The organism is Azospirillum oryzae (assembly GCF_008364795.1).
Taxonomy (GTDB): Bacteria; Pseudomonadota; Alphaproteobacteria; order Azospirillales; family Azospirillaceae; genus Azospirillum; species Azospirillum oryzae.
In genome coordinates this window covers 1-56,536 of record NZ_VTTM01000004.1, presented here as the reverse complement: position 1 = coordinate 56,536, position 56,536 = coordinate 1, and the positions used below count along the sequence as shown (strand labels likewise).

The 56,536-nt window shown below is 67.1% G+C and carries 49 protein-coding genes (1 of these 49 cut by a window edge); 18 read left to right on the top strand and 31 right to left on the bottom strand.

The genetic code is table 11. The features are described from left to right. Positions 1 to 428 carry the end of a serine hydrolase domain-containing protein gene (locus FZ938_RS13835; protein ID WP_246457215.1) on the top strand. 691 nt of this gene lie to the left of the window's left edge, so 428 of the gene's 1,119 nt are visible here — the last part of the coding sequence; its start codon lies off the left edge, out of view; it ends in the stop codon at positions 426 to 428. Positions 429 to 661: 233 nt separating this feature from the next. Next, entirely contained in the window at positions 662 to 2,188 is a 1,527-nt protein-coding gene (locus FZ938_RS13830; RefSeq protein ID WP_246457214.1) for an FAD-binding oxidoreductase, read from the top strand. Positions 2,189 to 2,210: 22 nt separating this feature from the next. Here the strand turns inward: FZ938_RS13830 and pflA are convergent, their stop codons facing one another. Further along, positions 2,211 to 2,972, bottom strand: coding sequence for a pyruvate formate-lyase-activating protein (gene pflA, locus FZ938_RS13825; RefSeq protein ID WP_149199076.1), 762 nt, complete (start codon positions 2,970 to 2,972; stop codon positions 2,211 to 2,213). Positions 2,973 to 3,179: 207 nt separating this feature from the next. Then, positions 3,180 to 5,465: a formate C-acetyltransferase gene (gene pflB / locus FZ938_RS13820; protein WP_149199075.1), complete on the bottom strand. Its 2,286-nt coding sequence runs from the start codon at positions 5,463 to 5,465 to the stop codon at positions 3,180 to 3,182. Between the two features lie 397 nt (positions 5,466 to 5,862). Here pflB and FZ938_RS13815 point away from each other — a divergent pair, with 397 nt between their 5' ends. Continuing rightward, the gene (locus FZ938_RS13815) at positions 5,863 to 6,756 is read left to right on the top strand and encodes a MurR/RpiR family transcriptional regulator (protein ID WP_149199074.1); all 894 of its coding nucleotides are present in this window, start codon (positions 5,863 to 5,865) and stop codon (positions 6,754 to 6,756) included. Positions 6,757 to 7,029: 273 nt separating this feature from the next. Here the strand turns inward: FZ938_RS13815 and FZ938_RS13810 are convergent, their stop codons facing one another. Next, positions 7,030 to 7,407 carry a hypothetical protein gene (locus tag FZ938_RS13810; protein ID WP_149199073.1) on the bottom strand — a complete coding sequence of 126 codons (378 nt, stop codon included), beginning with the start codon at positions 7,405 to 7,407 and terminating at the stop codon, positions 7,030 to 7,032. 221 nt (positions 7,408 to 7,628) lie between these two features. On the opposite strand from FZ938_RS13810, the gene rraA reads away from it, so the two are divergent. Then, on the top strand, positions 7,629 to 8,144 hold the full coding sequence (rraA, locus tag FZ938_RS13805) for a ribonuclease E activity regulator RraA (RefSeq protein ID WP_149199072.1): 516 nt from the start codon (positions 7,629 to 7,631) through the stop codon (positions 8,142 to 8,144). A gap of 202 nt (positions 8,145 to 8,346) precedes the next feature. Continuing rightward, a complete protein-coding gene (gene acnB, locus FZ938_RS13800; protein ID WP_149199071.1) occupies positions 8,347 to 10,938 on the top strand; it encodes a bifunctional aconitate hydratase 2/2-methylisocitrate dehydratase in 2,592 nt (863 codons plus the stop codon). 71 nt (positions 10,939 to 11,009) lie between these two features. On the opposite strand, the gene FZ938_RS13795 is transcribed toward acnB, so the two are convergent. Continuing rightward, positions 11,010 to 11,864 (bottom strand): LysR family transcriptional regulator, encoded by an 855-nt coding sequence (locus tag FZ938_RS13795; RefSeq protein ID WP_211101058.1) that lies wholly within the window; start codon positions 11,862 to 11,864, stop codon positions 11,010 to 11,012. Between the two features lie 97 nt (positions 11,865 to 11,961). On the opposite strand from FZ938_RS13795, the gene FZ938_RS13790 reads away from it, so the two are divergent. Further along, positions 11,962 to 12,342 (top strand): tautomerase family protein, encoded by a 381-nt coding sequence (locus tag FZ938_RS13790; protein ID WP_149199069.1) that lies wholly within the window; start codon positions 11,962 to 11,964, stop codon positions 12,340 to 12,342. A 102-nt stretch (positions 12,343 to 12,444) separates the two neighbouring features. Here FZ938_RS13790 and FZ938_RS13785 read toward each other — a convergent pair whose 3' ends face one another. The 8 genes from FZ938_RS13785 to FZ938_RS13750 form a co-directional block, all read right to left on the bottom strand. Beyond that, on the bottom strand, positions 12,445 to 13,350 hold the full coding sequence (locus FZ938_RS13785; protein WP_149199068.1) for an MBL fold metallo-hydrolase: 906 nt from the start codon (positions 13,348 to 13,350) through the stop codon (positions 12,445 to 12,447). 80 nt (positions 13,351 to 13,430) lie between these two features. Beyond that, positions 13,431 to 14,207, bottom strand: a complete 777-nt coding sequence (locus FZ938_RS13780; protein ID WP_149199067.1) for an SDR family NAD(P)-dependent oxidoreductase — start codon at positions 14,205 to 14,207, stop codon at positions 13,431 to 13,433. A gap of 28 nt (positions 14,208 to 14,235) precedes the next feature. After that, a complete protein-coding gene (locus FZ938_RS13775; protein WP_149199066.1) occupies positions 14,236 to 15,765 on the bottom strand; it encodes a tripartite tricarboxylate transporter permease in 1,530 nt (509 codons plus the stop codon). Positions 15,766 to 15,816: 51 nt separating this feature from the next. Then, positions 15,817 to 16,353: a tripartite tricarboxylate transporter TctB family protein gene (locus tag FZ938_RS13770; RefSeq protein ID WP_149199065.1), complete on the bottom strand. Its 537-nt coding sequence runs from the start codon at positions 16,351 to 16,353 to the stop codon at positions 15,817 to 15,819. A gap of 66 nt (positions 16,354 to 16,419) precedes the next feature. Beyond that, positions 16,420 to 17,409, bottom strand: a complete 990-nt coding sequence (locus FZ938_RS13765; protein ID WP_149199064.1) for a tripartite tricarboxylate transporter substrate binding protein — start codon at positions 17,407 to 17,409, stop codon at positions 16,420 to 16,422. Between the two features lie 65 nt (positions 17,410 to 17,474). Beyond that, positions 17,475 to 18,128, bottom strand: coding sequence for a 2-dehydro-3-deoxy-6-phosphogalactonate aldolase (locus tag FZ938_RS13760; protein ID WP_149199063.1), 654 nt, complete (start codon positions 18,126 to 18,128; stop codon positions 17,475 to 17,477). Continuing rightward, positions 18,125 to 19,174, bottom strand: a complete 1,050-nt coding sequence (locus FZ938_RS13755; RefSeq protein ID WP_149199062.1) for a 2-dehydro-3-deoxygalactonokinase — start codon at positions 19,172 to 19,174, stop codon at positions 18,125 to 18,127. The genes FZ938_RS13760 and FZ938_RS13755 overlap by 4 nt, the downstream gene beginning before the upstream one ends. Further along, entirely contained in the window at positions 19,159 to 19,989 is an 831-nt protein-coding gene (locus FZ938_RS13750) for an IclR family transcriptional regulator (protein ID WP_246799024.1), read from the bottom strand. The genes FZ938_RS13755 and FZ938_RS13750 overlap by 16 nt, the downstream gene beginning before the upstream one ends. 225 nt (positions 19,990 to 20,214) lie before the next feature. Here FZ938_RS13750 and FZ938_RS13745 point away from each other — a divergent pair, with 225 nt between their 5' ends. Further along, positions 20,215 to 21,324: a branched-chain amino acid ABC transporter substrate-binding protein gene (locus FZ938_RS13745; protein ID WP_149199061.1), complete on the top strand. Its 1,110-nt coding sequence runs from the start codon at positions 20,215 to 20,217 to the stop codon at positions 21,322 to 21,324. Between the two features lie 24 nt (positions 21,325 to 21,348). On the opposite strand, the gene FZ938_RS13740 is transcribed toward FZ938_RS13745, so the two are convergent. Continuing rightward, positions 21,349 to 24,330 carry a bifunctional diguanylate cyclase/phosphodiesterase gene (locus FZ938_RS13740; protein WP_246457212.1) on the bottom strand — a complete coding sequence of 994 codons (2,982 nt, stop codon included), beginning with the start codon at positions 24,328 to 24,330 and terminating at the stop codon, positions 21,349 to 21,351. Positions 24,331 to 24,833: 503 nt separating this feature from the next. Between FZ938_RS13740 and hmuQ the strand changes: the two genes are divergently transcribed. Both hmuQ and FZ938_RS13730 read left to right on the top strand, forming a co-directional pair. Beyond that, entirely contained in the window at positions 24,834 to 25,160 is a 327-nt protein-coding gene (hmuQ, locus tag FZ938_RS13735; protein WP_149199059.1) for a heme-degrading protein HmuQ, read from the top strand. Between the two features lie 35 nt (positions 25,161 to 25,195). Then, positions 25,196 to 26,086 (top strand): pirin family protein, encoded by an 891-nt coding sequence (locus FZ938_RS13730; RefSeq protein ID WP_149199058.1) that lies wholly within the window; start codon positions 25,196 to 25,198, stop codon positions 26,084 to 26,086. A 166-nt stretch (positions 26,087 to 26,252) separates the two neighbouring features. Here the strand turns inward: FZ938_RS13730 and FZ938_RS13725 are convergent, their stop codons facing one another. From FZ938_RS13725 to FZ938_RS13675, 11 genes are all read right to left on the bottom strand, one after another. Next, the gene (locus tag FZ938_RS13725) at positions 26,253 to 26,597 is read right to left on the bottom strand and encodes a HesB/IscA family protein (protein ID WP_109865217.1); all 345 of its coding nucleotides are present in this window, start codon (positions 26,595 to 26,597) and stop codon (positions 26,253 to 26,255) included. Positions 26,598 to 26,619: 22 nt separating this feature from the next. Further along, on the bottom strand, positions 26,620 to 27,069 hold the full coding sequence (locus tag FZ938_RS13720) for an iron-sulfur cluster assembly protein (RefSeq protein WP_149199057.1): 450 nt from the start codon (positions 27,067 to 27,069) through the stop codon (positions 26,620 to 26,622). 16 nt (positions 27,070 to 27,085) lie between these two features. Next, positions 27,086 to 27,553, bottom strand: coding sequence for a Fe-S cluster assembly sulfur transfer protein SufU (sufU, locus tag FZ938_RS13715; protein ID WP_149199056.1), 468 nt, complete (start codon positions 27,551 to 27,553; stop codon positions 27,086 to 27,088). Next, positions 27,550 to 28,812, bottom strand: coding sequence for a cysteine desulfurase (locus FZ938_RS13710; RefSeq protein WP_149199055.1), 1,263 nt, complete (start codon positions 28,810 to 28,812; stop codon positions 27,550 to 27,552). Before FZ938_RS13710 ends, sufU begins: the two co-directional genes overlap by 4 nt. A 2-nt stretch (positions 28,813 to 28,814) precedes the next feature. Further along, positions 28,815 to 30,185, bottom strand: coding sequence for a Fe-S cluster assembly protein SufD (gene sufD / locus FZ938_RS13705; RefSeq protein ID WP_246457211.1), 1,371 nt, complete (start codon positions 30,183 to 30,185; stop codon positions 28,815 to 28,817). After that, entirely contained in the window at positions 30,185 to 30,937 is a 753-nt protein-coding gene (gene sufC, locus FZ938_RS13700; protein WP_149199054.1) for a Fe-S cluster assembly ATPase SufC, read from the bottom strand. The genes sufD and sufC overlap by 1 nt, the downstream gene beginning before the upstream one ends. Positions 30,938 to 31,024: 87 nt before the next feature. Further along, positions 31,025 to 32,509, bottom strand: a complete 1,485-nt coding sequence (sufB, locus tag FZ938_RS13695) for a Fe-S cluster assembly protein SufB (RefSeq protein ID WP_149199053.1) — start codon at positions 32,507 to 32,509, stop codon at positions 31,025 to 31,027. Positions 32,510 to 32,554: 45 nt separating this feature from the next. Beyond that, positions 32,555 to 33,025 (bottom strand): SUF system Fe-S cluster assembly regulator, encoded by a 471-nt coding sequence (locus tag FZ938_RS13690; protein WP_085085645.1) that lies wholly within the window; start codon positions 33,023 to 33,025, stop codon positions 32,555 to 32,557. 308 nt (positions 33,026 to 33,333) lie between these two features. Further along, positions 33,334 to 34,341 (bottom strand): hypothetical protein, encoded by a 1,008-nt coding sequence (locus FZ938_RS13685; protein WP_149199052.1) that lies wholly within the window; start codon positions 34,339 to 34,341, stop codon positions 33,334 to 33,336. Between the two features lie 11 nt (positions 34,342 to 34,352). Further along, positions 34,353 to 34,778 carry a phage holin family protein gene (locus tag FZ938_RS13680; RefSeq protein WP_149199051.1) on the bottom strand — a complete coding sequence of 142 codons (426 nt, stop codon included), beginning with the start codon at positions 34,776 to 34,778 and terminating at the stop codon, positions 34,353 to 34,355. After that, positions 34,775 to 35,836 carry a hypothetical protein gene (locus FZ938_RS13675; protein WP_149199050.1) on the bottom strand — a complete coding sequence of 354 codons (1,062 nt, stop codon included), beginning with the start codon at positions 35,834 to 35,836 and terminating at the stop codon, positions 34,775 to 34,777. The genes FZ938_RS13680 and FZ938_RS13675 overlap by 4 nt, the downstream gene beginning before the upstream one ends. A gap of 206 nt (positions 35,837 to 36,042) precedes the next feature. On the opposite strand from FZ938_RS13675, the gene FZ938_RS30540 reads away from it, so the two are divergent. Together FZ938_RS30540 and FZ938_RS13665 are read left to right on the top strand one after the other, a co-directional pair. Then, positions 36,043 to 37,254, top strand: coding sequence for a hypothetical protein (locus tag FZ938_RS30540; RefSeq protein WP_174757023.1), 1,212 nt, complete (start codon positions 36,043 to 36,045; stop codon positions 37,252 to 37,254). 149 nt (positions 37,255 to 37,403) lie between these two features. Then, the gene (locus FZ938_RS13665; protein WP_149199049.1) at positions 37,404 to 39,563 is read left to right on the top strand and encodes a malate synthase G; all 2,160 of its coding nucleotides are present in this window, start codon (positions 37,404 to 37,406) and stop codon (positions 39,561 to 39,563) included. Between the two features lie 49 nt (positions 39,564 to 39,612). Here the strand turns inward: FZ938_RS13665 and FZ938_RS13660 are convergent, their stop codons facing one another. Beyond that, positions 39,613 to 40,953 carry a class I SAM-dependent methyltransferase gene (locus FZ938_RS13660; protein WP_149199048.1) on the bottom strand — a complete coding sequence of 447 codons (1,341 nt, stop codon included), beginning with the start codon at positions 40,951 to 40,953 and terminating at the stop codon, positions 39,613 to 39,615. Positions 40,954 to 40,965: 12 nt separating this feature from the next. Continuing rightward, positions 40,966 to 41,442 carry a class I SAM-dependent methyltransferase gene (locus FZ938_RS13655; RefSeq protein WP_149199047.1) on the bottom strand — a complete coding sequence of 159 codons (477 nt, stop codon included), beginning with the start codon at positions 41,440 to 41,442 and terminating at the stop codon, positions 40,966 to 40,968. 444 nt (positions 41,443 to 41,886) lie between these two features. On the opposite strand from FZ938_RS13655, the gene FZ938_RS13650 reads away from it, so the two are divergent. Beyond that, on the top strand, positions 41,887 to 42,708 hold the full coding sequence (locus FZ938_RS13650; RefSeq protein WP_149199046.1) for a ParB/RepB/Spo0J family partition protein: 822 nt from the start codon (positions 41,887 to 41,889) through the stop codon (positions 42,706 to 42,708). A gap of 12 nt (positions 42,709 to 42,720) precedes the next feature. On the opposite strand, the gene FZ938_RS13645 is transcribed toward FZ938_RS13650, so the two are convergent. Continuing rightward, complete coding sequence (locus tag FZ938_RS13645; protein WP_149199045.1) at positions 42,721 to 43,353, bottom strand: MBL fold metallo-hydrolase; 633 nt, start codon at positions 43,351 to 43,353, stop codon at positions 42,721 to 42,723. 255 nt (positions 43,354 to 43,608) lie between these two features. Here FZ938_RS13645 and FZ938_RS13640 point away from each other — a divergent pair, with 255 nt between their 5' ends. Then, positions 43,609 to 44,061: an RrF2 family transcriptional regulator gene (locus tag FZ938_RS13640; protein ID WP_149199044.1), complete on the top strand. Its 453-nt coding sequence runs from the start codon at positions 43,609 to 43,611 to the stop codon at positions 44,059 to 44,061. Between the two features lie 93 nt (positions 44,062 to 44,154). Further along, complete coding sequence (locus FZ938_RS13635) at positions 44,155 to 44,859, top strand: SDR family oxidoreductase (protein ID WP_149199043.1); 705 nt, start codon at positions 44,155 to 44,157, stop codon at positions 44,857 to 44,859. Positions 44,860 to 44,928: 69 nt separating this feature from the next. Here the strand turns inward: FZ938_RS13635 and FZ938_RS13630 are convergent, their stop codons facing one another. From FZ938_RS13630 to phoU, 3 genes are all read right to left on the bottom strand, one after another. Beyond that, positions 44,929 to 46,221, bottom strand: coding sequence for an adenylosuccinate synthase (locus tag FZ938_RS13630; protein ID WP_149199042.1), 1,293 nt, complete (start codon positions 46,219 to 46,221; stop codon positions 44,929 to 44,931). A 116-nt stretch (positions 46,222 to 46,337) separates the two neighbouring features. Next, positions 46,338 to 47,492, bottom strand: a complete 1,155-nt coding sequence (locus FZ938_RS13625) for an ATP phosphoribosyltransferase regulatory subunit (protein ID WP_149199041.1) — start codon at positions 47,490 to 47,492, stop codon at positions 46,338 to 46,340. Positions 47,493 to 47,703: 211 nt separating this feature from the next. Then, positions 47,704 to 48,474 carry a phosphate signaling complex protein PhoU gene (gene phoU, locus FZ938_RS13620; RefSeq protein ID WP_149199040.1) on the bottom strand — a complete coding sequence of 257 codons (771 nt, stop codon included), beginning with the start codon at positions 48,472 to 48,474 and terminating at the stop codon, positions 47,704 to 47,706. Positions 48,475 to 48,774: 300 nt separating this feature from the next. Between phoU and FZ938_RS13615 the strand changes: the two genes are divergently transcribed. The 3 genes from FZ938_RS13615 to FZ938_RS13605 are packed head-to-tail and all read left to right on the top strand — an operon-like array spanning position 48,775 to position 53,391. Next, the gene (locus FZ938_RS13615) at positions 48,775 to 49,482 is read left to right on the top strand and encodes a hypothetical protein (protein WP_149199039.1); all 708 of its coding nucleotides are present in this window, start codon (positions 48,775 to 48,777) and stop codon (positions 49,480 to 49,482) included. 25 nt (positions 49,483 to 49,507) lie between these two features. After that, on the top strand, positions 49,508 to 51,646 hold the full coding sequence (locus FZ938_RS13610) for an adenylate/guanylate cyclase domain-containing protein (RefSeq protein WP_149199038.1): 2,139 nt from the start codon (positions 49,508 to 49,510) through the stop codon (positions 51,644 to 51,646). A 44-nt stretch (positions 51,647 to 51,690) separates the two neighbouring features. Continuing rightward, complete coding sequence (locus FZ938_RS13605; RefSeq protein WP_246457209.1) at positions 51,691 to 53,391, top strand: ShlB/FhaC/HecB family hemolysin secretion/activation protein; 1,701 nt, start codon at positions 51,691 to 51,693, stop codon at positions 53,389 to 53,391. Positions 53,392 to 53,483: 92 nt separating this feature from the next. Here FZ938_RS13605 and FZ938_RS13600 read toward each other — a convergent pair whose 3' ends face one another. Beyond that, positions 53,484 to 54,119 (bottom strand): cold-shock protein, encoded by a 636-nt coding sequence (locus FZ938_RS13600; protein WP_246457208.1) that lies wholly within the window; start codon positions 54,117 to 54,119, stop codon positions 53,484 to 53,486. Positions 54,120 to 54,531: 412 nt separating this feature from the next. On the opposite strand from FZ938_RS13600, the gene FZ938_RS13595 reads away from it, so the two are divergent. Then, entirely contained in the window at positions 54,532 to 56,412 is a 1,881-nt protein-coding gene (locus tag FZ938_RS13595; RefSeq protein WP_149199036.1) for a right-handed parallel beta-helix repeat-containing protein, read from the top strand. Positions 56,413 to 56,536 lie beyond the last annotated feature (124 nt).

Genomic DNA, 56,536 nt, shown 5'->3' with positions numbered 1-56,536 from the left:
GGATGGGTTCGACCAGCGTCGGAGCCGATCCGCGCGACCGCAGCCTTGCCCATGGCTATACCGAGGAGGGCGACGTCAGCCGTCGGTCCTGGGCGGCGACCACCGGCGACGGACCGCTGGTCACCACCGCCGGTGATCTGGAGCGTTTCGTCTTCGCCCTGTTCCGTGACAGCCGGCTGCTGGGGGCGGCGACCGTCCGGCGCATGCTGACCCCGTCGGAGAACGAGGAAGGGCAGGGGCTTGGCGTCGCGCTGTGGAAGGACCGCTGGGGACGCGGCGCCGGCCACGACGGGCGTTACGATGGGTTCGAAGCCGATGTCCGCTATTACCCCGGCCGCCGCACCGCGCTGATCTTCCTGACCAACGGCAACCAGCAGAGCGACGACGCCCTGCTGGATGCGGTGGCCGAAGAGGTGTTCGGCCCCTGAGCCGGCCGCATGACCCATGGCGAATGACGGAGCGGACCGGAAACCTAGAGTCTGTCCGATGCTTATTGAAGCATCGGACAGACTCTAGCCTTTTGATTTGACGTGCGATTCACGCTTCAGACGATTCCGTCTGAACCGATCGCACTCTAGGGCGGGCGCGGTTGACGGAAATTGTTATCAATAGGATAGTAAGTTTATGAAAACACAACTTTCATAGCAGGATGGACAGGCTCATGGCGCTCGGACTGCAAGCTTCCCGCCGCAATTTCCTTGTCGGGGCCGGCCGCTTCGCGGGTGCCGCCGCGGCGGTCCGGCTGATGCCGGGCGCCGCCTTCGCGGCAGAGACGAGCGGCACCTATTGCCCGCCGCCGTCGGCCTGGACGGATCTGGCGAAGGCGGTGAAGGGCGGGGCGGTGTTGCGGCCGGAGGATCCCTTCTTCGCCGATATCTGCCGCCCCAACAACCTGCGCTATGGCGCCACCCTGCCGGCCGGCATCGCCCGTTGCGGCACTCCCGAGGATGTCCAGGCCTGCATCAAGTGGGTGAAGGAACTGGCGATGCCCTTCGCCGTGCGCTCCGGCGGCCACAATTACGCCGGCTTCTCCACCACGCCCGGCCTGCTGATCGACATGACGCTGATGGCGGGAGCGGAGCCGGTGGCGGGCTCCGACGGGCTGGTCAGGGTGCTGGGCGGCACGCTGAACTCCTACGTTTACAAGCAGATGGAGCGGCTGGGCCGCACCATCACCCACGGGCGCTGCGATTCGGTCGGCGCCGCCGGCTTCCTGCTGGGCGGCGGCATCGGCTTCAACATGCGCAAGTTCGGCATGGCGTCCGACCTGCTGCGGGCGACCGAACTGGTGACGGCGGACGGCAGCCATGTGAAGGCCGATGCCGCCACCGAGTCAGCCCTCTATTGGGCCTGCCGTGGTGGTGCCGGCGGCAATTTCGGCATCAACACCTCCTTCACCCTGGAGACCCGCCCGGCGGAGCCGGTGACGGTGTTCAATCTGGTGTGGACCAAGGATCTGCCGAAGGTCCTGAAGCTCCTGCTGACCGAACTGGCGGCCGCCCCCGACGAGTTCGGCAGCAAGATCAACGTCACCATCCCCAGCTGGCAGGAACGCTGCGCCGACGTGCCGCTCAAGCTGTCGATCCTCGGCCAGTTGCACAAATCCAATAAGACGCTGAAGGAGATCTTCAAGTCCACCTGGGAGCTGATCGACAAGGACCAGTCGCAGGTGAAGGAGAATGTGCCCTACTGGACGGCGCAGGACTTCCTGGTGGAGACGACCTTCCCGTACTACTACCAGGAAAAATCCAGCTACATGAAGGCGGCGGACATCGGCGACGAGGCGATTGCCGCGATGTTCGACTGGGCGGCGAAGATGCCCGCCACCTCGATGCCGGTGGCCTTCAAGTTCTTCCAGGTCGGCGGCGCCATCAACCGCGTCGGCCCGACCGAGACCGCCTATGTCCACCGCGGCTATGACTGGCTGTTCTCGGTGGAGGCCAACTGGTGGCGGCCGACGGACTCGGTGCTGCTGATCGAGCAGGCGCTGGAATGGCAGCAGCGCTTCTACGACGACGTCAACCGCCGCACCAAGGCGCAGGGCGCCTTCCAGAACTTCCCCGATCCGTCGCTGGCCGACTGGCAGCGCGCCTATTACGGCGAGAACCTCGCCAGGCTGGCCCAGGTGAAGAAGGCGGTCGATCCGGCCATGCTCTTCACCTTCGCGCAGGCGATCCGCCCGGCGTAATCACGGCAGGTAGGCTGCGGGCTCAGTCCGCCCGCAGCCCCCGTGCCTGGAACTGCCCCCGCACCCGCTCCACCAGCTCGTGCGAGGGCGGTTCGGTGTCGGTCAGCATGTATTTGCGCCCCAATGCCTTCCATTTATGCTCGCCCATCTTGTGGAAGGGCAGCACGTCGACCCGGTCGACCACGCCCAGCCCGGCGACGAACTCCGCCAGCCCGTCGATCTCGGCCGCGTCGTCGGTCAGGTTGGGGACCAGCACATAGCGCAGCCAGATGCGCTTGTTCAACCCGGCCAGCCGTTCGGCGAACTCCAGCGTCGGGCGCAGCGGAACGCCGGTCAGGTGGCGATAGGTCTTTTCGGAAAAGGCCTTGATGTCGAGAAGGACGAGATCGACGTCCTCCAGCAGATGATCGTCGGCATGGTTGCCGAGGAAGCCGGAGGTGTCGAGCGCGGTGTGCATGCCCAGCGCCTTCGCCCCGCGCAGGATGGCTGCGGCGAATTCCGGCTGCACCAGCGGCTCGCCGCCGCTCAGCGTCAGCCCGCCATGGGCGCGCTTCAGGAATTCGGCATAGAGAGCAATGTCTTCGAGGACTTCGGTCGAGGTCGTCCGCGTCCCGTCATGCATGTGCTGGGTGTCGGGATTGTGGCAGTACAGGCAGCGCAGCGGACAGCCGGACATGAACAGCACATAGCGGATCCCCGGCCCATCCACCGTGCCGCCGGTCTCGACCGAATGAACCCAGCCGGAAACGGAGCCGGGGCGGGCTTGGGGGAGGGGGGGTGTCATCACTTCAGGGATCCAATTTCAAAACTCTGCGCCCGATTTTGGTGCGCTGAGGGGCACAATCTCCCTCTCCCCCCGGGGGAGGGTCGTGGTGAGGGGATGCACAGGGGTGGATTTTCGAGAATCCTCGCCGTGAGACCCCCTCACCCTAACCCTCTCCCCGGGGGGAGAGGGGATCTTGCTTTAGGGCGGCGGGGAAGCCGACACCCCTCAATGCTTGTCGTGGAACGTCCGGCTGATGACGTCGAGCTGCTGCTCGCGCGTCAGCTTGATGAAGTTCACCGCGTAACCGGACACCCGGATGGTCAGCTGCGGATACAGCTCCGGATGGTCCATGGCGTGCAGCAGCGTCTCACGATCGAAGACGTTCACGTTGATGTGGTGGCCGCCCTGGTGGGCATAGCCGTCCAGCATGCCGACCAGATTGCTCACCCGCTCGTCCTCGGTGCGACCCAACGCGCCCGGGACGATGGTGAAGGTGTAGCTGATGCCGTCCTGCGCGTGCGAATAGGGCAGCTTCGCCACGCTGGCCATCGACGCGATGGCGCCTTTCCTGTCCCGCCCGTGCATCGGGTTGGCACCCGGCGCGAAGGGCTGGCCGGCCTTGCGGCCGTCCGGCGTGTTGCCGGTCTTCTTGCCGTAGACCACGTTGGAGGTGATCGTCAGCACCGACTGCGTCGGCATGGCGTTCCGATAGGGCTTCTGCTTGCGCAGCGCCGTCATGAAGCGCTCGACCGCCCAGATCGCGATGTCGTCCACCCGGGCGTCGTTGTTGCCGAAGGCCGGGTAATCACCCTCGATCTCGAAATCGGTGGCGAGGCCGTTGGCGTCGCGGATCACCTTGACCTTCGCGTGCTTGATCGCCGACAGGCTGTCGGCCACCACGCTCAGGCCGGCGATGCCGCAGGCCATGGTGCGCAGGATGTCGCGGTCGTGCAGGGCCATCTCCATCCGCTCGTACATGTACTTGTCGTGCATGTAGTGGATGGCGTTCAGCGCGTTCATGTAGACCTTGGCCAGCCACTCCATCATCGGCTCGAAGCGGGCCATGACCTCGTCATAGTCCAGCACGTCGCCGGTGATCGGGGCGAAGGCCGGGCCGATCTGCTCGCCAGAAACCTCGTCCTTGCCGCCGTTGATTGCGTACATCAGCGTCTTGGCCAGGTTGGCGCGGGCGCCGAAGAACTGCATCTGCTTGCCGATGCGCATCGCCGACACGCAGCAGGCGATGCCGTAATCATCGCCCCAATAACCGCGCATCAGATCGTCGTTCTCGTACTGGACCGAGCAGGTCTTGATCGAGGTATCGGCGCAGAAGCGCTTGAAGCCGTCCGGCAGCTGTTCCGACCACAGCACCGTCAGGTTCGGTTCCGGCGCCGGCCCCAGGTTGTGCAGGGTCTGCAGCATGCGGAAATTGGTCTTGGTGACCAGCGTCCGGCCGTCCAGCCCCATGCCGCCAAGGCATTCCGTGACCCAGGTCGGGTCGCCCGAGAACAGCTGGTCGTATTCCGGCGTGCGCAGGAAGCGGACCATGCGCAGCTTCATCACGAAATGGTCGATCATCTCCTGGGCTTCCGCCTCCGTGATGACGCCGTCGCGCAGGTCGCGCTCGATGTAGATGTCGAGGAAGCTGGACACGCGGCCCAGCGACATCGCCGCGCCGTTGGCTTCCTTCACCGCGGCCAGATAGGCCAGATAGGTCCACTGCACCGCTTCCCGCGCCGTCGCGGCCGGACGCTTGACGTCGAAGCCGTAGGAGGCGGCCATCTCGACCAGCTCCTTCAGCGCGCGGATCTGTTCGGAGATCTCCTCGCGCAGGCGCAGGACGTCCTCGTCGATCCGGCTGACCTCCAGCGAGGCGAGCTGGGCCTTCTTGTCCTTGATGAGGAAATCGGCGCCGTAGAGCGCCAGCCGGCGATAGTCGCCGATGATGCGGCCGCGGCCGTAGGCGTCGGGCAGCCCGGTGATGACGCCGGACTTGCGGCAGCGCAGCATCTCGGGCGTGTAGACATCGAACACGCCGTCATTGTGCGTCTTGCGCAGCGCCGGGAACACCTCCTCCAGCTTGGGCGACGGGGTGTAGCCGTAGGCCTCCAGCCCGGTCTTGACCATGCGCCAGCCGCCGAACGGCATGATCGCGCGCTTCAGCGGCTTGTCGGTCTGCAAACCGACGATCACTTCCAGTTCGCGGTCGATGTAGCCGGCGGCGTGCGAGGTGATGGAGGCAAAGACTTCGGTGTCGGCGTCCAGAACGCCGCCCTTGGCGGCGCGTTCCTGCTTCAGCAGGTCGGTGACCTTGGCGAACAGCGCGGTGGTGCGGGCGGTGGGGCCGGCGACGAAGCCTGCGTCGCCTTCATAAGGGCACAGGTTGCGCTGGATGAAATCGCGGACGTCGACCGAGCGGCGCCAGACGCCCGGGGCGAAGCCGCGCCAGGGGTCGGCGGCGGACTGCTGCTCCGTAGTCTGGGCAAGTCCGTCCATCAGCAGGGTGTCCATGATGACTCCTCAGAGATTCAGACGTCGGCGCGGATCATAGGCCGTGTCGGCAGTCTCGTTGTGCCCGCGAACCGCGCGGGACGATTGGAAGCATAGGCGCGATGGGCGCCGGATTCGTTGATACACGTCATATTCTCAGGTCGGGCGGTGGACGGCAGATGCCATGGATGGATGCCGTGATTTGCGCCCGCTCTGTAGTTTTACTACATACTCCCGGACGGGCTTCCGGACAAGGCGAACCGGCTCGACATTTTGTCGCAGGGCAGGGTTCAGCGGCTTGGAAACGCTTGGAAAGGACACCGCCGCCGGGCGATGGAATCGGTCGTTCGCAGCGCTGTATATGTAGCTTTGCTACATGTGCTAGGCTGACCCACAATCAGAAGGGAGAGCCCCCAGAATGCTGGCGAGAATCGCCGCCGTCCGCGACCAGATCCGGCCATCGGAACGCAAGCTGGCCGACTATGCGATGGCCCATCCGGGCGACGTCATCAACCTGTCCATGGCCGAACTGGCCGACCGGGTCGGGGTGAGCGAGCCGACGGTGGCGCGCTTCTGCGCGGCTCTCGGCTGCCGCGGCTTCCGGGAGTTCAAGATCAAGCTGGCGCAGGACATCGCCGGCGGCATGCCCTTCCTGCACCAGGACCTGTCGGTGGGCGGAGAACCGGGCGCCGACGGCGGGGGGCAGGGGACGGTGCCGGGCGCGGTGCTTGCCGGCAAGCTGTTCGACCGCACCATCGCCACGCTGATGCAGGTGCGCAACAATCTGCCGGCCGAGGCGGTGGACCGCGCCGCCGACGTTCTGGCTGCGGCGCGGAGGATCGAGTTCTACGGCTCCGGCAATTCCGGCACGGTGGCGGAGGATATCCAGCGCAAGTTCTTCCGGCTGGGGATGCCGACGGTCGCCTACACCGATTCCCACGTCTATTTCGCCTCCGCCCTGACGCTGGCGAAGGGCGATGCGGTGGTCGCGGTGTCCAGCACCGGCCGCACCCGCGACATCCTCGACGCGGTGCGGAACGCCCGCAAGGCCGGCGCCGACGTGGTGGCGCTGACCCGCTCCGGTTCGCCGCTGGCGGAGATGGCGACGGTCAGCCTCGTCGCCGACATCGCCGACGATTTCGACATCCATTCGCCGATGACCGTCCGCATCGCCCATCTGGTCCTGGGCGACATCCTGTCGATCGCCGTGGCCCTGCGCATGGGCGACACGTTGCAGGAGCGGCTGAAACGCCACGACCGCGCCGTGGACGCCCACGTGTCGGAGAACCGCATGCCGGCCGGCGATAGTTAAGACAGGTCAGAGGTTCGCATAGCGAGGCCGCAATCGGCGCCTCTTTCAACAAATGCACCAAAAACGAACGAGGTCCCGTAAAATCCGGCGTTATCCACCCCCCTTGCGGAGGCAGGTGAGCTGGAACAGCAGCCGGCGTCCTGTTTCACCATGTTCCAGCCACCCGGCACACGTCTTTGCGGAAGGGCGGATCGCTGCGACATGGAACGACAGCCGGGATCCTGTTTCACGATGTTCCATCCGCCCGGCCATCCTCTGTCGCGAGCGGCGGGTTCAGCGGCTGCCCGGCAGCGTCGCCCCGCCGCGGGCATAGGCCTGGATCGGCCGGCAATCCTCGTCCAGCGTGACCACCAGGGCGCCGGGCTGGTCCTTCAGATAGACCCAGGCGTCCCAGCGGACGATGGCGTCGCGGAACTCGTCGCGGTAGAGGCCATAGCTCAGTCCGCGGATGTCCCCGGCCGGAACATGCATCCCCGTCAGCACCGCCGCGGTCTGCGGGTTGCACTCGGCAGCGGAGTAGCGCTCCAGCGTGCTCAGCACAGCCGGGTCTGGCTGGGCCACCGGCGGGGGCGAGATGACGGAGGCGCAGGCCGAGACCAGAAGGGTCAGCGCACCGGCCGCGCCGGCGGCGGCAATCTTCGGCGTGTTCATGAAGGACACCACGTGTTCTTTTCAACGTCTTGGAAATATGGGCGCCGGCCGCCGGGGCGTCGACTGCACGTTCGGCAAGCCTCCTGCGTCACGTTCGCCGACCTGCCGCCGTCGCGGCGCGCGGCCCTTGCCTCCCGCCCGCCTTTGGCGCAAGAGGTGACGGGAGAAAGTCCCTGCACCGTTCACGCTGCGGAGCCCCGATCCCCATGAGCACCGATCAGATGAGCACAGATCAGACCGCCACCGCCTTCACGCCGACCTGCGACCTGTTCGACCGTTTGAAGGACGATGCCCGCTATGTCCTACCGGGCTTCCGCGACTTCGGCGCCGTCATCCGCTTCGCGGGCGAGGTCGTCACCGTGAAGTGCCTGGAGGACAATTCCCGCGTGAAGGAACTGCTGGCCACTCCCGGCTCCGGCCGCGTCCTGGTGGTGGACGGCGCCGGCAGCCTGCGCTGCGCCCTGATGGGCGACATGATCGCCGCGTCCGCCGTCAAGAACGGCTGGGCCGGGGTGGTGATCTGGGGCTGCGTCCGCGACGTGGCGGAACTGGCGACCCTGCCGCTCGGCATCAAGGCGCTGGCGTCGATCCCGCGCGCTTCCACCCGCCGCGACCAGGGGCTGGTCGATGTGCCGGTCGAACTGCCCGGTGCGGCGGTCCGCCCCGGCGACATCCTGTTCGCCGACGAGGACGGCATCGTCCTGCTGACGCCGGAGCAGGCCGCAGCGCTGAAGTAAAGCGGGGCTGGCAAAGTGGTCATACCAAGCGCCGGTAATACCAGTGCAAAAAGAATGGCTGCTTCATCCTGCCCGCTTCACGAAAGCGGGGCGCCCCCTTGCACTTTCATTTAAGCGGGCATATAAACCCGACCTGAGTTCAAGCGGGCCGTCTCACGGTTCCCATCCAAGGGCCGGCCTTTCATTTATGAGGAACCCTGCCGTGCTCGAAGCCTATCGCCAGCACGCGGCCGAACGCGCCGCCCTCGGAATCCCGGCTCTGCCCCTGACCGCGAAGCAGACGTCGGAGCTGATCGACCTGCTGAAGGCCCCGCCGGCGGGCGAGGAGGCCTTCCTCCTCGACCTCATCACCCACCGCGTTCCGGCCGGCGTCGACGATGCCGCCCGCGTCAAGGCCGGCTTCCTGGCCGCCGTCGCCAAGGGCGCCGACAGCTCGCCGCTGATCTCCAAGGTGAAGGCCACCGAACTGCTGGGCACCATGCTCGGCGGCTTCAATGTCCAGCCGCTGATCGACCTGCTGTCGGACGCCGAATGCGGCGCCGCCGCCGCGGAAGGCCTGAAGAAGACCCTGCTGGTCTTCGACTTCTTCCACGACGTCAAGGAACTGGCCGACAAGGGCAACGCCAACGCCAAGGCGGTGCTGCAGTCCTGGGCCGATGCCGAGTGGTTCACCTCGCGTCCGGAAGTCCCGGCGTCGATGACGCTGACCGTCTTCAAGGTGTCGGGCGAGACCAACACCGACGATCTGTCGCCGGCCCCGGATGCCTGGAGCCGTCCGGACATCCCGCTGCACGCGCTCGCCATGCTGAAGAACCCGCGTCCGGGCATCGAGGCCGACGAGCCGGGCCAGCGCGGCCCGACCAAGCAGCTGGAAGCGCTGAAGCAGAAGGGCAACCTGATCGCCTATGTCGGCGACGTGGTCGGCACCGGCTCCTCGCGCAAGTCCGCCACCAACTCGGTGCTGTGGTTCACGGGCGAGGACATTCCGTTCGTCCCGAACAAGCGCTTCGGCGGCGTCTGCCTCGGCACCAAGATCGCCCCGATCTTCTACAACACCATGGAAGACGCCGGTGCTCTCCCCATCGAGTTGGACGTCAACAAGATGGAGATGGGCGACGTCATCGAGCTGCGCCCCTATGAGGGCAAGGCCCTGAAGAACGGCGAGGTCATCGCCGAGTTCACCGTGAAGTCCGAGGTGATCTTCGACGAGGTGCGTGCCGGCGGCCGTATCCCGCTGATCATCGGCCGCGGCCTGACCGCCCGCGCCCGCGAGGCGCTGGGCCTCGCCCCGTCGACCCTGTTCCGCCAGTCCGCCGCCCCGGCCGACACCGGCAAGGGCTTCACGCTGGCCCAGAAGATGGTCGGCCGCGCCTGTGGCTTGGCCGAAGGCAAGGGCGTCCGTCCGGGCACCTATTGCGAGCCGAAGATGACCACGGTGGGGTCGCAGGATACCACCGGCCCGATGACCCGCGACGAGCTGAAGGATCTGGCCTGCCTGGGCTTCTCGGCCGACCTCGTGATGCAGTCCTTCTGCCACACCGCTGCCTATCCGAAGCTGGTGGACGTGAAGATGCACCACGAGCTGCCGGACTTCATCTCCACCCGCGGCGGCGTGGCGCTGCGTCCGGGCGACGGCGTCATCCACTCCTGGCTGAACCGCCTGCTGCTGCCGGACACCGTCGGCACCGGCGGCGACAGCCACACCCGCTTCCCGATCGGCATCAGCTTCCCGGCCGGCTCCGGTCTGGTCGCCTTCGCCGCCGCCACCGGCGTCATGCCGCTGGACATGCCGGAATCGGTCCTGGTCCGCTTCAAGGGCGAAATGCAGCCGGGCGTCACCCTGCGTGACCTCGTCAACGCCATCCCGCTCTACGCGATCAAGGCCGGCCTGCTGACGGTCGAGAAGAAGGGCAAGAAGAACATCTTCTCCGGGCGCATCCTGGAGATCGAAGGTCTGCCGGACCTGAAGGTGGAGCAGGCGTTTGAGCTGTCCGACGCCTCGGCCGAGCGGTCGGCGGCGGGCTGCACCGTGCAGCTCAGCAAAGAGCCGATCATCGAGTACATGACCTCCAACATCACGCTGATGAAGTGGATGATCGCCAACGGGTACGCCGATGCGCGCACCCTGGAGCGCCGCATCAAGGCGATGGAGGCGTGGATCGCCGATCCGCAGCTGCTGAAGCCCGATGCCGACGCCGAGTACGCCGCGGTGATCGAGATCGATCTGGCCGACATCAAGGAGCCGATCCTGGCCTGCCCGAACGATCCGGACGACGTGAAGACGCTGTCCGAGGTCGCCGGCGACAAGATCGACGAGGTGTTCATCGGTTCGTGCATGACCAACATCGGTCACTTCCGCGCCGCCGGTAAGATCCTGAACGGCAAGTCGGACATCCCGACCCGCCTGTGGATCGCCCCGCCGACGAAGATGGACGCGATGATGCTGACCGAGGAAGGCTACTACGCCACCCTCGGCAAGGCCGGCGCCCGTATGGAGATGCCGGGCTGTAGCTTGTGCATGGGCAACCAGGCGCAGGTGCGCAAGGGTTCGACCGCCATCTCGACCTCGACCCGCAACTTCCCGAACCGTCTGGGCATCGACACCCGCGTCTACCTGTCGTCGGCCGAACTGGCCGCCGTCGCGGCGCTGCTGGGCAAGATCCCGACCACCGAGGAGTATCTGGCCCAGGTCGGCGTGGTGAACCAGGCCGCCGCCGACATCTACCGCTACATGAACTTCGACCAGATCCCGGCCTTCCAGGAAGTCGCGGACAAGGTCGCCGTCCCGGCCTGATAGCCGGACACAGCGGTCGGTAATGAAAACCCCCGCCGGAGCGATCCGGCGGGGGTTTTCATTTTGCAGCGTCAGTTCCGGACCGCACTTTTGAAGGCGGCCGAAAGTCCGTCCAGCGCCTCGCGCGGCCGCCCATTCTTCACCCTCGTGTGCAGAACCACCGGCAAGCGCGGCAAGACCGGAAGCCCGAGCTTCGGGCCGACATCGACCGCGCCGAACGGCACCATGCGCGGAGACAGCGCCGCGACGCCGAGCCCGGCTGTAACGGCCGCCGCCACCGCGGTCACGCCGCCACCGACGAAAATCTCGGTCCAAGGCACGCCGGCCGCGTCGAGTAGCTGCCCGGCCAATGCCCGAACCCCGCAAGGCTCGGCCATAGTGGCGATCGGCAGGGGTTCGTCTGCCCGATGCTGCCAGTTCGGCGCCGCGAACCAGCCGAACTGTTCTTCCGCGAGGAGTTGGCCGTCGTCCCGCCCTGCATGCAGGCGGACGATCACCGTGTCGAGTTCCCGCCGGTCGAAACTCTGAAGCAGGTCGCCCGACGAACCGATTCGGATTTCGATCACCAACTGCGGATCCTGCGCGTTCATTCGGGCGATCAAGGATGGAAGCTCCGGCCCAGCCACGTGGTCGCTGATGCCGATGGCGATGCGCTGGCGCCCCCGCGTCAGCGACGCCAAAGCGCGATCATGTGCCTCCAGCAGGTCGCGGGCATGATCGAGAAAGGAGGCACCGCGTGCCGACAGTTGGACATGGCGTGGCGTCCGCTCTAACAGGCGGCACCCAAGCCGTTCTTCGAGACGCTTCAGCTTCAGGCTGACCGCGGCCTGTGTCGTGCGCATCGCCTCGGCCGCGCGCGTAAAACTCTCCAGTTCGGCGATATGCACGAAGGCCCGGACCGCATCGAGGTCGAGAGGGTGGTCCATCATTTTCGTTCGTTATCTTAGATATAAGAATGCATAGCATATGAAAATGACCGGTCGGCCCATATTGTCAAGAAGGACTTCATGGAAAGGAATAGCGATGCCGCTCGTTCATATCTCGCTGCGCGTTGGAAAGTCAGAGTCGTACCGGCAGGCAATCTTCGACGGAATATACCGGGCGATGCACGAAACATTCAACGTGCCGGAAGACGATCAATTCATGACCATAACCGAACATGATGCAGCAAACTTCCGTTACAGTGTATCTTATCTCGGCGTTCCTCGCGGGGATGACCTCATATACATACAGATTACGGCGAACAACACCCGCACTGTGGAGCAGAAAAAGGCGCTGTACGGGCGGATCGTGGAGTTGCTCGGCGACAATCCCGGCATTCGGCCGCAGGACGTGTTCGTGAACATCGTCGAAGTCGCCAAGGAGAACTGGTCGCTTGGCAACGGCGTTGCCCAATATGCCTGACGCAATGGCCGGTGCCCCTTCGATGGGCGCCTGCCACGGCACGTCACACGAACACCGGGGTGGCGAGCACCCGGTGTTCGTGGCATGAAAAGCAGGGACGTCTCATTCCTCCGGAGCGCGGTAAGCACTGCGGTCCTCGGCACGTGCCGGCTTTTCCAGATAGATGCCCTGCCGCGGGATGGCGATGCTGCCGAACTCGCCAGCGAGCCGGTGCAGGGCGGCGCGCATCTCGGCCCCCTTCATCGGTTCGCCATGGCCGGTGATGACCAGTTCAGGTTCCAGGGCCGCCAGCCGAGCCACCGAATCCTTGGCCTTGTCCCATTCCACCGTGAAGTACATCGGCGGTCCATGCATTTCCGCCCGCTGCACCGCCACCGCATAGGCCGACTCCTGCCCGGTGGTGACGAAAGCGTCGCCGACGATCATCGAGCGGTCCTGCTCCCGCCAGAAGGAGACATGGCCGACGCTGTGACCCGGCGTGTGAACCCAGCGCCAGCCCGGCATCCCCGGGACCGAGCCATCCTCCGGCAAGGCACGCAGGCGCGATCCGACATCCACCGGCTTGCGTGGGTAGAAGCGTGCCAACGCGGCCATCGCTCCGCCGCCAACCGACGGGTCGCCGGGCGGGTAGGCGGCCCGACCGTTCAGATAGGGGTGTTCCAACGGGTGGGCGTAGACCGGGGCATCCCACTCTTCCGCCAGATGCTCCAGAGCCCCGACATGGTCGAAATGGCCGTGGGTCATGACGATGGCGGCAGGGCGGGAGTCGCGGCCGAACCGCTCCGCCGCCGCGCTGCGGATGAAGCCCTTGGTGCCGATCAGTCCGGTGTCGATCAGCATCCATTCGCGATCGCCGGCTCGCGGCGGCCCCCAGAACACCACATTGACGATGCCGAGCCGCCGATAGGCGATGTCGGGCGCGATCTCGTGCGTATGGTCGTTGCGCAGCGCGTCGAGCGCCGGATCGATCGCGCTGCTGTCCTCCGACAAGGGGATTTGCGTGGCCATGGTCGTCCATCTCCTGCCCGTGTCTTCCGACAACAGCGTGGAGCGGCGCTTGTCCTGCAGTCCCCTGCCGGTCCCGCCCTTCACGGCATGAACTGGCCGCCGTTCACGTCCAGAACCTGTCCGGTGATGTAGCCGGAGCAGGCATGGGAGGCGAAGAACAGGAAGGTCGGTGCGCATTCCTCCGGCTTGCCGAAGCGGCCCATCGGGATGCCGGTCGACACGCGGGCCTTGGCCGCCTCGTCCTTGTCGGCGTGGAAAGCGGTGTCGAAGGTGCCCGGCGACACGGTGTTGAAGCGGATGCCCTCCTTGGTGTGGAAGGCGACCCAGTTCTTCTGGATGTTGTGCAGCCACGCCTTGGCCGCCCCATACAGCCCGGCGCCCGGCCCGCCGCCGGTATAGCCGGCGACCGACCCGACCAGGATCACCGATGCGGTCTGGCCGCTGTCCTTGGCCGACCGGCGCAGATGGGGCAGGGCGTGCTTGGTGGTCATCAGGGCGGAGCGGGCGTTCAGGTCGGTCACCGCGTCGAAGAACTCGTCGTCGATCTCCTCCAGCGGCTTGCGGGCGACCAGCCCGCCGGCATTGTTGATCAGAACGTCGATGCCGCCGAACCGCTCGACGAAGGCGTCCACCACCGCCTTGCAGGCGGCGCTGTCTCTGAGGTCGCCGGCGAAGAAGGCAGCCTCGCCGCCGGCCTGCTCCATCGCGGCAAGGGTGGAGGTGAGATCGGCCGGCGCCTTGCGGCCGTTGATGCCGACCTTGGCGCCGCAGCGGGCGAAAGCCTGAGCCGCGGCCAGCCCGATCCCCTGGGTCGAGCCGGTGACGAGGACACGGCGGCCTTTCAGATCGTCGAACATAGGCAGGTTCCTCACTGTCAGGCTTGATTCACTTGATTTGATGGAGGGGACTGGTGGCGCCGGGCCGGCGGCTCTCCATCCGGTGGGCGCGCCAGCGCTTCACCAGCGGCAGCAGCAGGGTCAGGACGGCCACCGACAGCAGCACCACGGTGATCGGCCGGGTGTAGAGGAAGTCGTAGCTTCCGCTGGAGAGTGACAGCGCCCGGCGGAAATTGGCTTCCGCCATCGGTCCCATGATCAAGGCCAGCACCACCGGGGAGGCCGGGAAGTCCCACTTCTGCATGAAGTATCCGGCGACACCCGCCGCCAGCATGACGCCGATGTCGAACAGGCTGTTGTTGATGGCATAGGTGCCGACGATGCACAGGACCAGAATCACCGGCGTCAGCACCGACTTCGGCATCTGCAGCACCCGGCCCATGAAGCGCAGGGAGGCCAGCCCGATGACCAGCATGGCGACGTAGCAGAACAGCATGCCGGCGAACAGGGTGAAGACCAGATCCGCATGGTCCTTCAACAGCAGCGGTCCCGGCTGCAATCCCTGCAGAGTCAGAGCGCCCAGCATCACCGCGGTCACTGCATCTCCCGGAATTCCCAGCGTCAGCATGGTCAGCAGCGCGCCGCCGGTGCAGCCGTTGGCACCGGCTTCGCATGCGGCGACGCCGGCCAGTTCGCCCTTGCCGTAATTCTCCGGCGTCCGGCTGAACCGCTTGGCCTCGTTATAGGCGACATAGGCGGCGATGTCGGCGCCGGCGCCGGGTATGATGCCGATCACGATGCCGAGGCCGGAGGAGCGTGCCACCGTACCCAGCATGCGGCGGTAGGTCGGCCAGTCCGGCAGGATGCGGCCCAGCGCCGCCGCCATTCCCAGGCGGACCTTCGGATCCTCCAGCGTCTTGAAGGCTTCGGCCGCGGCGAACAGGCCGATCATCACCGGGATGAAGGGAACGTTGAACAACTCGGTATAGCCGCCGGTGAAGCGGGGAAATCCGTCCATCGGGTCCATGCCGACGGTGGCGATCAGCAGCCCAAGGAAGCCGGCGATCAGGCCCTTGATGACCGAGCGGCCGGAGATGCTGGCGATGATGCTCAATCCGAAGACGGCCAGCGCGAAGCTCTCCGGCGCACTGAACTCAAGGGCGAAGCCGGCCAGGATCGGGGCCATGAAGATCAGCACGAAAATGCTGGCGGTGCCGCCGAGGAAGGAGGACAGCGTCGCCGTGCCGAGCGCCACTCCCGCCATGCCCTTCCTGGTCAACTCGAACCCGTCCAGGGCCGTGGCGGCGGCGGCCGGGGTGCCGGGGATGCGCAGCAGGATCGCCGTCACCGACCCGCCATAGACGCCGCCGAAGAACACCCCGGAAATCATTAGCAGGCCGGACACCGGGTCCATGCCGAAGGTGAAGGGCAGCAGGATGGCGACGCCCATGGTCGCGGTCAGGCCGGGCAGGGCACCGATGACGATGCCCAGCGTTACGCCGACCAGAGCCAGAAGCAGCGCCAGCGGATTCGACGCCAACGTGGCGAAGCCGCTCATCAGAAGGTCAAGTTCATGCATGGCGGCTATCTCCCACCGGGCAGAGGGGCGCGACGGAGTGGAGAGTGCGGGTCATTCGAACAGGCTCCCCACCGGCAGCGGCACCTGCAGCATGTAATGGAAGACGCCGTAGACCAGCGCGGTCACGCCGACTGCGAGAACCGGATTCCAGACCGGACTGCGCTGTCCCATCAGCGCCATGATGACCGCCATGTAGACGGCAGTGGCGGGGCCGTAGCCGACATGCTCCATGGCGGCGATGCAGGCGGCGGTCGCCAGCATGCCCAGCGCGACACCGGCATAGCCGGCAATGCCGACGCGCACTTGCCCATCGGCGGCGGGGGCGGTGGGTGCGCGCAAAGTGTTGGCAATCAGGATCAGGCACAGCAGGATCAGCGCGCCGGAATGAATGATCGGGAAGCGCGCGGCGCCGACATCGGCGGCGAGCATGCTTTTCGGAAAATCGGAGGTCGTGGCGATGGCCGACGCGGCGACCGCGATCAGCACGACGGAGATCACCAGATTTGCGATCTTCGTCGTCAACGGCATGGCGTTGACGGCATCATCGCTGGAGCCGGGGCGTTCGCTCCCGGCGGACGGGTTGCTCATGGTCCGGTCTCCTCAACCGAAAAGGCGACCCCGGCGGCGGACCACCGGGGTCTGTTCGGTCAGGCGTTACTTCGCCATGCCCAGCTTGGTCATCATGCCCTTGAAGAAGGCATTGTCCTTCTGCATGACCTGACCGAACTCGGGACCGTCGGCATAGGCCCAGGTCAGGTTCATCTTGGCCAGCTGGTCGCGGAAGCTCTGGTCCTCCGCCGCGGCCTTGCTGGCGGTGCGCAGGGTTTCGACGACCGCGGCCGGAGTCTTCTTCGGCACGACGATGCCGCGCCAGGTGGCGACGGTCAGGTCGATGCCCTTCTCCTTCAGCGTGGGCACGTCGGGGAAAGCCTTCTGGCGCTGATCGGCCATGATGGCCAGCATGCGCAGTTGGCCGGCGGCGAGTTGGCTCGATACCTCGGCCGGGCTGACCGATACCGCCTCGATATGGCCGCCCAGCAGCGAGGTCACGGCCGGATTGGCACCGTCGAAGGGCACATGGTTGAAGCTGGTGCCGGTCTTGTCCGCAAGCGCTTCGGCAGCGAGGTGCCAGATGGCACCGGTTCCGGAGTTGCCGATACGCACCTTGCCGGGGTTGGCCTTGGCGTAGTCCAGGAACTCCTCGAAGGTCTTCCAGGGCGAGTCGGCCTTGACGGTGATCGCACTCGGCTCCGCATTCAGTCGGGCAATCGGGGTGAAGTCGTCCACGGTGAAGCGGGCGACGCCCATATGCGGCAGCAGGGTGATCTCCACCGTTCCCATGCCGATCTTATAGCCGTCGGGGCGGGCGGCCATGATCTCGGTCAGGCCGACGGCACCGCCGCCGCCAGTCTTGTTGACCACGCCGATCGGCTGCGGCAGATGCTTCTTCGCCGCGTCGGCGAAGGCACGGGCGACGAGGTCGGTGCCGCCGCCGGCGGCGTAGGGGACGATCAGCTCGATCGGCTTCGTCGGATAGTCGGCGGCAAAGGCCGCACCGGGCAGGGTCGCGGCGCCGGCGATCAGCACGCCCGCGGACAGGCCGACCGTCAGTGCACGGCGGGAAAGGCGATTGGTGACCTTCATGGGATTCCCTCTGTGGTGCGCCGGCGTGTACGCCGGTCGTTGGATGGCGAAAATGGAAAGCGAAATCAGCGGGCGACGGTCCCCTCCGCCCAAGCCTGTGCGAAGCGGGCGGCGCGGGCGGCCAGTTCGGCTACCGGCAGGCCGGGACTGTAGAGGGCGGATCCGAGGCCGAAGCCGGCCGCACCCGCCGCGCGGTAGGGCTGCATGGTATCGGGCGTGATGCCGCCGACGGGGAGCAGCCGCACGCTGTGCGGAACCACCGCGCGCAACGCCTTCACCACCGGCGGGGTGATCTGCTCCGCCGGGAACAGCTTCAGCGCATCGGCGCCGGCGGCGAGCGCCGCGAAGGCCTCCGTCGCCGTGGCGACGCCCGGAACACAGATCATCGACCGCGACTTGGCGGCGCGGATGATCGCAGTGTCCGCATGCGGCATCACCACCAGATCGGCGCCGATGGCGGCCAGCCGGTCGACCTGATCCAGCGCCAGGACCGTCCCGGCCCCGACCAGCGCATCCTGCGGCAGGGCGCGGCGGATGGCCTCGATGCTGTCGAACGGATCGGGGGAGTTCAGCGGCACCTCGATCAGGCGGAAGCCGGCGTCATAGAGTGCATTGGCCGCAGGCACAGCCTCCGCCGGGGTGAGACCGCGCAGGATCGCGACCAGCGGCAGGGCGGCGAAGGCCGCATCGACGCGGGCGGAAAGCGAAAGCTCTGTCATGGTGCGCTCTTGATGCTGGAGGGCGTGGCGGACGCGGCGGGCAGAAGCCCGGCCGCGGCGGCGAACTGGAACAGGCCGCGGGGGGCGGTGTTGCCGAGTAGTGCGGTAGGTGTGGCGCCGAAGGCGGCAAGGCCGCGGCTGTAGCGGCGGCAAAGCGCCGGATCGCCGATCAGCAGCAGCGGCGTGCCGGTCGGCATCTCCGCCAGAAGAGCCAGACCGGACCGCAGTTCGTGTCCGATCAGCAGGCCCGACAGGTAATGCGCCAGTGCTTCCGGCGGCAGGCGTTTGGTCAGCCCCAGCGTGCGGGTGGCGAACAACTGGTGCGGCAGGTCACCCGGCCCGGCCGTTTGTGCGGCGCGGATGCCGATGGAGAAGGCCGCCTCCTCATCCTCCGGCGTTGCGTTGACCCCGGCCGGCATCAGGCGGCCGAGCAGCGAGTGGGTCTTCAGAATCGCGAACAATTCGCCCGTCATGAAGGTGGAAAAGCCGGCGATGCGGCCGTCGGCGACCTGGACCCATTTGGAATGGGTGCCGGGCATCGCGACGCAGGCATTGCGCGCCCAACCGGTATTCTCGGCCAGTGCGCCGGCGATCTGGATTTCCTCGCCCCGCATGACATCGGGAATCGCAGTGGCGGAAACGCCGCCGCCAGGATCGTGCAGGACGCCCGGCGCGATCAGGATCCGTCTGCCGGCCGCCGTCTCGACCCGTGCCGCCTTGTCGGCCAGCGTCGTCGCGTCGGCCGGCGTGCTGACATAGGGCGCCTCGACCCAGCCCTGGGCGCTGCCGACCATGCCGCCGGCCACCACCGGCAGGGCGGGATGGGCGTCCAGCCAATCGCCGCAAAGCCCGGCCAGTGCCGCATCGAAGCCCGCGGCGCCGGGCTGCGGCAGGTTCTGGATGCCGTGCCCGTTCGACCGCTCGGCCAATATGCGGGCGGATCCGTCCAGCAGGAAGCCGCGCAGGCTCGACGTGCCCCAATCCAGCGCGATCAATGCAGGGTGGTCGGAGGTGGTTCCGGCAGAGGAGGTCACGGTTCGGTCCATCCCAGATCCTTGGAAATTGCCTCGGCCGTCGCGCGGACCAGCGGTCCCAGCGTCGTCATGCGGTCTTCGGGCATGTAGGGGACGGCGCTGGCGACGCTGACCGCCGCCACCACCAGATTCCGGCCGTCGCGCACCGGCGCTGCGACGCATCGGATGCCGAGTTCGTTCTCTTCCAAATCCATTGCCCAACCCTGGGCGACATAGCGGCTCAACTGTTCCTCGAACACCGGCCACTCGGCCGGACGTGGCCGGCCGGCGGGCGACCCTGCCGGGCAGGTCAGCGCATGAAGCGCCTGCCAACGCGCCGGCGGCATCCCCAGCATCAGCGCCTTGCCCAGTCCGGTGGAGGCGAGCGGCATGCGCTGTCCGGTGCGGGACCGCATTTCCAGCCCACGGGTGCCGGGAATCTTGTCGAGGTAGAACACCTCGCCATTCTCCTCGACGCCGAGATGGACGGTGTCGCCGGTCGCCTCGGCCAATGTCTCGATATGCGGGCGGGCAATCGCGACCAGCGGGCGCTGCTCCAGCGCCTTCATGCCAAGCTGGATCAGCTTTGGTCCCAGCAGATAGCCCTTGTAGGGGATGTGGTGCAGATACCCCTCCGCCACCAGACTGGCGAGCATGCGGTTGGTGGTGCTGCGCGGGGTGCCGAGCCGCGTCGCGATGCCCTTCACGTCGCAGATACCGGCCGCCACGCATTCGAGCAGCGCAAGGCCGCGCAGCAGGGTCTGCGTCCCGGTGCCCTGGGTCTTTCCGGCGTCAGCCTCCTGCTCCGTCGCTTTCATCGCCGCGCTCATGGTTTGTTTGACCACCATTGATTTCTCCGATGCTGGCGCATGCGCCAAGATGTGTCAAATAATTCCGCATAGTGCCAAATAGTGGGACAATCGGGATGGCGACGAACGGTCGCGGCTCCGTTCGGAGCGCTGCGAAACCCATGATCGCGCTTTCAAATTCCTGTCGTATCGGTCAGAAAAGGAAACATGCCGGGACCGGCGGACAGGGTCCCCTACAAAACAGCAATCCTGGGAGAACCAACCATGCGTCTCACCGTCCTTTCCTTCGTCAGTGCGACGGCGCTGCTGGCCGGCTTCGGCACTGCGCAGGCCGACATCGTGATCGGACTCGGCACGGCGACCACGGGTCCGGTGGCAGCACTGGGTGAGCAGTCGGTGTATGGCGCCAAGCAGGCGGTCGCGGACATCAACGCCAAGGGCGGCGTGCTGGGCCAGAAGCTGGTGCTGAAGGTGGGCGACGACGCCTGCGACCCGCGGCAGGCGGTGGCCGTCGCCAACCAGTTCGTGCGCGATCAGGTTACGGCCGTCGTCGGCCATCTCTGCTCCGGCGCCAGCATTCCGGCGGCCGACGTCTATCAGGAGGAAAGCGTGGTGATGGTCAGCCCGACCGCCACCAACCCCTTGCTGACCGCCAAGGGCTATCCGACCATTTTCCGCGTCTGCGGCCGTGACGACCAGCAGGGGGTGGTTGCCGGCAACTATCTTGCCCAGAACTTCAAGGGCAAGAACATCGCCGTGCTGGACGACAAGCAGGCCTATGGCAAGGGGCTGGCCGACGTCGTGGTGGAGACGTTGGAAAAGGCCGGTGGAAAGGTGGCCTATCGTGGTTCGGTCACGGCGGGCGAAAAGGACTTCTCGGCGCTGATCACCAGCCTGAAGGACAAGAACATCGACGCCGTCTATTACGGCGGCTATCATCCGGAACTGGGACTGATCGTTCGTCAGGCGCAGGAACAGGGACTGAAGCCGCAGTTCATCGCCGGCGATGGCCTGAACAACCAGGAATACTGGTCGATCACCGGCCCGGCCGGCGAGGGCACGCTCTACACCGACAGCCCGTCGGCGGCCAGCGATCCCAAGGCGCAGGAGCTGATCGCCTCCTTCAAGAAGGCCGGCCTGCCGGAACCGGGCAACTTCGCCTTCTATAGCTATGCCGCGGTCCAGGTCATCGCCCAGGGCCTGCAGAAGTCCGGCGGCACCGACAGCGGCAAGCTGGCGAAGGCCCTGCATGCCAACAGCTTCGACACCGTCGTCGGCCCGATCGAATTCGACAAGAAGGGTGACATCGTCAAGCCGAACTATGTCATGTATGTCTGGAGCAACGGCCAGCCCAAGATGATTGCACAGAAGTAATCGGGTTCGAGAGCCGGTCCGACCTTAGGCATGGGCCGGCTCTTCTTTGCCTGCGAGTTCCGGTGTTGTCACGTATTTGCGGATGAAGTCTTCGACCGGCATCGGCCGATCGAAATAGTAACCCTGGAAGATCGTGCAGCCGCGGTCTTCCAGGAAGTCCCGTTCGGCTGCCGTCTCCACCCCCTCCGCCACCGCCTTCAGGCCGAGCCGGCTGGAAATCGACAGCATCGTCTCCACCAGCACGGCATTGTGGCTGTTGCGGTCGACATCCTGCACGAAGGAGCGGTCGATCTTGAGCTCTCCCACCGGCAGCCGCTTCAGATAGGACAGCGACGAGAAGCCGGTGCCGAAATCATCCAGCGAGAAGGAAATCCCGAAGGCCGCCAGTTCCGACATCTTGGCGACGGTGTCGGCACAGTCGCCGACGGCGATGCCCTCGGTGATTTCCAATGTCAGGCGGCGCGGATCGGTACGGGTGGCGCGCAAGGCGGCGATGACGCCCGCGCAAAAGGTCTGCTGACGGAACTGGCGCGGACTGATGTTGACCGACAGGTGGCAGTCGCTGCCGGCATCGGCCAGACGGCGCAGCACATGGCAGGCCTCCATCAGGATCCAGTCGCCCAGCGGCAGGATCAGGCCGGACTCCTCCGCCACCGCGATGAAGGCGCCGGGGGCGACGAAGCCGCGTTGCGGATGCTGCCAGCGGATCAGCGCCTCCGCCGCGACCAGCGTGCCGTTGGCCCGGGTCTGCGGCTGCAGGAACAGGGTGAACTCCCCGGCATCGACCGCCTTGCGCAAATCCTGCTGCAGCAGCAGACGGGCCTGGGCGTCCACCAGCATGGTGGGGTCGTAGTCGCGGATGGTGTTCCGCCCGCCGTCCTTGGCGGCATACATGGCGGTGTCCGCCTGCTTCAGCAGGTCCTCCACCGACTCGTCCGGTGACTTGGGGAAGACGGTCAGGCCGATGCTGGCGAAGATGCTGTGTTCGCAGCGGTCGAGCTGGAAGGGCTGGGCCACCGCCAGCCGCAGCTTTTCGGCCACCCGCCGGGCGATCTCCGCCGCCTCGTCCGCCGCCTCACCCAGGTCGGGCAGAAGGATGACGAACTCGTCGCCGCTCAGCCGGCTGACCAGATCGCCCTTGCGCAGGGTGGCGTTCAGCCGCGCCGCCAGTTCGCGCAGCAGCATGTCGCCGACGATATGGCCGCGGGCGTCGTTCAGTCCCTTGAAGTCGTCGAGGTCGAGGAACATCAGCGCGCCATAGCGGCCGGTCTGGCGCGCCGTCCGCAGATGGCCGTCGAGATGTTCCAGCAGCAGGCGACGGTTCGGCAGATTGGTCAAGGGGTCGTAGAAAGCGAGATTTTCGATCTGCCGTTCCGTCCGCTTCCGCTCGGTGACGTCCATCACCACCGTCAGGTAGCCGCGTACCGAGCCGCCGCTGTCGCGCAGCATGCTGGTCAGGGTGGAAACGGAAATGCGGGCGCCATCCCTGCGCAGTCCGGTCCATTCGCCGGGCTCGGGCTGGCCGCTGTCGCGGGTGCGGGCGACCAGCGCATCGAAACCCGCCCGCACCGGCCGGCCGAGTTCCGCGGCGAGACCGTCGGCATGGGCGCGCAGCTCATCCCGGTCGTACAGTCGCGGCAGGTCGGTGGTGCCGACGATCTCCTCCGACGGATAGCCGAAGATGCGCTCCGCCTCGCGGTTGAAGACGCGGACGACGCCGTCCAGCGTGGTGGCGATGATGCCGCAGGCCGCGCTCTCCAGGATGCCGGTGTTCAGCGACAGGCTGTCCTTCAACGCCTCGCGGCTGGCATAGGTCTCGGTCACATCCTGGAAGACCATGACGACGCCGTGCAGCGTGCCGTCGCGGTCCTGGATGGGAGAGGCCATGTCGGCGATGTGGCTGCGGCTGCCGTCGCGCGCCACCAGCACCGTGTGGTTGGCGAGGCCGACCATGTGGCCGTTCTCCAGCACCTGCTGGACCGGTACCGGAACCCGTTGCCCGGTCTCGGCATTCTCAATGTCGAACACCTCGACCACCGGGCGGCCGACGGCTTCCGCCACCGTCCAGCCGGTCAGGCGTTCCGCCACCGGGTTCATCAGGGACACACGGCCGGCGGTGTCGGTGGCAATCAGTCCGTCGCCGATCGACAGCAGCGTAACGCGGGCCTGTTCCTTCTCCCGCCACAGGTCGCGCTGGGACCTGTGCAGGGCGTCATAGGGATGGTGCACGGCGGTGACGAACACGGCCCGGTACAGATACCAGTAGCCGATGACCTTGTAGATGTGCCCGGCCACATTGGCGAGGTCGTAGACACTGAGATAGAGCGTGAAGCACATCTCGCTGATGGAGATGGCGACGGCGGCGATGACAAGGCGATGGACGTCCAACGTCTGCGCCTCGCGCCGGCGGCGGTGAAAAAGCAGGGCGGCGCCGGCATAGAGAAGAACCAGCGCATATTCAGCCGCCACCTTCAGCGGCGTCAGCCCTTGGCCCGGCAGATAGGTGCGCGGCAGCAGGTCCGGGTACCACAATATGGCGACGAACGCCGCGGCGGTCGCCAGCAGCACCCCGCCGATCAGCGGATAGCGCAACGCCGCCGATCCCGGACGCCAGGGCAGGGTTGCCGCCAACAGCAGGGCAACCGCCGCCATCAGCCGGGCGCCGAGCCAGAAGGCGATTGCCTTTTCCGGCCCCGACGGCGTCACGAAATCGGGCATCCCGGCATAGGACAGCAGATGGCCGAAATCGAGCAGCGCCACGCCGAGGAAGCCGGTGGACAGGGCCAGCAGGGCCGGCGGAGTCTCTGCGGTGTGGGAATGCCAGCCGATGGCGAAGATCAGGGCGGCGACGGCGATGGCGAAGGTTTCGAAGAAGCTGTGCAGCGGCAGGTAATGCGCGATCTCCACCGAACCGGGAAGACGGGCGGCTTGAAGGACCAGCAGGAAGGGAATGGAGAGGATGACGAGCGTCGCGATGGCACCGGGCGGTTTCGTGCGACCCTGCAACGACTCCGTCTTCGTTGGACCTGCTGAAGTCATTTCGTCCCCCCTGGCCGCTTGGTCGGTCGCCCGGTTCGCGGTGCTTATACCCCTTTTGCGTATATTAGAGCTTAACGGTATCAGCAGTCCATGGTCCGACGCCTCCCGGCGTTCCGTAGGTTTGGAACACCGTGAAACATCTCCGCGGCGACTGTTCAATGTTCCATCCGTCGGGATCGGCTGGGGATGTCGGGGCTTGGCGGGTGTGGTGCATGCTGGCGGCCTTCGGGGCAGGGGAGGGGGCGTGCATTCTACCCCAGCCGTCGAAGGTCTGTGGCGGCGGTAGAGAAAACGCGCCGCAAGTATATGGAAAACAACGATAATCGTCGCTTGCTCGGCAGTCGCCCACTATCCCGGCCCTGGTTTTGAACGGGCATATGGGGGAGCGGCGTCGGGTCGATTGCCGGTCGGGCCTTCGACCCTTATCCTCGACCGGGTCGGGCCAGTCGACCAATCGGGAAGGAAACCGCATGTTCATCGCGATGAACCGTTTCAAGGTCCGCCACGGGGCCGAGCAGGAGTTCGAGGAGGTCTGGCTGAACCGCGAGGTCCATCTGCACAAGGTGCCGGGCTTCGTCGAATTCCACATGCTGCGCGGACCGGACCGCGAGGAGTACCGGCTCTATTCCTCCCACACCGTTTGGGACTCGGAAGCCGCCTTCCAGGACTGGACGCGGTCTGAGGCCTTCCGCAACGCCCATGGCAATGCCGGCGCCCGCAAGCCGCTTTATGTCGGGCCGCCGGAGTTCGAAGGGTTCGAGGTGATCCAGACCGTGCCGCGTGATCCGAACGCCTGACCCCCAAAACATTTGAACAGACGGGAGGAGCCCCCATGCTGGAGATGGTGATCGAGCAGCGCCGAAAGAGCCTCGGCGGATTCGAGGTGGGACGGATTCTGCCCTTCGTTCAGCGGCGGATGGTCGGCCCCTTCGTCTTCTTCGACCATATGGGGCCGGTCGAATTCGAGGCTGGGCTGCCGCGCGACGTCGACGTGCGTCCCCACCCGCACATCGGGCTGTCGACCGTCACCTATTTGTTCGAAGGCGAGATCATGCACCGCGACAGCGTGGGCTCAGAACAGGCGATCCGGCCGGGGGAGGTGAACTGGATGACCGCCGGGCGCGGCATCACCCATTCCGAACGGTTCGAGCGCGCTCGTCTGGAAGGCGGGCGGATGCATGGAATCCAGGCCTGGGTCGCCCTGCCCGAAGCGGATGAGGAGAGCGATCCGGCCTTCAGCCATTACGGCACCGGCGACCTGCCGTTCTTCGAGGAGGGCGGCGTGCGCGGCCGGCTGGTGGCGGGTGAGGCGTTCGGCTCCAAGGCGGGGGTGAAGACCCATTCGCCGCTGTTCTACATCCACTGGGATCTCGCGCCCGGCGCCCGCGTGTCCTTGCCGGAAGACGGGTGGGAGCGCGCGGTCTATGTGGTGGCGGGAAGCGTGGAGGCAGAGGGCCAGCGGGTCGAGGCCGGGCGGATGATCGTCTTCGCCCCCGGCCAGCCGGCGCAGCTGACCGCCGCCACGCAATCCATCGTCATGGCGATCGGCGGCGAGCCGCTGGGGCAGCGCTTCATCGACTGGAACTTCGTGTCCTCATCGAAGGAGCGCATCGAACAGGCCAAGGCCGACTGGCGGGCCGGGCGGATGAAGCTGCCGGACCTGGACAATGGCGAGTTCATCCCGCTGCCTGAGATGCCGAAGCCGGCCAATCCGATGTCGTGAGGTGGATTTTCCCACTCGATTCTCCCTCTCCCCCCGGGGAGAGGGTCGGGGTGAGGGGGATGCACCGCGTGCCTTCCACAAAGGTCCCGCCACGCACCCCCCTCACCCTAACCCTCTCCCCGGGGGAGAGGGGACTAAAAGAGGGGGGAGAGCGCATCACCGCCGTTCAAACGTGGAAGCTCTCGCCGCAGCCGCAGCGGCCCTTTTCGTTGGGGTTCTTGAAGACGAAGCCGGTCTGGAACTTGTCGTCGACATAGTCCATCTCGCTGCCGATCAGGAACATGACGGCGGCCGGGTCGATCAGGATGGTGACGCCCTTGTCCTCCACCACCTCGTCGAACTTCATCTTCTCCTTGGCATACTGAACGTCGTAGCTGAGGCCGGAGCAGCCGCGCGCCTTCACGCCGATGCGCAGGCCGACCATGTCGTCGGTGGCCTTCGACATCAGCGCCTTGACGCGCTCCGCGGCGGCGTCGGTGATCGTGAGCGCCTTGGGCAGGGAACGGGCCATGGTGACGGTCTCCTAAAACGGCTCAGAACATATCCAGTTGCAGGCGGGCTTCTTCGGACATCATGCCCTGGTGCCAGGGGGGCTCCCACACCAGTTCGATCTTGACCTCGTTGACGTCCTCGACGCCCAGCACGGCTTGGCGCACCTGCTCCGGCAGTTCGCCGGCCACCGGACACATGGGGCTGGTCAGCGTCATATCAATCTCGACATTGCGCTGACCATCCATGTCCACACGGTAGATCAGGCCGAGTTCCCAGATATCGACCGGGATTTCGGGGTCGTAGCAGGTCTTGATGGCCGCCACGACGCGATCCATGATCTCCTCCCGCGGGTCGTAACCCTCGGGCGGCTTGGGCATCGGCGCGAAGTCCTTGGACTCGGAAGCCTCGGTCGCCGCGTCGGCCTTCAACTGCGCCTCGGCTTCGGCCGGGTTCGGAGCGATCGGGCGCTGCGTCAGGGTTTCATCGGGCATTTCGATCCCCCTTCCCTCAAAACTGGTCGCTGGAGGCCGCAGCCTCGCCGTGGAGTGCCGCGTTCATCGCGTGCCAGGCCAGCGTCGCGCACTTCACCCGCACCGGGAACTGGCGCACGCCGGACATCACCATCAGCTTTTCCATGGTCTCGTCGTCGACACCCTCGGGGATGTCGGGCTCGTCCTGGGTGCACAGCTCGTGGAAAGCGTGGAACAGCTTTTCCGCCTCGGCCGCGCTCTTGCCGCGCACCAGCTCCGTCATCATCGAGGCGCTGGCGGTGGAGATGGCGCATCCGCGGCCCTGGAAGGCCACGTCGTCGACCACCCCGTCCTTCAGGGTCAGATAGACCATGAAGCGGTCGCCGCACATCGGGTTCTCGCCCTTCGCCTCGCGATTGGCGTCGTCGGGATGGCGGAAGTTGCGGGGATTCTTGCCGTGGTCCAGGATCACTTCCTGATACAGCTCGCGCAGATCGTCCATCATGCTCCGAAGAACTCCTTGACCGCCTGGAGGGACTGGACGAGGGCGTCGGCTTCCTCCCGCGTGTTGTACAGGCCGAAAGAGGCGCGGACGGTCGGTCCGACGTCGAACCGCTCGGCCAGCGGCTCGGCGCAATGGCGGCCGACGCGCACGGCGACGCCATACTGGTCGACGATGGTGCCGACGTCGTGCGGGTGCACGCCCTCCAGCGCGAAGGAGATGATCGGCCCCTTGCCGGGCGCGGTGCCGACGATGCGCAGGCCGTCGATCTGCGACAGCTGCTGCGTCGCGTATTGCAGCAAATCGTGCTCGTGCGCGGCGATGGCGTCGCGGCCCAGCGCCTCGACATAGTCGATGGCCGCACCCAGCCCGATCACCTCCGTGATCGGCGGGGTGCCGGCTTCGAAGCGCGACGGTGGCGCCTTGAAGGTGGTGCCCTCGAAGCTGACGCTCTCGATCATGTCGCCGCCGCCCTGGTAGGGGGGCATCTTCTTCAACAGGTCGTACTTGCCGTACAGCACGCCGAGACCGGTCGGGCCGTAGAGCTTATGCGAGGTGAAGACGTAGAAGTCGGCGTCGATGTCCTGCACGTCGACCGTACCGTGCACCACCGCCTGGCTGCCGTCGAACAGGACGGGCACGCCGCGCTCATGCGCCAGCCTGGCGATGGCCTTGGCTGGGGTGACGGTGCCCAGCACGTTGGAGCAGTGGGTGATCGCCACCAGCTTCGTGCGGTCGGACAACAGATCCTTGTAGGCGTCCATGTCGAGGACGCCGTCCTCGTCGCAGGGCACGACCTTGATGACGATATTCTTCTCGGCCTGGAGCAGCTGCCACGGAACGATGTTCGCGTGATGCTCCATGATCGACAGGATGACCTCGTCGCCTTCGTTCAGGAAGGTGCGGCCATAGCTGGCGGCCACGAGGTTGATCGCCTCGGTCGAGCTGCGGGTGAAGACGATGCAGCGGTCGCTGGGCGCGTTCAGAAAGCGCGCGACCTTGGTCCGCACCGCCTCGAACTGATCGGTGGCGGTCTGCGACAGGAAATGAACGCCGCGATGGATGTTGGAATAGTCCTCCTCCAGGAAGCGGGTCATGGCCTGGATGACCTGACGCGGCTTCTGGGCGGACGCCCCGCTGTCCAGATAGACCAGCGGCTTGCCGGGCTTTCCCTTCCTGGCGTGGACGCTGCGGGCGAGGATCGGGAAATCCTCTCGCACCCGCTGCACGTCGTAGGCTTGGTTCAGGATGGCATCGGACATGGTTACTTCTGCTCCTCCAGCCAGCCGGCCACGATCCCCTGGAAGGCGTCGCGGATCGACTCCTCGGCGATTTCCTCCAGCGATTCCGACAGGAATGCGCCGATCAGCAGGCCCTGGGCGGTGTCGCGGTCGATGCCGCGGGCGCGCAGGTAGAACAGCGCGTCGTCGTCCAACTCGCCCGCGGTGCAGCCGTGGCTGCACTTCACGTCGTCGGCATGGATTTCCAGTTCCGGCTTGCTGTCGATCTCGGCTCCGTCGGACAGCAGCAGGGCGCGGTTCAGCTGATAGCCGTCGGTCTTCTGCGCGTCGGGGCAGACGGTGATCTTGCCCTGGAACACCGCGCGGGCGGTGTCGTCGATGACGCCCTTGTAGACCTCACGGCTGGTGCCGTTGGGCTTGGCGTGGACGATCAGCGTGGTGGTGTCGGCATGCTGGGTGCCGCGGACCAGATAGCCGCCGCTGACATGGGTCCGCGCCTCCGTGCCGTCGAGGCGGCTGACCACCTCGTTGCGCGACAGCTTGGCACCGGTCGTCAGGATGAAGTTGTCATAGCAGCCGCCGGTCGCCACCGTCGCCGCGATGTGCGACAGGTGGATGGCGCCGGCGCCTTCGCGCTGCGACTTGTAATGGTGCAGCGTGGCGCCCTCGCCGACGAACACCTCGGTGACGTGGTTGGACAGCGTGGTGCCGGTGCCGCGGCCGACATGGTGTTCGACTACCACCGCCTTCGACCCGGCCTCCGCGATCAGCAGCATGCGCGGATGGCAGGTGGTCGCCTGCGATTCCGACCCGACCGAGACGAAGACCAGTTCGATCGGCCGTTCGACCTGGACGTTGGCCGGCACATGCAGGACCGCACCATCGGCGAGATAGGCGCTGTTCAGCGCCACCAGCGGACGGTCGTCGGCCGCGGCGAGGCGGCCGAGATGGTCGGCCAGCAGGCCGGCATGGGTGCTCAGCGCGGCGTCGAGGCTCAGCAGATCGACACGCGGCGGCAGCCCGTCGACCGACGACAGGTCGGCACGGAAGCGGCCGTCGACGAAGACCATGCGCGGGCCGTCCTGCCCCTCGGCCCGGACGGTCGGCAGCAGGTCGATCGCGGCGGCGGCGGGAGCCGCCGGCTGGAAGGTCAGCTTGGCGAGATCGCGCAGGTTGGTGTAGCGCCAACTCTCGTTCTTGATCGTCGGCAGGCCGACGGCGGCGAAGCGCTCACGCCCGGCGGCGCGCAGTTCGTTCAGCCAGGACAGCCCGCTGCCGGGCAGGCCGGAGCCCATGTGGTCGAGCGGCGTCAGGAAGGCCGGCGCCGTCGCCGGATCGGCGCCCCGCGTCGAATAGGTCATGGGATGAAGGGGGGAGGGATGTTGCGCCGTCATCACGCCGCCTCGCTCGCGCCGAAGTCGCGGTAGCCGTTCTTTTCCAGCTCCAGCGCCAGTTCCTTGCCGCCCGACTTCACGATGCGGCCGGCGGCCAGCACATGGACATAGTCGGGAATGATGTAGTCGAGCAGGCGCTGGTAGTGGGTGATGACCAGCATCGAACGGTCCGGCGAGCGCAGGGCATTTACGCCCTCGGCCACGATCTTCAGCGCGTCGATGTCGAGGCCGCTGTCGGTTTCGTCGAGGATGGCAAATTTCGGTTCCAGCACCGCCATCTGCAGCGTCTCGTTGCGCTTCTTCTCACCGCCGGAGAAGCCGACATTGACCGCGCGCTTCAGCATCTCGTCCGACATGCCGAGCGCCTTGGTCTTGGCGCGGATCAGCTTCAGGAACTGCATGGCGTCCAGCTCCTTCTCGCCGCGATGCTTGCGGATGGCGTTGATCGCGGTCTTCAGGAAGGTGGTGTTGCCGACGCCGGGGATTTCCACCGGATACTGGAAGGCCAGGAAGACGCCCTCGGCCGCCCGCTCTTCCGGCTCCATCGCCAGCAGGTCCTTGCCGTAATAGGTGACCGAGCCTTCCGTGACCTCGTAGCCGTCGCGGCCGGCCAGGACGTAGGACATCGTGCTCTTGCCGGCGCCGTTCGGCCCCATGATGGCATGGACCTCGCCCGGGCGGATGGTCAGGTCGACGCCCTTGAGGATTTCCTTGCCGTCCACGGTGGCGTGCAGGTTCTTGATTTCGATCATCGTCTTCGCCTCGTTGTCTTCTTCAGGCCGCCGGCACGCCGTCCGGTCTTCACGTTCTGTCGGTTTTCCTCTGGTGGGCGGGGGCTCTTAGCCCACGCTGCCTTCCAGGCTGATGCCCACCAGCTTCTGCGCCTCCACGGCGAATTCCATGGGGAGTTCCTTCAGGACCTCCTTGCAGAAGCCGTTGACGATCAGGGACACCGCGTCCTCTTCCGAGATGCCGCGCTGGCGGCAGTAGAAGAGTTGGTCCTCGCTGATCTTCGCCGTCGTCGCCTCGTGCTCGATGCGGGCGGAGCGGTTGCGGCTCTCGATGTAGGGGACCGTGTGGGCGCCGCACTTGTCGCCGATCAGCAGGCTGTCGCACTGGGTGTGGTTGCGCGCACCCTCCGCCCTGGGCAGGATCTTCACCAAGCCGCGGTAGGTCTGCTGTGCTTTGCCGGCCGAGATGCCCTTCGACACGATGGTCGACCGGGTGTTCTTGCCGATGTGGATCATCTTGGTGCCGGTGTCGGCCTGCTGGAAGTTGTTGGTGATGGCGACCGAATAGAACTCGCCCACCGAATTGTCGCCCTGCAGGATGCAGCTCGGATACTTCCAGGTGATCGCGGAGCCGGTTTCCACCTGCGTCCAGGAGATCTTGGAGTTCCTGCCGCGGCAGGCGCCACGCTTGGTGACGAAGTTGTAGATGCCGCCGACACCCTCGGCATTGCCGGGGTACCAGTTCTGGACGGTCGAATACTTGATCGTCGCGTCGTCCATCGCCACCAGTTCTACCACCGCGGCGTGCAGCTGGTTCTCGTCGCGCTGGGGCGCGGTGCAGCCTTCCAGATAGCTGACGTAAGAACCTTCGTCGGCGATGATCAGCGTGCGCTCGAACTGGCCGGTGTTGGCCTGGTTGATGCGGAAATAGGTCGACAGCTCCATCGGGCAGCGCACGCCCTTGGGGATGTAGACGAAGCTGCCGTCGGTGAAGACCGCGCAGTTCAGCGTGGCGTAATAGTTGTCGGTGTAGGGCACCACTGAGCCGAGATACTTCTTCACGAGATCCGGATGCTTCTGCACCGCCTCGGAGATCGCGCAGAAGATGATGCCCATCTCCTCCAGCTTCGCCTTGAAGGTGGTGGCGACCGACACGCTGTCGAACACGGCATCGACGGCGATCGCCGGGCTCTTGCCTTCCGACCCCTCGACGCCGGCCAAGATCTCCTGCTCACGCAGCGGGATGCCCAGCTTCTCGTAGGTCTTAAGCAGTTCGGGATCGACCTCGTCCAGCGACTTCGGCCCGGCCTTCTTCTTCGGCGCGGCGTAGTAGTGCGCATCCTGATAGTCGATGGGCGGGAAGCTGACGGCGGCCCATTGCGGCTCCTCCATCGTCTGCCAGACGCGGAAAGCCTTCAGGCGCCAGTCCAGCAGCCACTCCGGCTCCTCCTTCTTGGCGGAGATGAAGCGGACGATATCCTCGTTCAGGCCCTTCGGCGCGACGTCGGATTCGATGTCGGTCGTGAAGCCGTACTTGTACTTCTGCTCCGTGACGGCGCGGACCTGCTCGACGGTTTCCGGTTGGGCGGCCATGGCTTTGCCTCGTCCTTCTCAAGAATGCTGTTCGGTGCGCGCCGTTCAGTGCGCAGGGCGGGCCGGCTGGGCGGCTGTGGAAGTCGTTGCGGCTGCCGGGGCCGGAAAGGTGATCGGGGCCATCATGTCGGCCAGCGTCACCTCCTCCAGCGCGCCGCGAATGGCGCGGTTCACCTTTTCCCAACCGCCGCGCATGGGGCAAAGTTGCTCCACCCCGCACTGGCTGTCGGCACCGTCGACGCAGGCGGTCAGCGCGATGGGACCGTCGAGCGCCGTGATGATTTCCGCGATGGAGATTGCATCGGCCGCCCGGCTCAGCGCATAACCGCCGGCGGCGCCGCGTTGCGAGGTGGTGAGCCCCGCCGGGGTCATCGCCTTCATCAGCTTGGCGACGGTGGGAGCGGGCACGCCGGTGCGGTCGGCAAGATGGGCGACGGTATGGACCGTGCCGACCTGGCGCGCCATCTCGCTCAACACGACGATGGCATAGTCGGTCAGCTTGCTCAGCCGGATCATGCCCGCACCCCGTTTCACCCCGGTTTCGAATACAGGACCAATTTAGTCCTGATTGCTTCGGGGGGCAAGGGGCGTTTGTCGATTAAAGTGCAGGGTTTCTGCCGGTTTGGCGGGTTTGCATGGCTGATGCGCCGGCAATACCCGTCAACGCTGCTCGGTTATAGCGCCGCTCCTGTCACCACGCTACAGCGAAGCCGCGACATTCCCGCCGCGGTGCGACGGTTTGTCGCGGATGGGTGCGCCCCGAATACGGAAAACCCCGCGCCGGTGGCGGCGCGGGGTTGGTCCGGCAAAGCTCGGGCTGGAGGTCAGCCCGGCTTCTTCACTTCTTCGCGGGCGGCGTTGGTGGCCTCCGACACGACGTCGCGGACATCCTCCTTAGCCGACTCGACCACCGTCTCGGCAGCGGCCTGGGCGGCGCGGGTGCCGCGGTCCAGCGCGTCCATGGCGATGGCCTTGGCGCGCTCGGTCGCCTCGTCGGCATACTCGCCGACCCACTGCTTCTCGTAGCGGGTGCCCGGCAGGGCGGCGCCGATGGCCGCACCCAGCGCCACGCCCATGGCGCCCGCGACGATGGGATGGTCCTCCACGAGTTCCCAGAAGCCGGTCGACATGTCATGCGCGCGGTGGCGCAGATGGTCGGTCGACGGCGCCATGGAGGACAGGCGCGACATGCCGCGGCTGGCATAGGACTGAGACTGCCGCTGGCCGTGGAGATCGCCCCGGTTGTCGCCCCGGCCCGACGCATGGTCGCCGTCCGACCCGCCCATCATACCGCTGACGGTTCCCGACGCACTGTCGTAGGCGGAGCTGACCGCGCCCGACGCGCTGTCATAGGCGGAACTGGCGGCGTGGCGGACGCTGTCGGTGGCGTCGCTCAGCGACTCGCGGGCGTAGTCCACGGCGTCGCCCATGCGGTGGCGGGCGTTGCGGACGGTGCTGGACCGGGCGATGCGACGGTCGTAGCCCGTGCTCGACAGGGCGAGCCAGCCCAGTCCGATGCCGACCAGGGCCAGCGGGATCGGATTGCTGGTCATGCTGTCGAGCATCGATCCCGACGAGTGCGATTGCCGGGAATGGACGGTCTGGCCGCTCTCATAGCGGTCCGACTGTTGCGACGGCGAATAGGTGTGCTTCATGGAATTCTCCATCAGGGATTGGGGAGACCACCGCGTCAGTCTGTCGCGCAGACGGGAACTGCGGTCGCGCAGCGCCTCGACGGTGCCGCCGATGCGCGCGCGGCTGGCGCGGATGTCGCCCTCCAGGGCGTCGAGATCCTGCGGACCCGCTGCTGATTTATGAACGTCGTCCGTCATCGGCCGGCCCCTCAGCGGGCAAGCTGGGACTTGGCCCAGCGCTTGTCCTCGTCCAGCGTGTTGATCGTCCGGCGGGGGCGGAGGTTGGCGGGGCTCAGCCGGTTCTTGCCGACATAGGCCAGAATGCCGCCGACCAGCAGAACCACCACACCGACGATCAGCGCGGACAGCCACGGGGCCAGGACGTTGGACAGGCCGAGAACCGCGGCGGCAAGCAGGACCAGAACGCCGGCGAAGGCGATCAGTCCGCCGACGGCGATGAAGGCCACGCCGCCGGCGGCCTCGCTGGCCTTGTCGGTCAGCTCGGCCTTCGCCAACGCGATCTCGGATCGGGCAAGGTTGGCGGATTCGCGGGCGAGGTCGGCGAACAGGCCGGCGAGCGGCCGGTCCTGCCGCGGATCCCGCGGCTCGTCATAGCGGTTCTCGGCGGCGCTCATGGACGCTGTCCCTGCGGCTTGGAGGTGGAGGAGGTGGTCCCGCCCTGAGTCCCGCCGACGCCGGTGGTGCCGGAGTTCATGACGCTGCCGGCGCCGCCGGTCGTGCCGCCCGGGGTGCTGCCGGGGGTGCCGACGGTGCTGGTGCCGAGCGCCGTATCGGGCGATGCCCCGGTGCCGCGGCCGGTGACGGAGGCCGGGGCGGTGGACAGCGGCATGCCGATGCGGCCGGCGGCCTGCTTCGGTTCACCCAGGCGCTCCGAAGCGCGCTCCGACTCCATGCGGCCGGCCAGGTTGCCGGTGTTGACGGCGGAGGACCCGGTCGTCGGCGTGTCGGCGGGGTGGGACGGCATGCTGCGGCTGACGGACTCGCCGATGCCGCCGGCCATGCCGCGGCTGGGGCCGGAGCTGCGGCCGACGTCACGATTCATGTCGCGGCCGGTGTCGTAGGCGGAACCACGCGCGGTGCGCACGGACTGCGACGGGTGCGCATTGCCTTGCCTGGAGGTCGAAGTGCGGTGCATCCGCCGCTCGCCGGAGCTTTTGATGAAGCGCGCGGCGAGGAAGCCGACGGCGAAGGCGGCGCCGATGAACACTTCGGGCTGACGGCGGGCAAAGCCCTCGACCTCGCCGACGATGTCGTCGACATTCGCGTCGCGCAGCATGTCGGCGACCCGCTCGACGCGGCTGGCCGCCTGCTCGGCGTAATCGGCGACCACGCCGCCATTCTCCTCGTTCAGCTGCTCGGCAGCCTTGTGGAGGGCGTTGGCGACTCCGCCCAGCTGGTCGGCGGCGCGGCCGGTCTGCTGTTCCAGCAGGGAGCGGATACGGCCCTGGGCATTGCCCAGCGTCTCCTTCCCGGTGGCCATCGCGTCGTCGGCGGCGCGGCTGACGGTCTTCTTGATATCCTCGACGCCGCTGCGCCCGCCCGACGTGCTGTTGCCGAGGGTGGAGCTGCCGGCGGCGAGATTTCCAGTCTGCGAACTTCCGGTGGTGGAACTTCCGGTGGTGGAGCCGGTCGGGTTCGGTCCGCCGGTGCCGGTCATGTCGCGGTTCGGCATCTTGTCTTTCCTCCTCGGGGATTCCGGTATTCCGCGGCTCCGCGCCTGCGGCATCAAACCGCCCGTTGCGGAATCGGGTGTCGGGAGGGAAACACCAGCCAAGCCTTCGGGGTTCCACGCAGCCGCTGCGCGAAATGGACAGTTTCTCCGATTGTGCTAAACTTTGCCGCGAACAAGTCGGTGCGGCCGGACCGGGGGATGGCGGCATGAGCGTCTTCAGCGTGGTGGCCGACAGTCAGGCCGGTCTTTTCCGCCTGCAGCAGGCGAAGAAGCCGTGGGAGAAGGAGCTTCAGGCGAAGGACGCCCAGGGCCAGCTCGCCCAGAAGGCGGAGCGGGCGCAGGCGCTGACCCAGGCCGCCGCCAAATGGCAGAGCGACCATGCCAGCGCCCAGGCGGCGCTGGAAGAGGCGAGGCGGGTGGGCGGACCCAAGCAGGCGGCCGCCGCCCGGCTTGAGCAGGTCGAACGCAAGATCGAGCAACTGAAGCTGGCGATGCGCTTCGCCCAGGGCGATCCGCAGAAGCTGGCGACCCTGGCGCGGGAAGCGGCGCTGCTGGCGCGCGAGGCCGGGCGCGCCGCCAAAGAATATGGTGCCGGCATCAAGGCCGCGGCGGAGATGGGGCTGCCCGGCGACACCAGCGCAGCCGCCGGCGGCAGCATGATGCTGTCGTCGGAGACGACGATCACCCGCAGCACCACGAGCCTGACCCTGCAGCAGACCGAAGTGACGCTGACCATCGGCATCTCGACGGGGGAGGGGGCTTCGGTCGCCGCCGGTTCTGCGGAAAGCGCGGCCGACCTGATGGCTGCGGATGCCGGTGCCGACGCGGATCTTCAGTCCGCGGGCGCGGCGGGGGTGCGGGACGGCAAACTGCCGGATGACATCGCCCGCATGGTGGAGGACGTGCTGTCGGGCCTGGGCAATGGGGGGATGACCGCCGCCGGCCCATCCGCCGGCCTATCCGCCGCCGATCCGTCTGCCGCCGGCCCGTCTGCCGCCGGCCCGTCTGCCGCCGCGACTGCCGGCACCGGCGGGCGAAGCGCGATGATCCAGCAGTTGATGGCCGACAACGCCGTTAAGATGTCGCGTTACCGCGAAGCCGACACCTTCGGCCAGCGGGTGGAGGGGGTGCTTGCCACCTCCAAGCGCATCATCGGCGAGGCGAAGGCCGCCAACATGCTGGACGAGTCGGAGAAACGGCGGCGCGAGCGGCGGGAGGGCTTCAAGGCCGACGACAAGATGGTCGAAGCCGCCCAGAAGGAGGTCAACGCCCTGCGCGCCGCGGCGTTCGGGTCCAGCGAAGCCCTTGCCGTGGCCGGACTGCTCGGCGGCGATGCGGAAAGTGCGGAGATGCCGGCCATGCCATCGACCGCCGATCCGACCGTCCAGCCGGCGGCGGCGCTGAATCTGCTGGCCTGACCGGGATAGGCCGTCTGCTACCATTTCTCCATACGCTGCGGTGCGACATTGTGTTGACCGGCTCGCGCGGAAGACGCGATAACCGATGAACCAAGACTCCCGGAGAGGAGTCTGCGAACCGAGCGCAAGAGAATGGGACACGCAACGAGATGAGCAACTGGATCCGCCGTGGCGGCCTCGAAATCGCCCAGCCGCTGTACGACTTCATCAATGAGGAGGCGCTGCCGGGGACTGGTGTCGACGCCGACCGTCTCTGGACCGGCCTCGACCAGCTCCTGCACGAGCTGGCGCCGCGCAACAAGGCTCTGCTGGACAAGCGCGACAGCCTGCAGGCGCAGATCGACGCGTGGCATGTCGCCCGCCGCGGCAAGGTCTTCGATCAGGCCGAATACGAATCCTTCCTGCGCGAGATCGGCTATCTGGTGCCGGAGGGCGGCGACTTCGCCGTCGGCACCGGCAATGTCGATCCGGAAATCGCCTATCTCGCCGGTCCGCAGCTGGTGGTGCCGATCACCAACGCCCGCTATGCCCTGAACGCCGCCAACGCGCGCTGGGGCAGCCTGTACGACGCGCTGTACGGCACCGACGCCATTCCGGGCACCCCGGCGGCCGGCGGTTATGACGCCGCCCGCGGCGCGCAGGTGATCGCCTGGGCGCGCAAGTTCCTGGACGACAGCGTTCCGCTGGCCGAGGGCAGTCATGCCGACGCCACCGGCTATGCGGTCGAGGGCGACACGCTGGCGGTGACGCTGAAGAGCGGCGGCAAGACCGGCCTGAAGGACAAGGCCGCCTTCGTCGGCTGGCAGGGCGAGCCTTCGGCGCCGTCGGCCGTGCTGCTGGTCCAGAACGGCACCCACATCGAAATCCGCATCGACCGCAACAGCGTGATCGGCAAGGACGACGCGGCCGGCGTTGCCGACGTGGTGCTGGAAGCGGCCCTGTCGACCATCCAGGACTGCGAGGATTCCGTCGCCGCCGTGGATGCGGAGGACAAGGTCGTCGCCTATCGCAACTGGCTGGGCCTGATGAAGGGCACGCTGGAGGCGAGCTTCCCCAAGGGCGACAAGACCGTCGTCCGCAAGCTGAACCCGGACCGCGTCTACACCACGCCGACCGGCAGCGTCACCCTGCATGGCCGCAGCCTGCTGCTGGTCCGCAATGTCGGCCATCTGATGACCATCGACATGGTCAAGCTGTCCGACGGCAGCGAGGCGCCGGAGGGCATCCTCGACGGCGTCTTCACCTCGCTGATCGCGCTGCATGACCTGAAGGCGGAAGGCGGTCTGCGCAACAGCCGCGCCGGCTCCGTCTACATCGTGAAGCCGAAGATGCACGGGCCGGAAGAGGTCGCCTTCGCCGACGAGTTGTTCGGCCGTGTCGAGGACCTGCTGGGCATGGCCCGCAACACCCTCAAGGTCGGCATCATGGACGAGGAGCGCCGCACCAGCGTCAACCTCAAGGAGTGCATCCGCGCCGCCAAGGACCGCGTGGTGTTCATCAACACCGGCTTCCTCGACCGCACCGGCGACGAGATCCACACCTCGATGGAGGCCGGCCCGGTCGTCCGCAAGGCGGCGATGAAGGCCACCAAGTGGATTTCGGCCTATGAGGACAACAATGTCGATGTCGGCCTGCGCGCCGGGCTGAAGGGCCGCGCCCAGATCGGCAAGGGCATGTGGGCGATGCCGGACCTGATGGCCGACATGCTGGTCGCCAAAATCGGCCACCCGAAGGCCGGCGCCAACACCGCCTGGGTGCCGTCGCCGACCGCCGCCACCCTGCATGCCACCCACTACCACGCCGTGAATGTGGCCGAGGTGCAGGACCAGCTGGCCAAGCGTCAGGCAGCATCCCTGTCCGACATCCTGACCATCCCGCTCGCCGACCGTCCCAACTGGTCGGAGGACGAGATCCGGCAGGAGCTGGAGAACAACGCCCAGGGAATCCTCGGCTATGTGGTGCGCTGGATCGACCAGGGCGTCGGCTGCTCCAAGGTGCCGGACATCCACGACGTCGGGCTGATGGAAGACCGCGCCACCCTGCGCATCTCCAGCCAGCACATCGCCAACTGGCTGCACCACGGCATCTGCACCGAAGCGCAGGTGATGGAGGTCATGAAGCGCATGGCCGCCGTCGTCGACAAGCAGAATGCCGGCGACCCGCTGTACAAGCCGATGGCCGGCAACTTCGACGGCAGCATCGCCTTCCAGGCGGCGTGCGATCTGGTGTTCAAGGGTCGCGTCCAGCCGAACGGCTACACCGAGCCGGTCCTGCACGCGCGTCGCCGTCAGGTGAAGGCGGCGGGGTGAGTTGGTATTTGCGGCGGAGGGGCATTGCCCCCTCTGCCGCAGCCATTGTTCAGGTTCCGATCCCCAGCACCCGCACCGCCACCTGCTTGGTGTAGGGGCTGGCCGCGAAATACTCGTAGCGGACCGCGTTCTCCGCGGCGAATTCCTGGAACGCCCGGTACTCGTCGTCGCGCCAGCTGCGGTTGCCGATATACTCGTCGAACACGATGACGGTTCCCGGCCGCACCCGGTCGGCCAACGCGGTCAGCACGGTGCGGGCCGAGGCGTAGATGTCGCTGTCGACATTGACGAAGCGCACCGGCCCTGGATGGGCGGCGAGGAAAGGCGGCAGGCTGTCCTCGAACCACCCCACATGCAGGCGGGCATTGTCGCGCACCGGCGGCAGCTGGCTGCCGGTGGTCAGCACACCGCGGGGGGAGTTGACCCAGCCCTCCGGCAGCCCCTCGAACGAATCGAAACCGTGGACCTCCTGCTCTGCCACATCGGCGATATGGTTGAGCGAGGTGCCGCGCCGCACGCCGAACTCCAGAACCAGACCGGAAGTCGCGGCGCAGGCCAGCGCGTGGCGCAGCAGCCGGCCGCTGTTGCCGAACAGCCGGAAGTCCGCGGAGAGCTTCGGCAGCAGCGCCTTGGCACCGTCGGGAAGCGGCCGGCGCTTCGGGTTGTCGCCGATCTCGGCATCCTCGACGGCCTCGGCCTCGGCATCGCGGCCGAGCAGCCGCAGGGTGGCGGCGAGATAGCCCCAATATTTGCCGTTGGCGCCGCCGCAGCGGGTGGCGCGGCGCAGGCGGCGCAGGGCCTCCTCGGGGCCGTGGTGATGCAGCGCCTGGGCATGGCTGCCGAACCAGGCGGCGGCATGTTCGGGATCGTCGGCGAGCAAAGCGTCGAAATGGGCCAGTGACTCCGCATCCTCGCCGAGATAGGCGGCGGCCATCGCCGCCTCATAACGAATGTCGGGCGAGGTGTCACCACCGCGGATCGCCGTCCGGGCCAGGGTCAGCGCGTCGCCATAGCGGGCGTCGCGGCGAAGGGCGCCGGCCAGGGATGCGGTGAGTGTCGCGTCGCCGGGCGTGACCCGGGCCGCGCGCTCGAACCAGCGAACGGCGGGGAAGGGGGCGTTGTCGGCCTGATGGGCCTGGGCCAGGGCCGACAGCAGGTCCGGATCGTCCGGCCGGTGGGCCAGAACGCGGCGCAGGCAGGCGATGGCCGCCGGGGCGTCGCGATGGCCGAGATGGGCCAGACCCAGCAGATGCAGACGTTCAAGTCCGTTGGCAAGTCCGTTGGCAAGCCCGTGGGGGAAGGCATCGCCGCGCAGCAGGCGCAGGGCGGGGCGGTAACGGCGCGCGTCGATCAGGGCGCGCGCTTCGACCAGAATGGAATCAGCGGTCAAAATGACTCGTCGTCAGGGCAGCCGGCGGAAGGTCCAGACCGACGCCGGCGGCAGGTTCCGGGCGATCCAGGCATGGCGCCGCGGCTTCAGCCGCAGCCGCCGGATCAGTTCCGGATTGACCGGGGCGAAGGGACCATAGGTGAATTGCACGAAAACGCCGTCCTGCGCCAGCACGGAAAAAGCGCCGCGCACGATCCGGGCCTGGACCGACAGCGGCATGGCGATCAGCGGCAGGCCCGACACCACCGCGTCGCAGGTCTCCCAGCCATGGGCCCGGACGATGCGGTGGACGCGCGTGGCGTCGCCGCGCACCACCGTGGCGTTGGGGTGCAGAATCGACAGATGGTCGGCGAAGGCGGGGTCGAGTTCCACCATCAGCAGATTGTCGGGAGTGACGCCATGGGCCAGCAGCGCGGAGGTGACCGGACCGGTGCCCGGACCCAGTTCCACAACGCGGCGACCGGGATCGCAGTGGGCGGCCTTCGCCATGGCCCGGCACAGTTCAGGACCGCTTGGAGTTACCGACGCGACCTTCAGGGGTGAGCGAATCCAGCGCTCTACAAAAAGCTTGCGTTCAGCAAGTGACATCGACCGACCTCCCAACAGACGCCGGATCAATTCCTCGGCTCTGCTTCAACCCTTTTTACTGAGTTACGTTTCATTGCGCCAGCCGAATGGATTTTGAATGATCGTTTAACAAAACGGTGACGCTGCAATGACGGATCCTTTTCACTGAGTATTTCCATTGGACATCCCCCCGTTGGGTTAGCCGGAAGAGTGGGAGAGGACCGGGCCATGCCCGCTCCGGCGAACCGCAACGGCAATGTTCTCCTTTTCTTCCACTGCACCGTTGACAGGGCCGTGACCGCCGGGCACCGTTGCGGAACCGGAAGGACGCCGGACGGACAGGGGACCAGGGGACCGGAACAGGACATGCCGACGCTCGCACCCGATCATTCGGATCTGTTCGACGATACGGGCAAGCCGCCCCGGCTGTTGGAACTCGACGTCGCACGGGTGATGCGCAATCCGGGCATGCCGCGCCGCCATTTCGACCCGCAGGAGATGCAGAGTCTGGCCGACTCGATTGCGCATTACGGGCTGAAACAGCCGATCCTGGTGCAGGAGGTCGTGGGCGGCCATCGGCTGGTCGCCGGCGAACGGCGGCTGCGTGCGCATGAGATGCTGGGGCTGGCGACCATCTACGCGCTGGTCACCTCCGGCAATCCGGACGAGCTGACGCTGGTGGAGAATGTGCAGCGCGTCGATCTGGATGCGCTGGAACTGGCGGAGGCGCTGTCCCGTCTGATCGACCGCTTCGGATACACCCAGGAACAGCTTGGCCGCATCATCGGCAAGAGCCAGAGCAACGTCAGCCATACCCTGCGGCTGAACAGCCTGCCGGAGACGATCAAGCAGGAATATGCCGCCGCCCATCACGATGTCTCGCGTTCCACCCTGATCGAGATCGCCTGGATCAAGGATTTGGACGAGCAGATGGCGTTGTGGGAGCAGGTGAAGGCCGGCGACGGCACCGTTCAGGCCGCCCGCAGCCGCAAGGACGCCGCCAAGGAACCGTCGCTGCGCACCATGTCGGCGGTCGGCCGCTTCCTCGACGCGCTGCGCCGCGCGACCGCCCGGCTGGGCGATCCGCGCGAGCACCGCGCCTATGTCGACGACATGCAGCGCCGCGAACTGATCAGCCTGCGCCGCCGCATCGACCTGCTGCTGGGCGACGAGCCGATGGTGGATTGAGGCGCGTAGCGTTCAGTCGTTCAAGAACGGATTGTAGAGCCGCTCTTCCCCGAAATTCGACATCGGGCCGTGGCCGGGAATGAAGGCGATGTCGTCGCCGTAGGGGAACAGCTTGTCGCGGATCGAGGCGATGAGGTCGGCGTAGTTGCCCTTGGGGAAGTCGGTGCGGCCGATCGAGCCCTGGAACAGCACGTCGCCGACGATGGCGAGCTTCGACGGCACATGGACGAACACGACGTGGCCGGGGGTGTGGCCTGGGCAGTGACGCACCTCCAGCGTCTGGTTGCCGACGGTCACCGTGTCTCCCTCCTCCAGCCAGCGGTCGGGCGTGAAGGAGCGGACGGGCGGGAAGCCGAACATCTGGCTCTGCATCGGCATGCCGTCGATCCAGAACTGGTCGTCGCGGTGCGGCCCCTCGATCGGCAGCGACAGCTTGTCGGCCAGATCGGCGACGGCGCCGGCATGGTCGATGTGGCCGTGGGTGACCAGGACCTTCTCCAGCGTCACGCCCTTCGCCTTCACCGCGGCCAGGATGCGGTCCAGGTCGCCGCCGGGATCGATGACGGCGCCCTTCATCGTCTCGGGGCACCAGAGCACCGTGCAGTTCTGCTGGAACGGGGTGACCGGAACGATGGCGTACTGCATGTCCTGACCTTCGACTCTGCGTGGAAACGGCGGAATGACCCTTGGGGCCGAGGGACCTTAACGCGCCCGCGCCGGATGCCGCAAACCATTCGCGCAAAGCCGGTCGCAATGGCCGGCGAAACTGGCTAAGGTCCGGGCGTCCGGCGGGAACACGCCTTTGGGTGGAATACCGGGCCGGCACGAAATGTTAACCTCCGAAGCTTTAGATCGGGGCGGACCAACCACCGTCGCCGCAAAAATACGGATTCCGCCGGAATGCTGTCGCAGAAAGCCAAATATGCGTTGCGTGCCCTTATCATGCTGGCGGAGAAGGACACCGGCGACCTGATCCTGATCGCCGACATCGCGGAGCGCGAGAATATCCCGCGCAAATTCCTGGAAGCGATCCTGGTCGAACTGCGCAAGGAAGGCATCCTGTTCGCCAAGCGCGGCAAGAGCGGCGGCTACCGGCTGGCCCGCCCCGCCGCCCAGATCACCTTCGGCGAGGTGATTCGCCTGATCGACGGCCATCTCGCCCCGCTCCCCTGCGCCAGCAAGGGCTCCTTCAAGCCGTGCGAGGACTGCATCGATACGGAGACCTGCTCGGTCCGCTGGCTGATGCTGCAGGTCCGCGACGCCACGGCCTCCGTGCTCGACAACCGGACGCTGGCCGACGCCCTGCGCCACCGCCAGTCCACCGGCAACATCGCCGCCAACTTCGACATCTGACCGTCCCGCTTGCCGCCCCGCTGAAATCGCATTTGAGGCGGCGGGCGGGCCTCCCGTATGGTTGGCCAAACCATTGGTTTGGGAGGGATCGGCATGTCTGAAGAGAAGGTGGCCGTCATCACGGCGGGCGGCAGCGGCATGGGGGCGGCCTCGGCGCGCCGGCTGGCGGCCGACGGATTCAAGGTCGCGATCCTGTCCTCCTCCGGCAAGGGCGAGGCGCTGGCCGCGGAGCTGGGCGGCATCGGGGTCACGGGGTCGAACCAGTCCAACGACGACCTGAAGCGGCTGGTCGATGCCGCCATGCAGCGCTGGGGCCGCATCGACGCGCTGGTCAACAGCGCCGGCCACGGGCCGCGCGGGGCTTTGCTGGAGATCAGCGACGAGGACTGGCACCGCGGGATCGAGGTCTATTTCCTCAACGTCGTGCGGGCTGTCCGGCTGGTGGCGCCGATCATGGTGGCGCAGAAGGCGGGCTCCATCGTCAACATCTCCACCGCCTGGGCGTTCGAGCCGAGCGCGATGTTCCCGACATCCGCCGTCGCGCGGGCGGGGCTGGCCGCCTATACCAAGATCTTCGCCGACCAGTATGCGGCGGAGAATGTGCGGATGAACAATGTCCTGCCGGGCTGGATCGACAGCCTGCCCGCGACCGAGGAACGGCGCCAGAGCGTGCCGATGCAGCGCTATGGCAGCAGCGAGGAGATCGCGGCGACGGTGGCCTTCCTGGCATCGCCGGGCGCCGGCTACATCACCGGCCAGAACATCCGGGTCGATGGCGGGCTGACGCGCTCGGTTTGAGCCGGCGCCGTAGAAACGAAAAGGGCCGGCGAAGTGCCGGCCCTTTTTGCTTGGCAGAACCCCGCCGTATCAGTCGGCGAAGGGGTCCGTCATCAGGATGGTGTCGTCGCGTTCCGGGCTGGTCGACAGCAGGGCGACCGGGGCCTGGATCAGTTCCTCGATGTGGCGGACATACTTGACGGCCTGGGCCGGCAGCTCCGCCCAGGAGCGGGCACCGCGGGTGGTGTCCTTCCAGCCTTCGAAGGTCTCGTAGATCGGCTCGACGCGGGCCTGGGAACCGGCGTTCGACGGGTAGTAGTCGATCTCCTTGCCGTCCAGCTTGTAGCCGACGCAGACCTTGATCTCGTCGAAGCCGTCCAGCACGTCCAGCTTGGTCAGGGCGATGCCGTCGATGCCGCCGGTCTTGACCGCCTGGCGGACCATGACGGCGTCGAACCAGCCGCAGCGGCGCTTGCGCCCGGTCACCACGCCGAACTCCTTGCCCTTCTGGCCGATCAGTTCGCCGATGTCGTCCAGCAGCTCGGTCGGGAAGGGGCCGGAGCCGACGCGGGTGGTGTAGGCCTTGCAGATGCCCAGCACATAGCCGACGGCGCGCGGCCCCATGCCGCTGCCGGCGGCGGCGTTGCCGGCCACCGTGTTGGAGGAGGTGACATACGGATAGGTGCCGTGGTCGATGTCCAGCATCGTGCCCTGGGCGCCTTCGAACAGGATGCGCTTGCCGGCGCGGCGCAGTTCGTCCAGCTGCTTCCAGACGACTGCGGCGTAGGGCAGGACCTGCGGCGCGATCTCGCGCAGGGGATCCAGGATGTCGGCCGGGGTCATCTCCGGCGCGCCCAGCGCGCGGAACAGCGCGTTGTGGTGGGCAAGCAGGGCGTCGACCTTCTCCACCAGCACGGCGTCGTCGGTCAGGTCGCACAGGCGGATGGCGCGGCGGGCGACCTTGTCCTCATAGGCCGGGCCGATGCCGCGGCCGGTGGTGCCGATCTTGCCGGCGCCCTTGGCCTCTTCCCGCGCCTTGTCCAGCGCGCTGTGCACCGGCAGGATCAGCGGCACGTTTTCGGCGACGATCAGGTTTTCCGGGGTGACGGAGACGCCCTTTTCCTTGATCGCGTTCACTTCGCGGATGAAGGCCCACGGGTCGAAGACGACGCCGTTGCCGATGACCGACAGCTTGTTCTGGCGCACCACGCCGGACGGCAGCAGGCTCAGCTTGTATTCGACGCCGTTGATCACCAGCGTGTGGCCGGCGTTGTGACCGCCCTGGAAGCGCACCACCACATCGGCCCGGCTGGACAGCCAGTCGACGATCTTGCCCTTGCCCTCGTCGCCCCACTGGGCGCCGACCACCGCAACGTTGGCCATCTCTCGTCTCCGCAAAACTTCAAAAGGAACCGCTCAACCACCCGATCCACCGCAGGGCACCATCCGCGCGGCGTGGGGGTCCGTTCACCCTAAACCCAAGCTCATCGAACCCAAGCTTATCCGGCCGGCTTGACGTCGCCGCCGGCCAGCCAATGGCCGCACTGGAGCCGTTTGGCTTCCGCGGCCGCATCGGCCACCGGTGCGAGCCCGGCGACCGTCACCCATCCGTCGGCCCGCAGCCTGCGCGCCGTCTCCCAACCGCTGCCATGCGGCACATACACCCGGCCGGGGGCCTTGGCCGCCGGAACCGCGCGCAGAAGCGTGTCCATGTAGAGCGTAAAGCCGGTCGCCGGCTCCCCACGGCCATCGCCCTGGGCGCCGGCGCGGTAGCGACCGCCCTGGCCCAGCTCCCCCGCGGCGCGGGAGAACAGGGTGAAGCTGAGGCCGGTCTGGTATTCGAAGCCGCGATGTTCCACCAGATCGATGGTCACCGTCAGGTCGGGCATCGCCGCGCGCAGCAGGGCCAGCGTGTCGGTCAGCCGGCGGCGGTCCTTCTCGGCGCCTTCCGGCAGCGGCAGCGCGGCCAGCGCCTGCATGGCGCGGTCGGCGGGACCGGAGGCGTCCATCAGCGTTTCGAGCAGCTTGGCCGCCGGGCCGCCGACGGCCGCGACCGCGGCGGAGTCCTTGCGGTCGAGCGCGGCGCGCAGCTGGCGTATCTCGTCCTCGCCCAGGCCGAGGCCGGCGCAGATGCGCGAGACCATGGTCGGCACGCAGAGGTCGACCGACAGGTGCGGCACGCCGATGGCGGTCAGCGCCTGGACGGCCAGCAGCACCACCTCGGCATCCGCCTCCGCCTCCAGGGCGCCGATCAGCTCGACGCCGACCTGGGTGAACTGGCGTTCGGGGCGCAGCTGCGATCCCTTCACCCGCAGCACCTGCCCGGCGTAGCACAGGCGCAGCGGCCGGGCCTCGTTCTTCAGGCGGGTGGTGGCGATGCGGGCGATCTGCGGGGTGATGTCGGCGCGGACCGCCATCATCCGCTGCGAATGCGGGTCCATCAGCCGGAAGGTCTGCTTGGACATCGCCGCGCCGGGGCCGGAGAGCAGGTTCTCCTCGAACTCGACCAGCGGCGGATCGACGCGGCGGTAACCCTGCGCGGCGAATTCCGCCAGCAGGCGTTCGACGGCCGCCGCCTCATGCGCCGCTTCGGACGGCAGCACGTCGTGCAGTCCGGCGGGAAGCAGGGCGGAACTCAGTGCGTCGGCGGGCATGACCAGCGTGTCTCGTTGCAGGCAGGGACAGGGATGCCGCGGCGAATGTCGGGCACACGGGGCGGGCTAATACCCGACCCCCGCGCCGCATGCAAACGGAAAAGCCCCGCACGGTGGCGGTATCTCCCCTGCGCGGGCGGATTCACTGCAGGTGGACGGACAAAGTGTCGCTGCCGGCGGCGGGGTGGGCAAGTGCGCAGGCGGGCGGAATTCAGCCGGCGTCGGCCGGGCCGGCATCGTCGTCGGGGGGGAGCGGCAGGTCGATGTCCGGAGCGGCCGGCGACACCACGGCGAAGCTGCTGCCGTCATTCTTCGGGCGCAGCACGGTCAGCGGCGTGCCGACCACCAGGAAATGGATGATCTCCGCGATGTTGGTGGCGTGGTCGCCGATGCGCTCCAGATTCTTCGCCATGAACAGCAGATGCGTGCAGGGCGTGATGTTGCGCGGATCCTCCATCATGTAGGTGAGGACCTCGCGGAACAGGCTGGTGTAGAGGTCGTCCAGTTCCTCGTCGCGCTCCCAGGCGGCGATGGCCTTGTCGACGTCGCGCTCGATGTAGGCGTCGAGCACCTCCTTCAGGATCGTCTCGACCAGCCGGCCCATGCGCGGGATGCCGGCGGCCGGCCGCACCACCGGCACCTGGGCCAGCGCCAGCGACCGCTTGGCGATGTTGGCGGCATAGTCGCCGATGCGTTCCAGGTCGGCGGAGACCTTCAGGGCGGAGACGATCTCGCGCAGGTCCTGCGCCATCGGCTGGCGCAGGGCCAGCAACCGCACCGCCTCCGCGTCGATGTCGCGTTCGTAGGCGTCGAGCCGGGCATCGGCCTGCATCACCTGCGAGGCGAGCCCGACGTCGCGGCGGGTCACCGCCTTCACCGCGGCTTCGACCTGCGCCTCCGCCACGCCGCCCATCTGGGTGACGAGGTTGGACAGGCGCTGCAATTCCTGCGCGAAGGAGCGGACGATGTGTTCGGTGCCCATGTTCGGTCGCGACGCTCCAATGATGTCCGGTCCGTCCGCCACAGCCCGCAGGGCCGCCACGCGCGGGACGTGTATATTAGCCTGTGGTCATGACGTCGGTGTGGCGGGTTTATTTCACTTCCTTGACAATCGCGTGTCGGCCGGGCACCCCGGCTTTACTGGCGGTCCGCTCGTGACCTTGTCCGCCGGTGACGTATTGGATTTGAAGTAACTCGGTAACTTCGCTAAAGGGTACGGAGCCGTATTGAAACCGTCCGCATGGGGTACATTCCCCCTGCACTGACCGGGAGGCCGTTTTTCATGTCCGTCGCGTTCCAGATGCCGCTTCGCGCCGTTGCCGCAGGGTCCCTGCTTCTGCTGGCTGCCTCGCCGCTGGCGCTCGCCGCCGATCCGGCGCCGGCCGCAAGCGCTCCCACCGCATTGGTCGAGGATGTGTCCGACGGCGTCGACGGCGTGCAGCCGATGGATTATCTGGCGGCCGGCCGTACCGTGGCGCTGAAGGCCGGGCAGACGCTGACGCTGAGCTATCTGGAATCCTGCGTGAACGAGACGATCACCGGCGGCTCGGTGACGGTCGGCGCCCGCGAGTCGGCGGTGGAGGGCGGCAGCATCGACCGCCACACGCTGCCCTGCGACGGCGGCAAGCTGCTGCTGGCCTCCAACGAGGCGGGCAAGGCGGGGGTGACCGTCTTCCGCAGCGCGCCCATCGCCCTGCCGGGCATGAAGGCGCCGCTGCCGAAGCCGGACCTGACCCTGTTCAAGACCCATCCGGTGCTGATCCTGTCGGCTCCCGGCCCGGTCACCATCGACCGGCTGGACGTGCAGGGCATCGCGCTGACGACCGTCAATGTCCCCGGCACCACGCTGGACACCGCGAAGAAGGGCAGCGGGCTGGAGCCGGGTGGCCTCTACAAGGTTTCCGCCGGGCAGAAGTCCTTCATCGTGAAGATCGACGAGAAGGCCGCCGGCGGCGGCGGCCCGGCGCTCGGCCGCCTGATCCGCTTCTGAGCGGCGGGCACGACCGTTGAATAGGATGAGGCTGCCCCGGCGCGTCCGGCTGGTCCTGCTCGGCGCGGTGGCGCCCGTCGTAGCATCACTTCTGGTGTTGGCCGCCTCGTCGTCGCTGCAGGGGCCGTCGATCGACAGCCTCTATTGGCTGCGGGAGCGGCTGCATGGCCCCCGGCCGGCCCCCGATCCGTCGCCGGTTGTGGTGGTCGGCATCGATGAGGAAACCTACCGCCGCCCGCCCTTCGCCGGCACGCCGCAGGCGCTGTGGGGTCCGCGGCTGGGCACCGTGCTCGGCGCCATGCTGGACGGCGGGGCGGCGGCCATCGGCCTCGACCTCGTCCACCCGACCTCGGTCGAGACGCTGATCCCCGGATTCGAGCGCGATTACCTGCTGACCCTGCGCCGCGGCGGCAAGGAGGGACGGCTGGTGCTGGCCAAGGTGCAGCATCAGAGCGACCCGCTGATGCCCTACCGCGGCTATATGATCGCCGCCGGGGTCAACAATGTCCGCTCGGTCAATCTGGTGGAGGATGCCGACGGCGTGCTGCGCCGCGTGCCGCTGACGCTGACCGTGGCCGGCCCCGACGGCAAGCCGAAGGCCGAGCCGGGCATGGCGGTGGAGGTGGCGTCGCGCGCGCTGAAGGCGCCGCTGGAATGGGGGGCCGACGGCTCCGCCACGCTGGCCGGCTACCGGATTCCGGGCGGCGAGGGCAACCGGCTGCTGGTCAACCACGCCACCGCGCCCGGCGCCATCCCGACCTATTCGCTGGCCGACCTGTATGCCTGCGCCGAGGCCGGTAAGACCGACTTTTTCGCCAGCCACTTCAAGGGCAAGGCGGTGATGGTCGGCACGGTGCTGGACGTGGAGGACCGCAAGCTCTCCTCCAACCGCTGGGTCACCAAGCCGGAGGGGGTGAATCTTCCCGAACGCTGCGCCCTGCCGGTGATGAGCGAGCTGTATGTCGCAGGTCGCACCCGCGACAGCATTCCCGGCGTCTACATCCACGCCGCCGCCATCTCCAACCTGATGGCGCATGACGCGCTGGCGGAGACCGGCCGGCCGGCCGCCGCGGCGCTGATCCTGCTGCTGGCCGGGCTGGCCGCCGTGGTGACGCTGGCGACCCGGCCGCCGGTGGCCGCGGCCGGCCTGCTCCTGCTGCTGGCAGGGTGGAGCGGCGTGGCGGTGGAAGTCTTCCAGGGCGGGCTGGTCCTGCCCTATCTGCAGGCGGCGCTGGCGGCGCTGCTGGTCTTCCCGCTGGCGCTGGGTCTGCGCTTCGCCGTGCTGGACCGCGACCAGCGGCACATCCGCAACGCCTTCAAGCTCTATCTGCCGGGGTCCCTGATCGACGACATGATCGCGTCGGGCCAGTCGCCCAGCCTGGGCGGGGAGGAGCGCGACCTGTCGATCCTGTTCTGCGACATCGCAGGCTTCACCAAGATGTCGGAGGGGATGGAGCCGGAAGCCCTGGTCGCCGTGCTGAACCGCTATTTCACGGTGATGACCGACATCATCGAGGCGCATGGCGGCTTCGTCGACAAATACATCGGCGACGCCGTTCTGGCGGTGTTCGGCGCCCCATACGCCATCGACAACCATGCCCGCGCCGCGGTGGCGGCGGCGCTGGCGATGCGTCAGGCGATGGCGGACGATCCGACCCTGCTGGCGACCGCCAGCGGGCGCGGCTCCAACCGCATCGGCATCGCCACCGGGCCGGCGCTGATCGGCAACATCGGCTCGCCCCGCCGCTTCAACTACACGGTGATGGGCGACACGGTGAATCTGGCCTCGCGGCTGGAGGGGGCCAACAAATACTACAACACCGTCCTGATGGTCAGCGGCGAGACCATGCGCCACCATGGCGACCTGGAGGCCTTCCGCGCGCTCGACATCGTGCAGGTCGTCGGCCGCAGCGAACCGGTCGAGGTGTTCGAGCCGCTGTCCGACGCCCGCCGCGCCGATCCGGAGGACCGCGCCCAGCGCGCCGCCTACGCGACCGCCCTCGACCATTGGCGCGCCGGCCGGTTCGAGGCCGCCGCCGCCGGCTTCCGCGCCCTGGTCGCCACCGACGGCGCCGCCCTGGCGATGCTGCACAAGGCGGAAAAGCGCATCGGCCGGGCGCCCGAGCCGGACTGGGCCGGCGTCACCGCCCTTACCGACAAATAGCCGGACGACGACAAGCCGTGTCCCGAACCGCGATGCCCACTCCCATGCCCCGACGCCTGCGTCGGCTCGCCCGCCTGTCCGCCCTGCTGCTGGCGGGCGTCGCCGGTCCGCTGCCGGCGCTGGCCCAGACGGTGCCGCCGGTTTTGCCGCCCTCGCTCGATCCCAATCGCCTGGAGCAGCGCTTCGAACGGCCGGCCGTGCCGCAATCCTCACCGGAGATCGAGATGCCGGCGCCGGAAAAGGCGCCGCCGCCCCGCGATGCCGAGCGCATCACCCTGACGCTGAGCGAAGTCCGCATCGACGGCAACAGCGTCTATGACAGCGCCAGCCTGTCCGCCCTGTGGCGCGAAAAGCTGGGCAAGCCGATCACTCTGGCCGACCTCTACGCCATCCGCGACGCCATCACCGCGCGCTACCGCAACGACGGCTATGTGCTGTCCCAGGCGGTGGTGCCGGCCCAGCGCATCCGCGACGGCGTCGTCCGCCTGCAGGTGGTGGAAGGCTATGTCGACGAGGTGGTCGTCCAGGGCGGGGCGACCGACCGGCTCGGCCTGCTGCGGCGGATGGGGGAGAAGATCAAGGCGTCCCGGCCGCTGCGCATGGCGGATATGGAGCGCTATGTCCTGTTGGCGGACGACCTGCCCGGCGTCGCGGTGAAGACGGTGCTGGAGGCGTCGCCGGACACCCCCGGTGCCTCGCGCCTGACGCTGGCGCTGGAGCGCACGCCCTTCAACGGCTTCCTGTCGCTCGACAACCGCGGCACCCGCTCGATCGGTCCCTTCCAGTTGACCGGCGTCGCTGCCGTCGAGGACCAGCTTGGCCTGTTCGAGCGAACCACCGCCCAGGGCATCGTCACCCCGCAGCTCCGCGAACTGCGGTTCTTCGACGTCGGGCAGCTGGTGCCGGTGGATGCCGAGGGTACGACGGTGGAGTATGGCGTCCGCCGCTCCTGGTCGCAGCCCGGCGACAGCGTGCGACCGCTCGATCTCTACAGCCTGACCACCTCCGGCCGCATCGCGGTGGCGCATCCCTTCATCCGCAGCCGGACGGAGACGCTGCGCGCCGGCCTCAGCTTCACCATCCGCGACAGCCGCACCGATGCGCTGGGCGACAAGCTGTCGCAGGACCGGCTGCGCATCGTCGCCGCCAATGTCGCTTACGATTTCGCCGACGGCTGGGGCGGGTCGAACCTGCTGACGGCGGAACTGTCCAAGGGTCTGGACATCCTGAACGCCACGGAATCCGGCAGTGCCAACCTGACCCGCAGTGGCGGGCGCAGCGATTTCCGCAAGCTGCTGGTCTCAGCCCAGCGCAATCAGCCGCTGACCGAATCGCTGGTCCTCGTCCTCTCCGGCGAGGCGCAATACAGCCCCGACCAATTGCTGTCGTCTGAGGAATACGGCCTCGGCGGCAAGCAGTATGGCCGCGCCTTCGACCCGTCGGAGATCACCGGCGACAGCGGCTTCGCCGGCCGTGCGGAACTGCAGTACATCCTGCCGGTCCAGGAGGAGGGGCTGGATTACGCGGTCGGCTACGGCTTCGGCGATTATGGCGCGGTCTACAACTACGAGGGCGGAACGCGTCACGGCCGCCGGTCCCTCGCCTCGGCCGGCGTCGGCCTGCGATTCGGCGTGTTCCGGCGTATCGAGGCCAGCGTTGAGCTTGCCAAGCCCTTCATCACCACGCCGTTCAGCACGCAAGACCGCGCACCGCGCGCCTTCTTCACACTCTCAACGCGGTTCTAGACCAACCCGGTTCCAATTCCACACACGGCAATCGCCGCGGGTTGGCCCTTGACGGGCCTGTCGCGCGGCAATCGCCGGTGAGAGGCGTGTCGTCAGATCAACTCGACCCGCTGGGCGACCGGCGCATCTTCCGACCCGACGGCCAGATACCGGACGTCCTCGCCGTCGGCGACGATGTCCAGGCCCGACTGGCGCAGGGTCGCACGGTCGAAATAGACGGTCGCGCCGTCTTCCCACGGCTCGATCAGGCCCGACTGGCTGTCCAGATTGTACCAGCGCACCGTGCCGTAGGCCATCGTCGCCGGGCCGGCCGGCTCGGCCTGACGCTCGCGCCGTTCGCGCGGCGGCTTCGGCGGGCGGGCGAAGCCTTCGCCGCCATCATCAGGCTGCGCACCCAGTCCGGGAGGCTGGCTCATCGGCTGGGCGGCCGATGCGGTGGCGCGCGGCGGGCGCTGGTTGCGGGCGCGCGGGGCCGGCGGGGTTTCCGGCGGCGTGGCGGAGTGAATGGCGACGACCTGGGGTCCCTTGGCGCCCTGGGCCAGATCGCAGACGACCGTCGTGCCCTCGACCGGGTTGGGCAGGGAGGCGGCGGCCAGGACCGAAGCGTGCAAGAATGCCTCTCCGGAGCCATCGGCGAGGCGGACGAACCCAAAACCCTTTTCCGGCTTGAACCACTTTACCGTCGCGGTGACGTTCGTCGCGGTGACGTTCTTCAACTCTTCGCTCAAGACAGGTCCCTTTCACGTCCTGTAGCCGGGGGGAGGGCGGCCCTGACGCTGAACTGGGCGCGGCACCGCTGTATGACCAAGAACAAGACCCCGGCGGTGGCAAGCTTATCATAAAATTCCAGAAAATGGCCAGTGCGGCGATGACCTGTAACGTTACCGCATATGCCGGAACCCCTTGGGCGTCCGCCCATGCCCGCATTGCGCGAGAAAAGCGGTGTGGATCCAAGTCTCCATGCATACTCCGGTTCCACAAACAAAATCGGACAAGAACGCTACAAAATTCCGGTACGGTATCAGGATACAAATTACCGATCTTGCAGTTACAACCTGTCCGTCGGAGGTACTTAAGCTGTAAATAAATTTTTAACTAAAAAATTCGACTCATGCCTTCATCAGAACGGAGGAATGACTTATGACGACCACCGACCAGACCGCTTTTTTCGTGTCCACCAAGGGCAATGACAGCTGGTCCGGGCGGCTCGCCGCTCCCAACGCCGCCGGCACCGACGGTCCCTTCGCCAGCCTCGAGAAGGCGCGGGACGCAATGCGGGCGAGCGACATCGACACGACCTATGTTCGTGGCGGCACCTATCGCCTGAACAAGACCCTGACCCTCGACTCCCACGACGACGGCCACAGCTTCCTCGCCTACAAGAGCGAGACCCCGGTGCTGAGCGGTGGGGAACGGGTGACCGGCTTCACCTACGAGGGCAAAGGCCTCTATTCGGCCAAGCTCTCCTCTGCCAACGGCCTTGACGTCAGCATCGGCGGCGTCCGCCAGCATGCGGCGCAGACCGGCGACTTCAACCCGGACCATGCCGCGACCAGCGGCTGGCATGTGCTGAAGGCGAACTCCACCGGCGCCAGCAAGACCAGCTTCAATTTCACGAACGGCGACATCCCCTCGGGCCTCAAGCCCCATGCCGGGCTGGTCGTTCAGACCTTCGACACCGAACGGCTGAAGGACGACATCTCGCATGTGAAGTCGATCGACCAATACCACCACACGGTGACGCTCGACGATGCGGCGTCCTACGGCCTGCGCACCGGCGGCACCTACCGGGTGATGAACGACGCCTCGCTGATCCGAGATGCCGGCGAATTCGGCTGGCGCGCCAGCGACGGCAAGCTGGTGGTGAAGCCGGAACATGCCGCGAGCTTCCAGTCGGACGGCGTGGTCGTCGCCCGGCTCGGCACGCTGATCAAGACCAGCAATGCCAGCAACGTCAGCTTCGAAGGTCTGACCTTCTCCGACACCCGTTATGACGGCTCTGCGCTGTCGATGCAGGGCGGGCACGGCAACTCGGTCGGCGGCAATCACTTCGTCAATGTCGGGACGGCGGTTTCGCTCGACGGCACCGACACCAGCCGCATCGCCGGCAATCATATGGAGCAGCTCGGCGGCAACGGCGTTTCGATGATCCACGCAGCCAACGGCAACCGCATCTACGCCAACACCATCGAGCATATCGGCCAGATCACCAAGGGCGGCGCCGGCATCGGCGCGGTCGGCAGCAGCAACACGCTGGTCAGCCACAACGACATCACCGATGCCCCGCGTTACGGCGTGTCGTTCAAGGAATGGGACGACGGCCAGCTGAACCGCAAGAACATCGTGGAGTTCAACAAGATCCACAATGTCGGGCAGGAGACCGCCGACGGCGGCGGTATCGAGATGCTCGGCCGCTCGGCCCAGAACATGGGCTCGGTGATCCGTGGCAACGAGGTGATCGACACCGGCGGCCTCGCCACCGACGGCAAAGGCAACTGGCTGGCCGATCACAAGGGCTGGGGCATTTCGCTCGACGATCTGACCAGCGGCGTCGTGGTGCGCGACAACTTCGTGAAGGGTTTCGCCTGGGCCGGGATCTATGTCCATGGCGGAGACGACAATCTGTTGGAGAACAACTTCGGCATCGCCAGCCGTCCGGAAGACGCTTTCATCCGACTGGAATGGGTGCCCAAGGCTGGGGCGGAGGCCCGTCCCCACGACAACATGGTCATTCACAACCTCACGGCCGGTGACAGCCCGATCAATCAGTACTGGAAGCTGCTCAGCCCCGGTAGGCTGACCATGGACGGCAATGTGGCCGCCAACGGGCGTGCCTATGGCCCGAATGACGCGGTCTTCAATCCGGGTTTCCGCGACAGCGCCCATGCCGACTACTCGCTGAAGGATCACGCGCCGGTTCTGTCCCACGGCATCCATGACCTCAGCTGGTCGTCGATGGGTACGGACGGCTACCAGGCCGACAGCAGCATGGCACAGTTCTGGGACCACGCCGCCTATTGACGGACAGGGGGCGTCGGCCTGTCCGACGCCCCTTAAACCCCTCTGGCCAAAAAATCGTCATGGGAGATGAAAAAAGGTCTTGCGCGGTTTGGGGGGTGCCGCCTATAAAGCGCCTCCCGACGCG

Excerpts from the sequence above, each read along its gene's own strand:
- FZ938_RS13830 (WP_246457214.1), top strand. The coding sequence starts at position 662 with ATGGCGCTCGGACTGCAAGCTTCCCGCCGCAATTTCCTTGTCGGGGCC.
- pflA (WP_149199076.1), bottom strand. The coding sequence starts at position 2,972 with ATGACACCCCCCCTCCCCCAAGCCCGCCCCGGCTCCGTTTCCGGCTGG.
- pflB (WP_149199075.1), bottom strand. The coding sequence starts at position 5,465 with ATGGACACCCTGCTGATGGACGGACTTGCCCAGACTACGGAGCAGCAG.
- FZ938_RS13815 (WP_149199074.1), top strand. The coding sequence starts at position 5,863 with ATGCTGGCGAGAATCGCCGCCGTCCGCGACCAGATCCGGCCATCGGAA.
- FZ938_RS13810 (WP_149199073.1), bottom strand. The coding sequence starts at position 7,407 with ATGAACACGCCGAAGATTGCCGCCGCCGGCGCGGCCGGTGCGCTGACC.
- rraA (WP_149199072.1), top strand. The coding sequence starts at position 7,629 with ATGAGCACAGATCAGACCGCCACCGCCTTCACGCCGACCTGCGACCTG.
- FZ938_RS13795 (WP_211101058.1), bottom strand. The coding sequence starts at position 11,864 with ATGGACCACCCTCTCGACCTCGATGCGGTCCGGGCCTTCGTGCATATC.
- FZ938_RS13790 (WP_149199069.1), top strand. The coding sequence starts at position 11,962 with ATGCCGCTCGTTCATATCTCGCTGCGCGTTGGAAAGTCAGAGTCGTAC.
- FZ938_RS13785 (WP_149199068.1), bottom strand. The coding sequence starts at position 13,350 with ATGGCCACGCAAATCCCCTTGTCGGAGGACAGCAGCGCGATCGATCCG.
- FZ938_RS13780 (WP_149199067.1), bottom strand. The coding sequence starts at position 14,207 with ATGTTCGACGATCTGAAAGGCCGCCGTGTCCTCGTCACCGGCTCGACC.
- FZ938_RS13775 (WP_149199066.1), bottom strand. The coding sequence starts at position 15,765 with ATGCATGAACTTGACCTTCTGATGAGCGGCTTCGCCACGTTGGCGTCG.
- FZ938_RS13770 (WP_149199065.1), bottom strand. The coding sequence starts at position 16,353 with ATGAGCAACCCGTCCGCCGGGAGCGAACGCCCCGGCTCCAGCGATGAT.
- FZ938_RS13765 (WP_149199064.1), bottom strand. The coding sequence starts at position 17,409 with ATGAAGGTCACCAATCGCCTTTCCCGCCGTGCACTGACGGTCGGCCTG.
- FZ938_RS13760 (WP_149199063.1), bottom strand. The coding sequence starts at position 18,128 with ATGACAGAGCTTTCGCTTTCCGCCCGCGTCGATGCGGCCTTCGCCGCC.
- FZ938_RS13755 (WP_149199062.1), bottom strand. The coding sequence starts at position 19,174 with ATGGACCGAACCGTGACCTCCTCTGCCGGAACCACCTCCGACCACCCT.
- FZ938_RS13750 (WP_246799024.1), bottom strand. The coding sequence starts at position 19,989 with ATGGTGGTCAAACAAACCATGAGCGCGGCGATGAAAGCGACGGAGCAG.
- FZ938_RS13745 (WP_149199061.1), top strand. The coding sequence starts at position 20,215 with ATGCGTCTCACCGTCCTTTCCTTCGTCAGTGCGACGGCGCTGCTGGCC.
- hmuQ (WP_149199059.1), top strand. The coding sequence starts at position 24,834 with ATGTTCATCGCGATGAACCGTTTCAAGGTCCGCCACGGGGCCGAGCAG.
- FZ938_RS13730 (WP_149199058.1), top strand. The coding sequence starts at position 25,196 with ATGCTGGAGATGGTGATCGAGCAGCGCCGAAAGAGCCTCGGCGGATTC.
- FZ938_RS13725 (WP_109865217.1), bottom strand. The coding sequence starts at position 26,597 with ATGGCCCGTTCCCTGCCCAAGGCGCTCACGATCACCGACGCCGCCGCG.
- FZ938_RS13720 (WP_149199057.1), bottom strand. The coding sequence starts at position 27,069 with ATGCCCGATGAAACCCTGACGCAGCGCCCGATCGCTCCGAACCCGGCC.
- sufU (WP_149199056.1), bottom strand. The coding sequence starts at position 27,553 with ATGATGGACGATCTGCGCGAGCTGTATCAGGAAGTGATCCTGGACCAC.
- FZ938_RS13710 (WP_149199055.1), bottom strand. The coding sequence starts at position 28,812 with ATGTCCGATGCCATCCTGAACCAAGCCTACGACGTGCAGCGGGTGCGA.
- sufD (WP_246457211.1), bottom strand. The coding sequence starts at position 30,185 with ATGACGGCGCAACATCCCTCCCCCCTTCATCCCATGACCTATTCGACG.
- sufC (WP_149199054.1), bottom strand. The coding sequence starts at position 30,937 with ATGATCGAAATCAAGAACCTGCACGCCACCGTGGACGGCAAGGAAATC.
- sufB (WP_149199053.1), bottom strand. The coding sequence starts at position 32,509 with ATGGCCGCCCAACCGGAAACCGTCGAGCAGGTCCGCGCCGTCACGGAG.
- FZ938_RS13690 (WP_085085645.1), bottom strand. The coding sequence starts at position 33,025 with ATGATCCGGCTGAGCAAGCTGACCGACTATGCCATCGTCGTGTTGAGC.
- FZ938_RS13685 (WP_149199052.1), bottom strand. The coding sequence starts at position 34,341 with ATGACGGACGACGTTCATAAATCAGCAGCGGGTCCGCAGGATCTCGAC.
- FZ938_RS13680 (WP_149199051.1), bottom strand. The coding sequence starts at position 34,778 with ATGAGCGCCGCCGAGAACCGCTATGACGAGCCGCGGGATCCGCGGCAG.
- FZ938_RS13675 (WP_149199050.1), bottom strand. The coding sequence starts at position 35,836 with ATGCCGAACCGCGACATGACCGGCACCGGCGGACCGAACCCGACCGGC.
- FZ938_RS30540 (WP_174757023.1), top strand. The coding sequence starts at position 36,043 with ATGAGCGTCTTCAGCGTGGTGGCCGACAGTCAGGCCGGTCTTTTCCGC.
- FZ938_RS13665 (WP_149199049.1), top strand. The coding sequence starts at position 37,404 with ATGAGCAACTGGATCCGCCGTGGCGGCCTCGAAATCGCCCAGCCGCTG.
- FZ938_RS13655 (WP_149199047.1), bottom strand. The coding sequence starts at position 41,442 with ATGGCGAAGGCCGCCCACTGCGATCCCGGTCGCCGCGTTGTGGAACTG.
- FZ938_RS13650 (WP_149199046.1), top strand. The coding sequence starts at position 41,887 with ATGCCGACGCTCGCACCCGATCATTCGGATCTGTTCGACGATACGGGC.
- FZ938_RS13645 (WP_149199045.1), bottom strand. The coding sequence starts at position 43,353 with ATGCAGTACGCCATCGTTCCGGTCACCCCGTTCCAGCAGAACTGCACG.
- FZ938_RS13640 (WP_149199044.1), top strand. The coding sequence starts at position 43,609 with ATGCTGTCGCAGAAAGCCAAATATGCGTTGCGTGCCCTTATCATGCTG.
- FZ938_RS13635 (WP_149199043.1), top strand. The coding sequence starts at position 44,155 with ATGTCTGAAGAGAAGGTGGCCGTCATCACGGCGGGCGGCAGCGGCATG.
- FZ938_RS13630 (WP_149199042.1), bottom strand. The coding sequence starts at position 46,221 with ATGGCCAACGTTGCGGTGGTCGGCGCCCAGTGGGGCGACGAGGGCAAG.
- FZ938_RS13625 (WP_149199041.1), bottom strand. The coding sequence starts at position 47,492 with ATGCCCGCCGACGCACTGAGTTCCGCCCTGCTTCCCGCCGGACTGCAC.
- phoU (WP_149199040.1), bottom strand. The coding sequence starts at position 48,474 with ATGGGCACCGAACACATCGTCCGCTCCTTCGCGCAGGAATTGCAGCGC.
- FZ938_RS13615 (WP_149199039.1), top strand. The coding sequence starts at position 48,775 with ATGTCCGTCGCGTTCCAGATGCCGCTTCGCGCCGTTGCCGCAGGGTCC.
- FZ938_RS13610 (WP_149199038.1), top strand. The coding sequence starts at position 49,508 with ATGAGGCTGCCCCGGCGCGTCCGGCTGGTCCTGCTCGGCGCGGTGGCG.
- FZ938_RS13605 (WP_246457209.1), top strand. The coding sequence starts at position 51,691 with ATGCCCCGACGCCTGCGTCGGCTCGCCCGCCTGTCCGCCCTGCTGCTG.
- FZ938_RS13595 (WP_149199036.1), top strand. The coding sequence starts at position 54,532 with ATGACGACCACCGACCAGACCGCTTTTTTCGTGTCCACCAAGGGCAAT.